48 protein-coding genes are annotated in these 52725 nt (G+C 35.5%); 29 read left to right on the top strand and 19 right to left on the bottom strand.

The window, feature by feature from the left end; translation table 11 throughout:
- Positions 1-162: 162 nt before the first annotated feature.
- A complete protein-coding gene (locus BLR30_RS16585; RefSeq protein WP_089861315.1) occupies positions 163-2292 on the bottom strand; it encodes a carboxy terminal-processing peptidase in 2130 nt (709 codons plus the stop codon).
- Between the two features lie 145 nt (positions 2293-2437).
- Here BLR30_RS16585 and surE point away from each other — a divergent pair, with 145 nt between their 5' ends.
- The 3 genes from surE (at position 2438) to BLR30_RS17940 (ending at position 4586) form a co-directional block, all read left to right on the top strand.
- The gene (surE, locus tag BLR30_RS16580; protein ID WP_089861314.1) at positions 2438-3205 is read left to right on the top strand and encodes a 5'/3'-nucleotidase SurE; all 768 of its coding nucleotides are present in this window, start codon (positions 2438-2440) and stop codon (positions 3203-3205) included.
- Positions 3206-3360: 155 nt separating this feature from the next.
- Positions 3361-4386: a DNA-binding protein gene (locus tag BLR30_RS16575; protein WP_089861312.1), complete on the top strand. Its 1026-nt coding sequence runs from the start codon at positions 3361-3363 to the stop codon at positions 4384-4386.
- Complete coding sequence (locus tag BLR30_RS17940) at positions 4383-4586, top strand: hypothetical protein (RefSeq protein ID WP_228400791.1); 204 nt, start codon at positions 4383-4385, stop codon at positions 4584-4586. The genes BLR30_RS16575 and BLR30_RS17940 overlap by 4 nt, the downstream gene beginning before the upstream one ends.
- Positions 4587-4867: 281 nt before the next feature.
- Here the strand turns inward: BLR30_RS17940 and BLR30_RS16565 are convergent, their stop codons facing one another.
- Genes BLR30_RS16565 through BLR30_RS16555 form a run of 3 tightly spaced genes read right to left on the bottom strand, consistent with a single transcriptional unit; the run spans position 4868 to position 7145 of the window.
- On the bottom strand, positions 4868-6271 hold the full coding sequence (locus BLR30_RS16565; protein WP_089861310.1) for a radical SAM protein: 1404 nt from the start codon (positions 6269-6271) through the stop codon (positions 4868-4870).
- Positions 6272-6281: 10 nt separating this feature from the next.
- Entirely contained in the window at positions 6282-6515 is a 234-nt protein-coding gene (locus BLR30_RS16560; RefSeq protein ID WP_089861308.1) for a hypothetical protein, read from the bottom strand.
- A gap of 9 nt (positions 6516-6524) precedes the next feature.
- Positions 6525-7145: a prolipoprotein diacylglyceryl transferase gene (locus tag BLR30_RS16555; protein WP_228400790.1), complete on the bottom strand. Its 621-nt coding sequence runs from the start codon at positions 7143-7145 to the stop codon at positions 6525-6527.
- A 1064-nt stretch (positions 7146-8209) separates the two neighbouring features.
- On the opposite strand from BLR30_RS16555, the gene BLR30_RS16550 reads away from it, so the two are divergent.
- Positions 8210-9250 carry a GMP reductase gene (locus tag BLR30_RS16550; protein ID WP_089861307.1) on the top strand — a complete coding sequence of 347 codons (1041 nt, stop codon included), beginning with the start codon at positions 8210-8212 and terminating at the stop codon, positions 9248-9250.
- A gap of 241 nt (positions 9251-9491) precedes the next feature.
- On the opposite strand, the gene BLR30_RS16545 is transcribed toward BLR30_RS16550, so the two are convergent.
- The 7 genes from BLR30_RS16545 to BLR30_RS16515 form a co-directional block, all read right to left on the bottom strand.
- On the bottom strand, positions 9492-10226 hold the full coding sequence (locus BLR30_RS16545; RefSeq protein ID WP_089861305.1) for a DNA-binding domain-containing protein: 735 nt from the start codon (positions 10224-10226) through the stop codon (positions 9492-9494).
- Positions 10227-10382: 156 nt separating this feature from the next.
- The gene (locus BLR30_RS16540; protein ID WP_139164652.1) at positions 10383-11945 is read right to left on the bottom strand and encodes a fibrinogen-like YCDxxxxGGGW domain-containing protein; all 1563 of its coding nucleotides are present in this window, start codon (positions 11943-11945) and stop codon (positions 10383-10385) included.
- A gap of 606 nt (positions 11946-12551) precedes the next feature.
- On the bottom strand, positions 12552-13106 hold the full coding sequence (locus tag BLR30_RS16535; RefSeq protein ID WP_175443682.1) for a hypothetical protein: 555 nt from the start codon (positions 13104-13106) through the stop codon (positions 12552-12554).
- A gap of 666 nt (positions 13107-13772) precedes the next feature.
- Entirely contained in the window at positions 13773-14516 is a 744-nt protein-coding gene (gene fabG / locus BLR30_RS16530) for a 3-oxoacyl-[acyl-carrier-protein] reductase (RefSeq protein WP_089861299.1), read from the bottom strand.
- A 173-nt stretch (positions 14517-14689) separates the two neighbouring features.
- Positions 14690-16165 carry a WG repeat-containing protein gene (locus BLR30_RS16525; protein WP_089861297.1) on the bottom strand — a complete coding sequence of 492 codons (1476 nt, stop codon included), beginning with the start codon at positions 16163-16165 and terminating at the stop codon, positions 14690-14692.
- Positions 16166-16840 (bottom strand): 16S rRNA (cytidine(1402)-2'-O)-methyltransferase, encoded by a 675-nt coding sequence (gene rsmI, locus BLR30_RS16520; protein WP_089861296.1) that lies wholly within the window; start codon positions 16838-16840, stop codon positions 16166-16168.
- Positions 16841-16847: 7 nt separating this feature from the next.
- Positions 16848-18356 carry a hypothetical protein gene (locus BLR30_RS16515; RefSeq protein WP_089861293.1) on the bottom strand — a complete coding sequence of 503 codons (1509 nt, stop codon included), beginning with the start codon at positions 18354-18356 and terminating at the stop codon, positions 16848-16850.
- Positions 18357-18418: 62 nt separating this feature from the next.
- On the opposite strand from BLR30_RS16515, the gene BLR30_RS16510 reads away from it, so the two are divergent.
- The 8 genes from BLR30_RS16510 (at position 18419) to BLR30_RS16475 (ending at position 27726) form a co-directional block, all read left to right on the top strand.
- The gene (locus BLR30_RS16510; RefSeq protein WP_089861291.1) at positions 18419-19003 is read left to right on the top strand and encodes a thymidine kinase; all 585 of its coding nucleotides are present in this window, start codon (positions 18419-18421) and stop codon (positions 19001-19003) included.
- A 59-nt stretch (positions 19004-19062) separates the two neighbouring features.
- Positions 19063-19383: a hypothetical protein gene (locus tag BLR30_RS16505; RefSeq protein WP_089861289.1), complete on the top strand. Its 321-nt coding sequence runs from the start codon at positions 19063-19065 to the stop codon at positions 19381-19383.
- Entirely contained in the window at positions 19364-19666 is a 303-nt protein-coding gene (locus BLR30_RS16500) for a type II toxin-antitoxin system RelE/ParE family toxin (RefSeq protein WP_089861287.1), read from the top strand. The genes BLR30_RS16505 and BLR30_RS16500 overlap by 20 nt, the downstream gene beginning before the upstream one ends.
- Positions 19667-22114 (top strand): bifunctional UDP-N-acetylmuramoyl-tripeptide:D-alanyl-D-alanine ligase/alanine racemase, encoded by a 2448-nt coding sequence (locus BLR30_RS16495; RefSeq protein WP_089861285.1) that lies wholly within the window; start codon positions 19667-19669, stop codon positions 22112-22114.
- Positions 22115-22117: 3 nt separating this feature from the next.
- Positions 22118-24277, top strand: a complete 2160-nt coding sequence (locus tag BLR30_RS16490) for a patatin-like phospholipase family protein (protein WP_089861283.1) — start codon at positions 22118-22120, stop codon at positions 24275-24277.
- A gap of 4 nt (positions 24278-24281) precedes the next feature.
- Complete coding sequence (ybeY, locus tag BLR30_RS16485; protein WP_089861281.1) at positions 24282-24692, top strand: rRNA maturation RNase YbeY; 411 nt, start codon at positions 24282-24284, stop codon at positions 24690-24692.
- 235 nt (positions 24693-24927) lie between these two features.
- Positions 24928-26790: a tRNA uridine-5-carboxymethylaminomethyl(34) synthesis enzyme MnmG gene (mnmG, locus tag BLR30_RS16480; RefSeq protein ID WP_089861278.1), complete on the top strand. Its 1863-nt coding sequence runs from the start codon at positions 24928-24930 to the stop codon at positions 26788-26790.
- A 114-nt stretch (positions 26791-26904) separates the two neighbouring features.
- Positions 26905-27726: a class I SAM-dependent methyltransferase gene (locus tag BLR30_RS16475; protein ID WP_089861276.1), complete on the top strand. Its 822-nt coding sequence runs from the start codon at positions 26905-26907 to the stop codon at positions 27724-27726.
- 206 nt (positions 27727-27932) lie between these two features.
- On the opposite strand, the gene BLR30_RS16470 is transcribed toward BLR30_RS16475, so the two are convergent.
- Entirely contained in the window at positions 27933-29123 is a 1191-nt protein-coding gene (locus BLR30_RS16470; RefSeq protein WP_089861321.1) for a phosphoglycerate kinase, read from the bottom strand.
- Positions 29124-29763: 640 nt separating this feature from the next.
- Here BLR30_RS16470 and rpiB point away from each other — a divergent pair.
- The 7 genes from rpiB to tsaB all read left to right on the top strand — a co-directional run bounded on the left by rpiB (position 29764) and on the right by tsaB (position 36605).
- Positions 29764-30198 carry a ribose 5-phosphate isomerase B gene (gene rpiB / locus BLR30_RS16465; protein ID WP_089861275.1) on the top strand — a complete coding sequence of 145 codons (435 nt, stop codon included), beginning with the start codon at positions 29764-29766 and terminating at the stop codon, positions 30196-30198.
- Between the two features lie 379 nt (positions 30199-30577).
- Positions 30578-32731 carry a ribonuclease R gene (rnr, locus tag BLR30_RS16460; protein WP_089861273.1) on the top strand — a complete coding sequence of 718 codons (2154 nt, stop codon included), beginning with the start codon at positions 30578-30580 and terminating at the stop codon, positions 32729-32731.
- A 202-nt stretch (positions 32732-32933) separates the two neighbouring features.
- Complete coding sequence (locus BLR30_RS16455) at positions 32934-33620, top strand: LysE family translocator (RefSeq protein ID WP_089861319.1); 687 nt, start codon at positions 32934-32936, stop codon at positions 33618-33620.
- The gene (locus BLR30_RS16450) at positions 33617-34552 is read left to right on the top strand and encodes a S66 peptidase family protein (RefSeq protein WP_089861271.1); all 936 of its coding nucleotides are present in this window, start codon (positions 33617-33619) and stop codon (positions 34550-34552) included. The genes BLR30_RS16455 and BLR30_RS16450 overlap by 4 nt, the downstream gene beginning before the upstream one ends.
- Positions 34553-34600: 48 nt before the next feature.
- Positions 34601-34972: a YraN family protein gene (locus BLR30_RS16445; protein WP_089861269.1), complete on the top strand. Its 372-nt coding sequence runs from the start codon at positions 34601-34603 to the stop codon at positions 34970-34972.
- Between the two features lie 100 nt (positions 34973-35072).
- The gene (locus BLR30_RS16440; protein WP_089861267.1) at positions 35073-35822 is read left to right on the top strand and encodes an SDR family NAD(P)-dependent oxidoreductase; all 750 of its coding nucleotides are present in this window, start codon (positions 35073-35075) and stop codon (positions 35820-35822) included.
- Between the two features lie 99 nt (positions 35823-35921).
- Complete coding sequence (gene tsaB / locus BLR30_RS16435; RefSeq protein WP_089861265.1) at positions 35922-36605, top strand: tRNA (adenosine(37)-N6)-threonylcarbamoyltransferase complex dimerization subunit type 1 TsaB; 684 nt, start codon at positions 35922-35924, stop codon at positions 36603-36605.
- 55 nt (positions 36606-36660) lie between these two features.
- Here the strand turns inward: tsaB and porW are convergent, their stop codons facing one another.
- The 5 genes from porW to BLR30_RS16410 all read right to left on the bottom strand — a co-directional run bounded on the left by porW (position 36661) and on the right by BLR30_RS16410 (position 42014).
- Positions 36661-39279 carry a type IX secretion system periplasmic lipoprotein PorW/SprE gene (gene porW, locus BLR30_RS16430; RefSeq protein ID WP_139164651.1) on the bottom strand — a complete coding sequence of 873 codons (2619 nt, stop codon included), beginning with the start codon at positions 39277-39279 and terminating at the stop codon, positions 36661-36663.
- 87 nt (positions 39280-39366) lie between these two features.
- Positions 39367-39921: a Maf family protein gene (locus BLR30_RS16425; protein WP_089861263.1), complete on the bottom strand. Its 555-nt coding sequence runs from the start codon at positions 39919-39921 to the stop codon at positions 39367-39369.
- 18 nt (positions 39922-39939) lie between these two features.
- Positions 39940-40458: a KdsC family phosphatase gene (locus tag BLR30_RS16420; protein ID WP_089861261.1), complete on the bottom strand. Its 519-nt coding sequence runs from the start codon at positions 40456-40458 to the stop codon at positions 39940-39942.
- Positions 40459-40477: 19 nt separating this feature from the next.
- Positions 40478-41233, bottom strand: a complete 756-nt coding sequence (locus tag BLR30_RS16415) for an SIMPL domain-containing protein (protein ID WP_139164650.1) — start codon at positions 41231-41233, stop codon at positions 40478-40480.
- A gap of 28 nt (positions 41234-41261) precedes the next feature.
- Positions 41262-42014 carry a Rossmann-like and DUF2520 domain-containing protein gene (locus BLR30_RS16410; RefSeq protein WP_089861257.1) on the bottom strand — a complete coding sequence of 251 codons (753 nt, stop codon included), beginning with the start codon at positions 42012-42014 and terminating at the stop codon, positions 41262-41264.
- Between the two features lie 324 nt (positions 42015-42338).
- Between BLR30_RS16410 and BLR30_RS16405 the strand changes: the two genes are divergently transcribed.
- The 4 genes from BLR30_RS16405 to lepA all read left to right on the top strand — a co-directional run bounded on the left by BLR30_RS16405 (position 42339) and on the right by lepA (position 46104).
- Positions 42339-42890 carry an RNA polymerase sigma factor gene (locus BLR30_RS16405; RefSeq protein WP_089861254.1) on the top strand — a complete coding sequence of 184 codons (552 nt, stop codon included), beginning with the start codon at positions 42339-42341 and terminating at the stop codon, positions 42888-42890.
- A gap of 19 nt (positions 42891-42909) precedes the next feature.
- The gene (locus BLR30_RS16400; protein ID WP_228400789.1) at positions 42910-43539 is read left to right on the top strand and encodes a hypothetical protein; all 630 of its coding nucleotides are present in this window, start codon (positions 42910-42912) and stop codon (positions 43537-43539) included.
- Between the two features lie 9 nt (positions 43540-43548).
- Positions 43549-44049 carry a hypothetical protein gene (locus BLR30_RS16395; RefSeq protein ID WP_089861252.1) on the top strand — a complete coding sequence of 167 codons (501 nt, stop codon included), beginning with the start codon at positions 43549-43551 and terminating at the stop codon, positions 44047-44049.
- Positions 44050-44307: 258 nt separating this feature from the next.
- Positions 44308-46104, top strand: coding sequence for a translation elongation factor 4 (gene lepA / locus BLR30_RS16390; protein WP_089861250.1), 1797 nt, complete (start codon positions 44308-44310; stop codon positions 46102-46104).
- 34 nt (positions 46105-46138) lie between these two features.
- On the opposite strand, the gene BLR30_RS16385 is transcribed toward lepA, so the two are convergent.
- On the bottom strand, positions 46139-46348 hold the full coding sequence (locus tag BLR30_RS16385; RefSeq protein ID WP_089861248.1) for a hypothetical protein: 210 nt from the start codon (positions 46346-46348) through the stop codon (positions 46139-46141).
- A 289-nt stretch (positions 46349-46637) separates the two neighbouring features.
- On the opposite strand from BLR30_RS16385, the gene BLR30_RS16380 reads away from it, so the two are divergent.
- The 6 genes from BLR30_RS16380 to BLR30_RS16355 all read left to right on the top strand — a co-directional run bounded on the left by BLR30_RS16380 (position 46638) and on the right by BLR30_RS16355 (position 52370).
- Complete coding sequence (locus BLR30_RS16380; RefSeq protein ID WP_089861246.1) at positions 46638-47333, top strand: NUDIX hydrolase; 696 nt, start codon at positions 46638-46640, stop codon at positions 47331-47333.
- A 206-nt stretch (positions 47334-47539) separates the two neighbouring features.
- On the top strand, positions 47540-48079 hold the full coding sequence (locus BLR30_RS16375) for an NADAR family protein (protein ID WP_089861243.1): 540 nt from the start codon (positions 47540-47542) through the stop codon (positions 48077-48079).
- 92 nt (positions 48080-48171) lie between these two features.
- A complete protein-coding gene (locus tag BLR30_RS16370; RefSeq protein ID WP_089861242.1) occupies positions 48172-48588 on the top strand; it encodes an ADP-ribosylation/crystallin J1 in 417 nt (138 codons plus the stop codon).
- Positions 48589-48598: 10 nt separating this feature from the next.
- A complete protein-coding gene (locus BLR30_RS16365; RefSeq protein WP_089861240.1) occupies positions 48599-49114 on the top strand; it encodes an O-acetyl-ADP-ribose deacetylase in 516 nt (171 codons plus the stop codon).
- A 106-nt stretch (positions 49115-49220) separates the two neighbouring features.
- Complete coding sequence (locus BLR30_RS16360) at positions 49221-49907, top strand: SIR2 family NAD-dependent protein deacylase (RefSeq protein ID WP_089861238.1); 687 nt, start codon at positions 49221-49223, stop codon at positions 49905-49907.
- Between the two features lie 267 nt (positions 49908-50174).
- Positions 50175-52370, top strand: coding sequence for a glutamine synthetase III family protein (locus BLR30_RS16355; protein ID WP_089861236.1), 2196 nt, complete (start codon positions 50175-50177; stop codon positions 52368-52370).
- Positions 52371-52542: 172 nt separating this feature from the next.
- Here the strand turns inward: BLR30_RS16355 and BLR30_RS16350 are convergent.
- A partial coding sequence (locus BLR30_RS16350; protein WP_317041398.1) for a transposase occupies positions 52543-52725 on the bottom strand: 183 nt, incomplete at its 5' end.

Genomic DNA, 52725 nt, shown 5'->3' with positions numbered 1-52725 from the left:
GAATAGTCTTTTTGGGTTCGCTTTACATAGCGATTTTCTTGATTGTTTTCCATAACGATAAAATTTGTGTATCGCTATTTCAGGACAAGACATATCCAATAAAAAAAACCGTCGCCTTCGAGAACCTCAGGCGACGGTTTTTTTATGATGTTATTTATTAGATCAAGATTTTACTCCCATATCAGCGATGATATTCATGGCTTCCTGAAGATAAAGATCTTTTTTAAGGTTTTTGATCCAGATTTCAGATTTCTTTTTGAAAGCTTCATCTTTCTTCTCTCTTTCGACTTCGCTCTGATACATCGTAAACTGAAGTCCGCTATCAAATTTTGTTAATGATTTAAACTTTTCAATCTGAGCTTTTCTCTGTTTTGTCAGTTCATTGAACTTATTGATATTAAGTGTAATCGTTTCCTCTTTATCCAGTTTTTCTCTCCACTGGGCAGCTTCCAGCAGCAGTTGATATTTGGTATTTTTGGCCAATCTGTCTGCGCTTGCCTTTTCAAGAGCCTGAATATTGAAGTAATTAACCTTTTGGAAATTTGTTGCCGGAATCTTATCCCAAGCCAACGCATAATCGTCATACCGCTCTCCTACTTCTGCATACGTAAGCAGATCCTTCATCTGAATATCGGAAACAATACCTTTTCTCTGGGTAGATTCTCCGGTAATTCTATAAAACTTCTGAATGGTAAGCTTTAAAGCTCCGAAATCATCTTCCGTATTTAAAAATCTGTTCAATTCAACAAAGGTCTGTACGGTTCCTTTTCCAAACGATTGTGGAGATCCTATAATCATGGCTCTACCATAATCCTGCATTGCACCGGCTAGAATTTCAGAAGCGGAAGCAGACGCTTCGTTCTGCATGATTACCAAAGGACCTGTCCAGATTGGGGTTTCATTTTTATTCTTTAATGTCTGAATTTTCCCGTTTCCGTCTTTTACCTGAACATAGGGTCCGGACTGCATGAAAAGTCCCATGATATCACCTACTTCCGTTAAAGAACCTCCTCCATTATTTCTAAGATCCAGAACAATTCCTTCTATATTTTGCTTTTTAAGCTTAATAAGCTCGTTTTTAATATCATCCGAAGCATTTCTTCCGTTTGGATTTTCAAAATCAGCATTGAAACTTGGTAAATTGATAAAGCCGTACTTTTTACCGTTAGGAGCGCCTACAACGATACTTCTTGCAAAGGTATCTTCAATAGCCACTTCTTCACGGATCATCGTAACCTCTTTTATGGTTCCGTCCTTTTTCTGAACAGTCAGCGTTACAGGAGTCCCTTTTTCCCCGCGGATCAGGCGTACCGCTTCATCAGACAGCATCCCGACTACATTTACGGCATCTTCATTAGGTTTCGATTTTACTTTAAGAATCTTATCACCATCGGAAAGCTGTTTAGACTTCCATGCAGGCGCTCCGATTGTTAAGGCTCCTAAATAGAGATTCCCTTTTTTCTCCTGAATAATTGCCCCGATACCGATTACCTTTCCTGTAAAGTTGGTATCAAAATCTTCTTTATCTTTTGGAGAATAATAGTTGGTATGCGGATCGAAAACTTCTGTATACGCATTCATGTACACCGTAAACAGATCTATTTTTTTTCTTTTCTTAAATCTTCTGAACATATCCTGTACAAGATCTTTTACCTCACCGGTTGCTTTCTGAAGCTTTTGTTCAGGTGCAAGTGGTTGATATTTAATGGTATCTTTCAGTTTATATCGCTGTACAGAATCTTTCTTTTCTTTCTGGGTTTCTTCTTTGCTGTTCATCGATTCAATTTCCTGAAGAATATTGTATTTAATGAATTTTTTCCATTCATTATACTGTTCCTGCTTATTGGCCGGAGCTTTTTTGAGCTTTGGCTCAAGAGTCAGGGTTTCATCTTCTTCGAGATTAATCGGTTTGCTTAAAATATCCTGAATCATTTTATCAATCTCATCGGTTCTCTGATATAATCTGTCAACGGTGAGTTTATAAAAGGTAAGATCTCCCTGGTTAAGATAATCATCAAGCTTGGTTTCGTGCTTTGCAAATTCGTCCATGTCCGACTGCAGAAAATATCTTTTTCCGGAATCGATCAGATCAAAATAAAGTTTATACACATCCTTTGAATATGCGTCATTGATCGGTTTTGGACTGTAATGTAGGTAAGAAAGAGTATTTTTTACGCTCACCATGATCGTCTGCATCTTTTCATCTTCATTTTTAGGCGAGTTGAAACAAAACATTAGACTTGTTAATGGAATGAGGAGTAAAAATTTATTGAGCTTAAAATTTTTCCACATAAATCTGTAATGTATTTTTATTAATTTTAAAAAAGTATTTTAATAAGTAGTAATTTTTAATTAACTGTTACAAATTATCAAATTTAATACCTTCTTTACAAATATCAGATAGTTTTAAGTAATTTTGTTAAAATTAAATTTTAATATGGAAAAACCACTTATTCTGGTTACAAATGACGACGGAATCACAGCACCTGGAATCAGAAATCTTGTACGTTTTATGAACGAAATCGGAGAAGTAATCGTTGTAGCACCCAACTCTCCGCAAAGCGGTAAAGGTCACGCCATTACCATCAATTCTACCTTAAGCTATGAAGAAGTACATCTTGACGGTCCGCAAAGAGATTTTTCCTGCAGCGGAACGCCTGTTGACTGTGTAAAGATGGCTCTCGATAAAATACTTCCCAGAAGACCGGATATCGTCGTTTCAGGGATTAACCACGGCGCAAACTCATCCATTAATGTGATCTATTCCGGGACGATGTCTGCAGCAGTGGAAGCCGGTGTAGAGAATCTTCCGGCCATTGGCTTCTCTTTATTGGATTTCAGCTGGGAAGCAGATTTTACGCAGGCAAAAGAATACATTCAGAATATCGTTAAAAAAACACTGGAAAACCCAATGCCTAAAGGAGTTGTTCTCAACGTAAACATTCCGAAACTTCAGAAAGAAGAAATTAAAGGTGTAAAAGTCTGCAAACAGGCCAACGCCAAGTGGGAAGAAAGCTTTGATGAAAGGGTAAATCCTCACGGTAAAAAATATTACTGGCTTACCGGATATTTCAACAATATGGATGAATCTGAAGATGCCGATGAAACCGCTCTGGCAAAAGGATATATCTCGATTGTCCCTGTGAAATTCGATCTTACCGCATATGAGTATATGAATACGCTGAGTGAGGTGATGAAGTTTTGACATATAACAAACTAATTATCAATTAATTATTAAAAATAATCAATCTGTTTTTAACAAGCAAAACACCTTCTAATTAAATAATTGATTATCAGATATTTAAATAAAAAAAACATGATGTCTCCGACATTAATGTCGGAGACATCAAAAATAAATATATGAAAAGAGATTTAACGAACTCTCCTATTGAAAGGAAAAATGTTTTAAATAACAATATAGCCATACCTGAAATATATAAAGCAGTAAGTTTTCCAGGTGTTCTTCTTGAAAAAAAATATCGTTACACAAAACAACAGCTTTCTGAGTTTTTTGAAGTAGATGTAAGAACTATTGAAAGAGTATTAGAAAATAATGAAGATGAAATTGTTTCAAATGGATATGAAGTTCTTACAGGAAGTCGATTAAAAATATTTAAAGAAGAATTTATTAAAGAAATTAATCCTTCCTATAAAGAAGAGTTAAATAAAGCTCCTTCTCTGGGTGTTTTCACATTTAAAGCATTATTAAATTTTGGAATGTTATTAACTGATTCAGAAAGAGCTAGACAAATTCGTTCATTAATTTTAGATATTGTTATAGATGTTTTAAATGAAAAAGCTCAAGGTCATACAAAATATATAAATCAAAGAGAAGAACAATATCTTTTTGTAGCCATGGATGAATTTGATTACAGAAAGAAATTTACTAATGCTATCGATCAATATATTGAAAAAAATAATTTTAAATATTCTCAACTAACGGATAAGGTTTATAAAAGCATTTTTAAAGAAAATGCAAGTGAATATAAAAAAATCCTTAGACTAAATTCTAAACAAAGTGTCAGATCCACTTTCTATACAGAGATTTTAAGAATTATATCTGATTATGAAAATGCTTTTGCACATGAATTAGAAGAATGCAGTCAAAAAAAAGCAAGAAAATTAAATTTAACAGAAGCACATTCTCTATTTAACGATTTTTCAAAGAGAGCTGAAAAAATGATGTATGCATCTATTCAAGATGCCAGAAGCAAAATGGCTAGTAGAGATTTAGTATTTAGAGATGCACTACACGAAAAACTTGAAGATTATATAAAAGAAGTTTCAGAAGATGATTTTGAAAAATTTTTAGGCGAACAAAGTATGACTATAGAACAGCGTTTGGAAGAGAATAAAGATGTCTTTAAAAGATTAAAAAACAGATGATGACTTTAATATACTTTCCAAAGGAATTTGCTATAAAAATTCACGATAAAATTTTAGAAATATCAGGAGGGCATGGAGGTATTAAAGATTTAGGAAATATTGACAGCCCACTACATCATATTCAAAATGATTTATATTATCCTTATATTGAAGATAAACTAACTCATCTAGTGTTTTGCTTTAATAATTCATGCCTTTAACGATGGTAATAAGAGGACATCTGTTGCTTTAGGGGCATTTTTTTTACAAACAAATGGTTTAGGAGCTATCGTAACCAAATTTATTCGTGAAATGGAAAATATTGCTGTGGCTGTGGCTGACAATATAGTGAATAAGGAACTATTACACGACATTATTACAGCTATAATTTACGATGACGATTATGATGAGATTTTAAAATTAAAAATCTTTGATGCGTTAAATGAAGCAAATAAAGATATTGGGGAGATCTTTTTGAAAATAATGTTCTTTGGGATTTATACTAAAATAAAACTCTATCCTCCCTCCTCAATTCCTCAAGATATTTACTCTTATCATCTCTGTAGAACAAATTCATGGTTTCAAAAGGAATCAGTTTTAAATCTTTATTCACAATGTGCACACAGGATTTCTTTACGGCGCGCACATCAAAATCGTGAGCATCCATAAAATTCATGATGATGATCCTGAAAAGATTGTCATAATCGAGATTGGGAGCTGAAACTTCGGGAAGACAGCACAATAGCTGGTTTACTTTAGGCTTCACTTTATCTACGGAGATCCCGGTGCTGAAAATATCCAGAAGCTGCATCTGCAGTCCTGTATCCTGCTCATAGACAATAGTATTTCTTGTCTCATTATTCAGGAGATCAGCGGGGTTGATATATCTTGTTAAAGGAATCGTTTCACCTTCAAGCTTCAGGATATAACCCATCGCCAAAGCATCCGGATTACATGGAACGGGAATGATATCATCCGAATTCAGCAGTGGAAATTGGTTTAAAATCTCCTGTCTTACCTCCGTCAGTGTTATCTTTTCGTACGCAGAATCTTCACGGTTTCTTCCTGCAATTTCGACAGGCTGAAAAGTAATTCCACGGACACATTTCTGTTTTAAAGCAAAATCAATGATCTTCCCGATCTCATCGATATTTTTCCCTTTCTGAAGGACAATCACCAACGTTGTAGAAAGATTAAGGGCATTTAGTTTTTCCAGGGCTTTCATTCTGATATCAGTGAGATCTTTTCCTCTGAAATCCTCCAGAACTTCAGGTTTAAAGGAATCAAACTGAAGATAAATTTCAAATTCCGGAGCATAGGTCGCCAGCTTTTCTGCAAAACCGGGATCATTGGCAATCCGCACGCCGTTGGTATTTAACATTAAATGCTTGATAGGCTTCGACTTGGCAATATCCATGATCTTAAAGAACTCGGGATGAATGGTCGGTTCTCCCCCACTGATCTGCACAACATCCGGCTCGCCTTCATTTTTAACGATGATATCAAACATCGCTTCTATTTCCTCAAGACTTCTGTGGCTTCCGTAGTGCGGAGAAGACATTGCATAACACGTAGGACAGGTAAGATTGCAGCGATCAGTAACTTCCACAATAGAAAGGCAGCTGTGCTGCTCATGATCTACGCATAAGCCGCAGTCATAAGGACATCCGTATTCCACATCGGTCCCGAAATGAACCGGCATTTCCGAAGCTTTATTATAGTTTCTGATATTTTTATAGTACTGAACATCCGCTGCGATTTTCGTTTTGAAAAATCCGTGATCGGGGCATCTTTTTGTCATGAAAACGGCTTCGTCTTCAATGATGATCTTCGCACCTACTCTCTTCAGGCATTCGGGGCAAAGGCTGATGGTATAATCGTAATAAGTATAGTTTCTTACCGGCATAATTAATTTTTTACATTCCACCACAAACAAAACCACTGATAAGTCCGCCAACAAGCATAGATATCAAAACGGTTCTCCAAAACTGTCCTCTTGAAAATTTTCTTTTATTATCCCATTCATAAATAATTTGTACAATAGCTGCTACAAACATTGAGATAACAAAAAGTACAATTAAAACAATGCCGATTATAAATACGAACAATCCGGTGAGATCTCCAACTTCAAGTAATGTTAGTAGTTTCATGAATAATATTTAAAGTGAATTTACAACTTTTGTTTCTTTGAGTTTAAAGAAATAATAAAAAATCACGCCAACACAAACCAGCTGTATTGTTCCAAGTCCTGCCACAATATCTACTTTAGGTTTGATAAAATCCAGCATAAATCTAAAACTAAAGTAACTGATCATAAAAAGCTGAAATACAAAACCAGAAGGAAATGTATCTTTTTTCTGAATCCCTTTTAAAATAATCCAAAGTGTAATGAGAAAAGTAATTTCATATAAAGCAACAGGATGCCTTCGATACTGATCTCCCAGATACATTCCAAAAATGGAATCTGTAGGAAGACCGTAGGTTTCTTCGTAAATCCCTGTAAGGAAACAGCCGACTCTTCCGATTATCATTGCCAGAATTAATGGAAAAACAATTAAGTCTCCGGTACTTTCTTTATGCCCTGCAATTTTCTTTGCCCATTCAACTCCTATAAGACCAAATGCCAGACCTCCGACAATAGTATTATTGGTCCAAAATCTTTTTAAACTGAAATTTCCAAAAAGTATATATGGATTTTCGAGATTGCCGATTAATTTAGATCCTATCAAAGCTCCTGCAGTTGCTCCTATTAAAATCGCTGCAGAAGTATTGAAAGACATTTTTTCACTTGCTTTTTTTTTTTAAATAAAAATAATACCGCATCCCGACAAAAATCCCCAGAGACTCTGTGATCGGATGCAGTAAAATGTCTTTGCCTAAAATATGAACGGTTGCAGGGAAATCCATGGTTTCAAATGTATTGCTTTTTAAAAACATTTAAAGAAGTTCTGCTTACTTTTTTCTGACCTGATTGAGGTGTTAGATCTCAAAAAGCATGTCGGATGAGCTTTACGGCTTCAAAAACGAGCCTTTTAGCATAAAACAATACAATATCGCAGGCACACCGTAGGTGTGCTATGATAAAATAGAACTTTACGGAGTTCCGGTATAAGATGCGATATTGATCTAAGCTGAAGTGAAAGCTATGGTAGTAATAATTTTTTACTGAATATAATTTGAAAAGTTTTAAGAGCATGTTTAAATTCTAAATACATTTTTAACATTAAGGAATTAAGGTTTAATTTCTTAATTAACTTAATCTAAATCAATTAATTGATTTCTTATTTTTTCAACACTTAATAAACTGAATTTCTTAATGTTGAGATTAAGAATAAACTTCGTTTATTTGGATAAAGGACATTAAGAGAAGTCCCTAAAAATATTAGATAAAATTTAATCACTAAGGAATTAAGGTTTAATTTCTTAAGTAACTTAATCTAAATCAATTAATTGATTTCTTATTTTTTCAACACTTAATAAACTGAATTTCTTAATGTTGAGATTAAGAATAAACTTCGTTTATTTGGATAAAGGACATTAAGAGAAGTCCCTAAAAATATTAGATAAAATTTAATCACTAAGGAATTAAGGTTTAATTTCTTAAGTAACTTAATCTAAATCAATTAATTGATTTCTTATTTTTTCAACACTTAATAAACTGAATTTCTTAATGTTGAGATTAAGAATAAACTTCGTTTATTTGGATAAAGGACATTAAGAGAAGTCCCTAAAAATATTAGATAAAATTTAAACAGTTACTAAAAACAGCTTTATTGATAAATCACTGTCATTTAAAAGGTACAATCAATCTTTTTCCTTATTTTTATTCAATAATATCCAAATTATGAGAATAGAAAATGATATAAAGCTGGGTTTTAAAGATGTCATGTTTCGTCCTAAACGATCTACCTTGAAATCCCGTTCGGAAGTTGATCTGGAAAGGGAATTTACGTTCAGACACACCCGGAAAAAATGGAGCGGTGTACCGGTTATTGCCGCCAATATGGATACCGTCGGAACCTTTGAGATGGCCGTGGAGCTTGCCAAAGAAAAGATTATTACCGCCATTCATAAGCATTATACCCCTGAGGAATGGTCACAGTTCCTGGATTCGCAGCCCGAAAGCATCTATCAGTATATTGCCTTAAGCACCGGCACCGGAAAATCGGATGAAGAAAAGATCAGAACCATCCTTGAAAAGCACCCGAAAATTGAATTTCTATGTATTGACGTAGCCAATGGATACTCAGAACATTTTGTAGAATTTGTGAAGAAAGCAAGAATCAATTTCCCGGATAAGATCATTATTGCCGGAAATGTGGTGACAGGAGAAATGGTAGAAGAACTTCTTCTCGTGGGTGCCGATATCATTAAAGTAGGAATCGGGCCAGGTTCTGTCTGTACAACGCGTGTAAAAACCGGTGTCGGCTATCCACAGCTTTCCGCTATTATTGAATGTGCCGATGCTGCGCATGGACTGAAAGGCCATATCATTGCAGATGGCGGGTGTAAAGTTCCGGGCGATGTGGCAAAGGCTTTCGGTGGCGGTGCAGACTTTGTCATGTTGGGAGGAATGTTTGCCGGACACGATGAAAGTGGTGGCGAGATTGTAGAGGAAGGCGGCAAGAAATACCGTCTATTTTATGGGATGAGTTCAAAAACTGCGATGGAAAAGCATTCCGGAGGTGTCGCGGAATACAGGGCATCAGAAGGAAAGACCGTAAAAGTTGCCTATAAAGGTCCGGTTTCGGAAACCGTAAAAGATATTTTGGGCGGCGTACGCTCTACATGCACGTATGTAGGTGCTTCGACCCTGAAGGAACTTTCTAAAAGAACGACTTTTATCCGGGTTCAGGAGCAGGAAAATCAGATATTTAAAGATTAGTTCAGTGCCGGAATCATATAAAACAAAACCAATGATTCGATAGCATTGCATTTACGTAACAACATAAAAAGACTGCCTTTTCAGGCAGTCTCTTGTTTAGGTAAATCGTAAACCCTAAACTATGAATATTCATACCGTACGGTCAACACACCCACACTCGGTCGGTCAAGACACCCTTGACCGACCGGTCAACGCACCCTTGATCGGGCGGTCAACACGGTGTTGACAAATACACCTGTTCTTACATTACAGTAAGTACTTTATCAAGGGTAGCCGTTCGCGGTTCTTTCAGAAGAGCGCCCTGCGTAAACTGCGTCACCACTTCCAGATTGTAGGTGCCTGATGGTAATGCAGGAATCACCACCATAAGCTCGGAGGGATTATTGGTTACAATATCTAATGCCTCTACCATTGTTCTTTCCTGGGTAGCGGTATTGATGAAATAAACTCCCCGTGTAGGATTATCGCCCATGATTTTGATTTTGCTGCCCACAATCTTCAGGTTTCTGCCCGGCGTGAGAAGATCATTAACGGAACCGCTCTTCATATCGGTTACCTGCAAGATCACCGCAGAAGCTTCTGCCACGCCAAGAATGTCTACTTCAATGTTTGAAATCTCAGCCCGTAGCTTTTCTCCCTTGTTAAACTGGAAGATAATGCTGTGCTTGTCTTTATTAAAAGTCTCCGACGGGCTGTCGAAAACCCCGCGGATGGTGGTGCTTGCCGTAAAGTAGCCGGTATTGACTGAAAATCCGTCACAAAGCTGGTAGGCCATTTCTTTAAGGAAGAGTTCGGTCGCATGCTCCATTGCCGAAGCGGAAACATCTGCACCGCCACGGCTGGCGGCGGCTTCACATATCTGCTGTACAGAAAGGGAACGCTCGCTCGCCGTACGGGCAATGAAATCATTGGGATTGTCTTTGGTTAAAGTGTTATCATAGAGATACGCTTTGATTTTGTGTAAGATATTTGCCATTATTGTTATATTTAAATGGTTGTTAAACTTGTTATTAAATCCTCATAGGTTTTAGAAACCTATGAGGATTAGTAATTAATTTAGATGTGCCGTATTGCTGGCGAGACGCTCGCATCAGCAGGTGGAAGATTAATTGTTAGCAAATTTGTGTAATACTTATCTTACCCATGTAGATGCCCATGGATCACCACCGGCTGTTCTATTAGCATATTGATATGTTAATAACCAATGTACTCCACTACCATTACCACAGTCATGATACATTTTGGGCCAACCATTCGCATCTTGACTAGTTGTACAGATACCCACGTCCCACGTCCAAGTTCCTGTAGTTGGAATAGACGTATTATTACTAAAGTCCTGTGGTGCCCCTGATCTATGCCATGTTCCAAGACCCATATAATTAGTATCTAAACTTCGGAGAGCCAAAATAGCCGGACCTCCACTCTGGGAAGTTGTTTTATTAGCATAGCTTGTAGAGGAGATTCCCGATCTTAATTGAACCTCTGTACTTATATTAGCAATCTGTGTCACAATTGCACGAGAAAGGTAACCACTGCTATTAGGGCTTGTCATTTCTGTTTTCTGGGTTGGTGTCGAAAGACTCGTTCCATTAGCACCAATGAGCATCCATCCTCCACCATTGGTATTCATATCGCAGTATGCCCTCATTGGTGAATAGGTCGTTCCAGCCTGATCAATATCCACATAGTAAACACCATCTGCTGTTGTTAATCCTTTATTCAAAATTTCCTTACAACTTGCACATGGCCCTAAATAGATAGTACATCCACTGGCTGTAGTAAAGGTTGCGGCTCCATTACTTGTGCCGGTGTAAGTTCCAGATAAAGTATAAGTCAGGTTTCCACTAGTATTGTAGATTCCTGCTGTGAGGGTAAGTGTTAACCCGCTTTGTGTAATCGTTTCCCCTGGATAATTATATGTACATGCTGCTCCAGTATATGGCAATGTATAAGTACCGGAATAAGCTGTTCCATTCATTAATCCATTGAGCCTGTATTCAGGTAACACACTTGACCAAGATCCTGCGCTGCAGGTAAAGGTTGGGTTAGGAGCAATACTAATTGTTTTAACAGAATTCAGAGTGAGCTTGTTCCATGTTGCGGTAAGTGTCCCACAGGTAGCCGGCGTTCCGGAAAGGATATAAGTTACCGTCACACTCGCTCCTGCAATTAAGTTATTGGCTGTGGCCGGACTCACCGAAGCTACCGAAAGACCTCCTGAAAGCACTAAGTCTGAAGTATTGAAAGCAATATCAGCCGTACTAAAAGAATTATTAGTTATGGTAACCGTAAAAGTATTAGAAGCCGTCATTGCGGTTCCTGCTTTATAGGTTCCGTTAAGGGCTGATGAGGTTACTACAACAGTTGGTGCAGAAGAATTTGAGAGCTTCTGCCAGACGCTGCCATCAAAATAATAATATCCTTCTGCAGTTATATTAGCTGTTTTAGTACTTGGAGAAGCAACTGCCGAAAGGGCATAGACGATGGCTCCTTTTTGAGCGGTATCATATTTTGCATCTTTCCCTTTTATATCCACACCTTCCAACCTTGGGGCAATTAGTCCTTCAGCGGTAGTGCTGCCAGTTGTTTTGGCGGTAATATCGAGGGTCGCTTTGGGTGAGGTGTTATTAATCCCCACCTGAGCTTTAATAATGAGGCTGATGAATAGAACAGCCATTGTAATAAAATGTTTCATTGTTTTGTATTTAATTTATGTTGTTATATTTTTAATTGTGAACACGAAGTGCATTAAGATTCTTATTCGTTATGCATTTTGATTCACTCCGTCACTTCGAATAGACTTTGTAGAAATCGTATCGAGAAGTTTATGAGCTTGAGGATCAATTTCATTCTCGATACATTTTTTCTTCACCTTGTTACGAAAAAACACTCGAATTGACGACGAATCCAATACCCAAAATTTAGTTTCCTTATCCCTCCGATTGTCACATCCCGTAGGGATCTAAGCCCGAGTCTTTCCCTACTACTATTACCAGCTATGCCAAGATTCCTAACGACAAAGACTTGTAAAATGCCGGTGACTGAGGTTCTCGAAGTCACATCCTCTGCATCAGGCGTTGCACTTATTTTTAAACACTAATGGCACTAATCTTTATACACAAATTTCACAATTGCTATCTGAAATGCTTTGCCTAGATCCCTACGGGATGACAAACGAAGTGGATAGTGAGTGAATAGTGAATGGATAATGAATGATTAAACGTTACTCAGGAAAATCGAAGATTTTCAAAACTTATGTGTTCTATTGTTTTCAAAGTTGTAACCTTATCTCTTATATGACTTATGTGTTAAAAACTTTTGTGTCTTCAGCGGGAAGCTCAGGCGGAGGACGAACGAAGTGATTGATGATGATATTTGTAATTTGAAATGGATAAAATGCTCTGTTTATAAGCTTCTTTCTATCCCTGTCTGTGCAGGCAAGCTGAGGGAATAAGGCTTTTATTATTTTATCAAGAAGCTTTAAGGAAGGGCTTCCCGTAATCCCCAACATTGAGGCATGAGAAATGCGTCCGGGATCAGTACGGTTCCACGGACTACTTGTATAGCAGACTTTATTAGCTGCAATATTGACTGACTTTGGAGTAGAAAATGGTAAAGATGATCTCTTAAGAAAATCTTTGGACTTTTTAGCTGATGTAAAACTTTTATTCTGTTCAGTTCCTGCAATAAAAACAGAGGTTTCTGAATAGACATACGAGTCTTCAGCTACAAAAATAATGGAATCTGCCGGTACAAAAGAACCGGAATATGCTTGTGAAGGGATGAAAATATACAACCAAACTACGAAAAAACGTAGTATCGGAAAGGGTTCATAACTTTTCATCATTGTGTTCATACGTGCTATTGTAAAAGTAGTCTTGGTTGGACTACTTTTCCTTGGTAATGAACAATAGATCACAAATATATAAAATAAATCAAGAAAACCGCAGTGTAAGTTTGTGAAGTCTTGTGGTTTTTGTTGTCAATATGTAAGAAATTAGAAAATAAGAGGTTAGTATTTGGCGGTGAAAATATTTTGTTTACATTTGTAGCTGAAAAAGTAGTCCAACCAAGACTACTTTTGGGGTATTGCCGTTTTCATGGGCAATTACAAGTGAAATCTTCCTCCTATTTTTACATTTTCACCATTTTATTTTAACGCTAAAGACGCAAAGATTTGTTAAAAGGATTACGCCTATTTTCGAGCGCTAAGGCGCTTCGCTCAGCAAATGAGTAGTATTGTAATATTTTATTAACCTTTTTTGATTGTTTATTTAACGCTATCGACGCAAAGATTTGTTGAAAGGATTGCGCTTATTTTTCGGGGCGCTAGGTGCTTCGACAGGCTCAGCATAAACTTTATTGCTCAGCAAGTGGTCTGAAACCCTAATTTCTTTAATATTGTTTGGATTTATTTATAACGCTTTGGAAAGGTTTGTTTAAAAGAATATGTGTACTTTTATACAACAAAATCCGTCTCATGAGACGGATTTTGATTTTTATTGCAAGGTTTATTCGTTTATTAAGTAAGCAGACCACCATCAACATTCAGGGTCTGGCCTGTAATATATGATGCCATTTCACTTCCTAAGAATACGCAAGCGTTGGCGATGTCTTTTGTCTGCCCAAGCTTTTTCATAGGAATGGCTTCGTTCCATTTTTCTTTCGCTTTATCATCTAAAGCATCGGTCATTTCAGTCTGAATGAACCCCGGAGCAATCGCATTACAACGGATATTTCTTGAGCCTAATTCAAGGGCTACAGACTTTGTAAAACCAATAACTCCCGCTTTTGAAGCGGCATAATTGGCCTGTCCTGCATTCCCACTGATTCCTACTACGGAAGTCATATTGATAATAGATCCTTCCTTAGCTTTCATCATTGGCTTTATCACCGCTTTGGTAAGGTTGAATACAGAATCCAGGTTTACATTGATTACTTTATCCCAGTCTTCTTTAGACATTCTCAGGAGAAGATTATCTTTGGTAATCCCGGCATTGTTGATGAGAATATCAATTTTCCCGAATTCTTTGATGACTTCATCCACCAACGTTTGGGCAGCATCAAAATCTGATGCGTCAGACTGATATCCTTTAATCTGAGTTACAGAACTTAAAGTTGCTTCTAATTCCTTAGCTTTGTCTACAGATCCGGCATAGGTAAACGCAATTTTTGCTCCCTGCTGGGCATACATTTCAGCGATTCCTTTTCCGATTCCTCTTGTAGCTCCTGTTATTAGCGCTACTTTTCCTTCTAATAGTTTCATATGATGACAATTATTTTCTTGATAAGTTATTAACCTTTTGAATGTTGGCTAATATACATTATTTAGTTTATAGAAATAAAACGGTGTGCAAAGATATTATAAAATGTTATTCATTGCATTTAAATCACAGTTTTAGCATGAATTTGATACCTGTTTTTTGTCATGGATTGCATTTAATCGATAAAGTTCCGGTCTTTCTGCTCAGTGAAATAAATGTATTGGATCTCTTTTCCCTTTATGAGTTTAAGTCCTTTTTTGTCCTGAATAAATTTATCGAAAACAACTTCTGCCAAGGGTTCATTTTTATGATTGGAAACTCCGAATTTATTGTCTTTTTTAATAATAAATTCATTGACACCGGGAAAAGTGATAATATCATCGTAAATAAAGGGAACTACTTCTTTTCCCTCCCCATCTAATATCCCGTAGAAATTATCGATGTTTCTGCCGACGAGCATAGGATACATTTCTAAAGACTTCATTTCTTTAAAACCCTTCAATTCAACATACTGTCTGCCTTTTGGAAAAAATGTATAATATAAATTGTCCTTGCTAAGAATTAAAGTATCCGGGAATATTTTCTCGATCTCATAATCTTCACTGATAACATTTTTAAGATCTTTATCCAGAATTTTCTCCTCATCATTTTTACGGAGATACAGATACTTATCTCCGGCAATCGTAAGACCTTCTATCCTGTCATATTCTTTGGGAAAAACAACTTCTCCATTGAGACGAACCACTGCCGCTTTGGGATTATTCTGATCCTGTGATGTTTTAAATAAACCATTAAAGAGCGGATTTACATAATGATAATCAAGATCATAAACTTTTTCTTCTTTCTTTGAAAAAATACTTACTTTATCATCTTTCGTAAGATAAATATATTCTCTTCCGACAAAAGCCTGTTCATAGATTTCATCAGCGATTACATTTTCCTTGTCATTAATGATTCCGTATTTATTTTTAATTGTATCAAGCGTCACAAGAAAAGGGAAAGCATTGATATTGTCTACGTTATGATTGGAAATTATCGTTAAGGTCTTACCGTTATTATCAATAATTTCTCCTGATTTATCTCCGGTTGTGATATAGGTTCTTCCCTTATAAAAGCGGAGATCTGTGGTAAATTCCCTGTCTGAAACCTGCTTCCCGTCGAAATCATAGATTAACCAGACTCCGTTTTTCTTAACAAAAAATCTGCTTTCACTGGCAAATTCTATCTTGTCGGAAAAAGGAATAATCTGGTTTCCGTTGAAATCATACACGCATTCCTTACCTTGTTTTGTGTAGATCATGCGGTCTTTATTTTCCCAGGTTCTGAATCTGAAGTTATCCAAAGAAATCAGCTCTTTGCCTTTTTCATCGATGAGAGCGGTTTTTCCGTTTGAATTTCCCGCTTTTACTTTGAGGATGAAACGATCTTTCCATAGCCGTGAAATTTCGCTTTTTAAAGGATAAGCAAAGGTAATATTGCCTAAAGAATCTACAATTCCGGTATTTCCGGTTCTGGCCTCGGTAAATACTCCGTAGCCTTTTGAATAAGAACGTATCTCCCGGCCAATTTTCTTAGTTAAAAGTATCTGTTTATACTGATCCGTCTGTCCGAAGCAAACCGACGAAAACAGTACGAAAATTAGTTTTTTCAATTAAATGGAATTATTTATGATGAGAACGATCTCACCTTTTAAGGTTTTGCTTTTTGAGAATTCAATGAGTTCAAGAATTGTTCCGCGCTTGGTTTCTTCGAATTTTTTTGAAATTTCACGACTGAGGCTTACTTTGGTTTCTTCTCCAAAGAATTCTTTAATCTGCTCCAAAGTCGTATTGATTTTGTGTGGGCTTTCATAAAGAACGATGGTTTTTTTCTCTTCGGCAAGTTGCTTCAGTTTCGTCTGTCTTCCTTTCTTCTGTGGCAAAAATCCGGCAAATAAGAACTCATTGTTCGGCAACCCAGAAACTACTAAAGCCGGAACAAATGCGGTTGCTCCCGGCAAACAAATCATTTCAATCTGATGATCTGCGCCTGCTTTTGCAACCAAATAACCCGGATCCGAAATTCCGGGTGTTCCTGCATCGGTGATAATGGCAATATTCTGACCGCTTTTAAGATCATTCATTACTTTTTCCGTTGCCTGATGTTCGTTATGGAGATGATAAGATTTTAAAGGCTTTGAAATTTCGAAATGCTTCAGAAGAATTCCGGAAGTTCTCGTATCTTCGCACAATATGTAATCAACCTCTTTTAGTACATTGACCGCTCTGTAGGTCATATCTTCTAAGTTCCCGATCGGTGTGGGAACAAAATATAGAATCCCGCTCAAAATTACGTTATAAAAATTTATTTTCTACCAATATCCAGAGTCTCTGGGCATATTCGTCCACTTTATTCCATTTTTTAGAATAATAAAGATCACTCAGGTACTCTTTTGCCTCTTCTAATGTTTTGAAACTGTTAAGATTATTTACTACTTCATTCAACTCAGACTGACTACCGCCGAAAAGTGTTTTTGTAAAAGCAATACGATCATTCAAATCCAGTTTGAATTCCGGCTTTTTCTTTTCAGCCTCCATAAAATCGGTAGGTATATTTGTTTTTAAAATACTTCCTGAATCTTCTTTTTTCTCTTCAGGAGACTTTTCTGATGGTATCATTCTTTCCAGATGGTCATCGTCAAAAAGTGTCTGAACGGCTTTTAATCCTTTGATATGAGCCAGCTTTATCTTTTTTTCCTGATGATACGCTTCAAGATTTTCAAAACTTTCATCAGATGCTGGCTTATCTTTCTCTTTTTCGTGAACAGGTCTGTCGATATCAACAATTTTTCTTCTATCGTTGATCTCTGCCAGAATGGTCTGCTCTTGTTTTTCCTCAGCCGCTGCTTCTTGTTTGATTTCCGTTAAAATATCTTCTACATTTGAAGTATCTGTAGGGATTTCGCCGTTTTCAACCATAGAACCAGAGACTGTAAAATGTTCTTCATTTTCTTCAATCAAAAGCTCATCTTCCAAAAGTTCCGTATCAAAAATACTGGGAATAATTTCATTAATTTCCTGATCTGCTTCATCTTTCACCTCAGTAGCAAAGTTATCCCGTATTTTTTCTTCTTCTTCAAAATAGCTTACATTCTCCTGATTATCAGAAATTTCGTTTTCAAATCCATCAATTTCATTAAGCTGATTATTAAAGATCACTTCTTCTTCGGTATTTTCATCGCTGAACATTTCTTCATCAATATCATTTTCATGATCGGGTTCTGAATCGGCTAATATCCTTTCCTCGTCTACAAAATTCAATGTATCATCCTTTTGCTCAGAAATTTCGTGTTCCTCCAGCTCTTTCATTTGTTCAGTGAAAACATCTTCCGCTTTTTCAACACCATTGGAATTTTCCTGAACAGCAATTTCCGCTTCAGGATTTTCTTCGACGAAATTAACCAAGGTTTGATGCAATTGACCTTCTACAATTTCATTGAGCTGATTATTGAAGATCGCTTCTTCTTCCGTTACCTGATCAGAGGAAGGATATTCTTCATTTTCCCCGATCTCATTAAGCCTGTTATTAAAAATAACTTCTTCTTCCTCTATAAAATTTTCAGACTCATTGAATTGCTGATAGGATAATTTTTCCTGATTTTCATGAGACGATGAAAAATTTTCGCCACTGAAATGCTCTATATTTTTTTCAAGCAAGCATAAAAACGAAATTCTGTTGGCAAGCTCATCTACAAGATCCTGCTTGGAAAGTAATTCATCTACATTGCTTATTTTATCCAGAACAGCGATCATATTCTTGGATTCAAAAAAAATCTTTTCCTTTAAATCTTGGATGTTTTGCATATAAGAATCTTGTTAAAAAATTGCTTACTTTTGATGTTAAAAATATACGGCTAATTTAACAAATGTTTTTAGAAAATACAATTAATCATTCCAAACAAAGCGGTTGGATGGAAGTTATTTGTGGCTCAATGTTTTCCGGTAAAACCGAAGAGTTAATCAGAAGGCTGAGAAGGGCAGAAATGGCGGGGCAGAATGTAGAAATTTTCAAACCTAAACTGGATACAAGATATTCTGAAGAAGATGTGATTTCTCATAACCAGAATAAAATACGCAGTACACCGGTAGAAAATCCCAATGAAATACTTTTGTTGGCTTCTAATTGTGATGTGGTGGGAATTGATGAAGCACAATTTTTCGATGAAGGCATTGTTGATGTAGCCAATCAGCTGGCTAACAACGGAATCCGGGTGGTTATTGCCGGTCTGGATATGGATTTTTTAGGAAGACCTTTTGGCCCGATGCCCAATCTTATGGCGACTGCCGAATATGTAACGAAAGTACATGCGATCTGCCGAAGAACAGGAAACCTGGCTAATTATTCGATGAGAACTTCAGAAGGAAAAGATCTCGTAGAGCTCGGAGAAACAGAATCTTATGATGCAGTAAGCCGAAGGGTTTTTGTAGAAGAAGTTTTAAATAAAAAATAATTTAATATCAAAATTATTATTAATTTTACTCAAAAAATAATAGTAAAAACTATCGAAAAATGATATTAGAAATTAAAAATTATATAAAAATCAGTAATTCCATTGATGAGATCTTGAAAAATTCACCCTTCAAGCTGAAGTACATCATTGAAAAAAGCGGGATTTCTGAACCTACGTTTTTTCGAAAAATGAAAGAAAAAAAATTTCTTCCGGAGGAATTACTGAGAATTGCTGAGATTATCGAGCCTGAAAAAACTTTTTTACAATCATTAGAAGAAGCTGAAGATGATTTTAAAAACGGAATTTATCATTCACACGATGATGTGATGAAAATTTCTGAAGAACGATTTCTGAAAAAATATGGAAATAAGGTGGTCTAGATTTGCTCTTCAGGATCTTGAACAGATTGAAGATTATATAGGAAACAGATTTACCTATAAAGAATATCAGAATTTTATCAATATGCTTAACCATAAATTAGCTTTAATCATTGATAAAAAAGTAATTTTTCAGAAGCTTGAAAAATTCCCTGATTACAATAAACTCTTAATTACAGAACAAACAACTCTGATCTACAAATTAGAATCAGAATATGTGAAAATATTACGGCTGTATAATAATTATCAGGATGAAGACAAAAAATTTATAATAGACGATTTATAAATGAATTACACTGCAGAAGATATTACAGAAATCACAGGTACAAAAATTATTGGAGATAAAAACCGGATCATCAAAAACATTGCTTTTGACAGCAGGCTTATTTATTCTACCAAAAATACCGCATTTATTGCCATTAATACGCTTAAAAATTCTGGAGAAAAATTCATTGAAGCAGCAATTGACCGTGGAATTGAGATCATTATTTCTGAGCATTATTATCCGAATTATGAAAATATTACCTGGATTATTGTCGATAATTCTGTTGAATTTCTCCAAAAACTTGCAAAGTATCATTTCGAAAATTCTCAAATAAAATCTATCGGAATTACAGGCAGCAACGGTAAAACTATTTTAAAAGAATGGCTCTATCAATGTCTTTGGAATGAGTTTCCTACGGTAAAAAGCCCTAAAAGCTTTAATTCTCAAATTGGTTTGCCTTTATCATTGCTTCAGATCAATTCTTCGCACAAACTGGGAATCTTTGAAGTGGGAATTTCAAAGCCTGATGAGATAGAAAAACTGGAAAATATATTTCATCCGCAGATTGGTTTGCTGACTCATATCGGAACTGCCCATCTTGCCAATTTCAAATCGGAAGAAGAACTGATTGATGAAAAAATTAAACTTTTCAGAAATTCTGAAGTTATTATATACAACGGAGATAATTTACTGGTTCATAAAAAGATAAATAATTTATATTCAAGTAAAAAATTAATTTCTTACGGATTTAAAGAAAATAATAACATTCGTTTTAAAACTAATATTCCAAAAGAAGAAAATGTAGTAGTAAAATACTTTGACGAAGAAATTTCCTTTCCTGTTCATCAAAGAGATGAAGCCACTTTAACGAATGCGCTCGCGCTTTTAACAGTCTTAAAAGAGTTAGGAATTGATAATAAAAATATTATTGAAAAAATCAATGCTTTAAAGGCGGTTGAGATGAGGCTTGAAGCCGTAGAAGGGATTAAAAATAATATCATCATCAATGATTCATTTAATCTCGATTTAGATTCTTTAAAAACAGCCCTGCAATTTTTAAATGAGTATAGTAAGCCCAAGAAATCTTTAGTTCTTACGGATATTGTTGATGTAAACTCAAATTCAAAAGAACTTTATCTGGAAGTATCACAATTGGTAAATGAGCAGAAGTTTGATAGCGTTTTTCTGATTGGCAATGAAATATCAAAATATAGTGAATTATTTAATTCTGAAACCTTTCCTTTTGTTAATACTCAGGAATTAATTGATAGTAAACATCTTACAGAAATACAAAATCAGATTATTCTTCTAAAAGGAGCAAGAAAATTTGAGATCGAGAGACTTAAAGATATTCTTGAACTTAGAAAACATGATACTGTCTTGGAAGTCAATCTGAATGCAATTCTTCACAATATCAATTATCATAAATCTTTGCTCAAACCTACAACTAAAATGATGGCTATGGTAAAGGCAAATGCTTATGGTTTAGGAAGTTATGAAATTTCAGAATTTTTACAGCATCATCATATCGATTATTTAGGCGTTGCTTTTGTTGATGAAGGCGTTGAACTTCGTAAAAAAGGAATTACAGTACCTATTATTGTAATGAATCCCGAACAGCATAGCTATGAAACCATAATTGCTTATAATCTTGAACCGGAAATTTACAGTTTGAGGGTATTGGACTTATTTTACGAAGCAGTGCAGAAATCCGGTTATGATAAGAAATATCCTATCCATATCAAACTGGAAACAGGAATGCATCGTCTTGGTTTTAAGGATTTTGAATTGGATGAATTAAGTAATAATTTAAATGGTAAAAACTTAAGAGTTAGAAGTATTTTCAGTCATTTATCTTCTTCAGATTTACCAGATGAAAAAGAATTTACCTTGGATCAACTTAAAACATTTGATATTAACTCGAATTCTTTGATAAAAAATTTGGGCTATTCCCCTATTCGCCATATTCTTAATTCTTCCGGAATTACAAATTATACAGATTATCAATATGATATGGTAAGAATAGGAATAGGAATGTTAGGAGAATCATCAATTAGTGAAATACAAAAACAGCTGCGCTCGGTTGTAAGCTTTAAAACAGTTATTTCACAAATATCGTTGGTAGAAAACGGAGAATCAGTAGGTTATAGCAGAAGATTTAAGACAGATCATGCTACCAGAATTGCCACTATTCCGGTGGGATATGCGGACGGAATTCCAAGATTGATAGGAAATCAGGTGGGGAATGTAGGAATTCATAAAACTCTTGCTCCTATTGTAGGAAATATCTGTATGGATATGATGATGATAAACGTAGACAATATTGCTAATGCAAAAGAAGGTGATACGGTAACAATATTCAATGCAAAACCAACATTAAAAGATTTTGCAGGGTACTGCAAAACCATCACATACGAAGTATTAACATCCATTTCCCCACGTGTGAAAAGGATTTATGTAAAAGATTAACAAATGAGAAAACTACTGATCCTTTTATTGGTATTTCATATATTTTTGATTCAGTCGCAAATCAAAAAAGATTTAGTGATTCCGAAAAATCCGAGGATCGGGCTGTCTCTTGCAGGCGGAGGGGCTAAAGGATTTTCTCATGTAGGCGTGCTTAAAGTACTGGATTCTTTGGGTGTAAAAGTAGATTATATTGCCGGAACAAGTATGGGAGCAATCGTCGGAGGTCTCTACGCTTCAGGGTATTCCGGTAAAGACATTGAAAAAATTGTAATGGATACTGATTTTTATTCATTAATTATGGATCCGAAAGCCACAAGGCAGGAAACCACGTTTTTCAATAAATCGGTAGACAAATATTTACTTACTATACCTTTTAAAAATGGGAAAATATCGCTACCCTCTTCTATAAGCACCGGACAGAAAAATGTTTATTTATTAAAAGAACTTTTTAAAAATGTTTCTAATATAGATGATTTTTCAAAGTTACCTATTCCTTTCATGTGCGTTGCTACCAACCTGGAAAGCGGAAATATGCAGATATTTGAAAAAGGAGATCTCGTACAATCTATTATGGCCAGCTCAGCTTTTCCTTCGCTGATGGATCCTGTGAAAATTGGTGATAGCATTTACATTGACGGAGCAATGACCGTTAATTATCCATCAAAACCATTAAAAGATAAAGGAATCGACATTGTAATCGGAGTGGATCTCAATCAGGATCTGTCTAAACGGGAAGATTTGGGAAATATCATCTCTATTTTGAATCAGGTGATTGATTTCGGTATTAAAAAAGATACCAGAAGACAATATAAATATACAGATATCAATATAAAACCCAACCTTGAGGGGATGACTGCAACAAGCTATGACGAGAAGAAAAAAATTCTTGACAGCGGATATACAGAAGGTCTTAAATATTCAGCGATTCTGGATGAATTGCCCAAGCGGCCGTTCGACCGTCTCAGGCAGCGCATAAATCCCATATATTCCAACGTATATAAGATAGATAGCATTGCCATAGAAGGCGGCAGAATTTATGGCAAAAACTATGTTCTGGGAAAGATGGGACTACGGCTTCCGTCTATGCAGACCTATGGAAGTATTAATAAGAAGATAGATAAGCTTGTCGCTACCAACAATTATAAATTTATTAATTATGATATTGTATCAGAAAATGATGCTAATTATCTCAAACTTTACGTCACCGAAGATAATGCTCGAAACTTTTTAAAATTCGGACTGCATTACGACGAAATTTTTAAAACAGGACTTCTTCTTAATTATTCTGCTAAACGCCTCTTATTTAAAAATTCCAATTTATCTGTTGACGTTATTGTAGGTGATAAACCCAGATATTATTTAAATTATTTCATAGATAACGGCTATATTCCTGGTTTTGGGATCTATTCATCGGGAATGCGCTTCAATATACAAGATATAAATAACTATTCTATAGATCAATGGGAGTGGCTTCGTAATGAAGCATATATCCAATCGATATGGAGAGATAAATTTGCAGTAGGTACCGGCATAAGTCACGATTATTTTCAAGCTGAATCTAATGGAAACAACAAACGTATCAATCGCTTCTTAAATCCTTATATATTTTTAAAAAGTGATACTCAGAATGACAGAGACTTCCCTACCCGCGGTATTTATATTAATGCAGAAGGTAAGGTAATTGATTTGATGAAATCAGAAGTTGAAAAAAGACTGGTGCAGGTAAAAGCAGATATCAGAATAAATATCCCTCTTTCAAAACATTTCTCTTACAGACTTAATCTTTATGGGGGAATTACACTGGGAGAAAATCTGCCTCAATTCTATCAGTATAGACTTGGAGGTATATTTGAGCAAAATACAGTCAATTTCAGAAGTTTCTCAGGTTTCTATTTCGGACAATTAAACAGTAACAACGTTGCTCTTATATCCAATGATCTGCAATTCAGGTTTAGCAAAAACTATTTTATAAGCGGAAATTTTTCTTTTGCCAATCTATCAGATGATATAAGTTTTGAAGATGCTGCAAAATTAAATTATAGCTCAACGGGAATTACCGCAGGATACAGATCACCGTTTGGACAGATTAAAATAAACTTCAGTCACTCACTCAAAAATAATCAAAAAGGCATATTCAGTGTCATTTTAGGACACTGGTTTTAATACGATGATACAATTCTTTTACGAAAATTTACCGGAAACCGTCAATACAGACTACAAAACATGGCTGGAAAGCATCATCCTTTCAGAAGGAAAAAAGCTTGGCGAAATCAATTATATATTTTGTGATGACGAATATTTACTGAAAGTGAATCAGAATTATTTACAGCACGACTACTATACGGACATCATTACTTTTGACTATGTAAAAGGTAAAACCATAAGCGGAGAGATTTTCGTATCTTTGCAGCGCATTTCTGAGAACGCTTCTACTCTAGCCAAAGAATATGAAGAAGAACTCAGAAGGGTTTTAGCGCATGGTATTCTACATCTTTCCGGATATAAAGATAAAACACAGGAAGAAGAAAGACTGATGCGTAGCAAAGAAGATTTTTATTTAGCAACATACAGCAACTAAATTCAGGAGTTTTATTTTTTAAGTATAATATTTACTCTAAATTTTTAGGAGCTTAATCCCGCTCTCCGCACTCGCTATTTTCTTTTTTTCAAAAAGAAAATGAGCTCAGACAAATGCTACGATCGGGGCTAAAAAGACGCATTACAGACGATTTCAGACTGTAATTTCATTTAATGTTTCACGTGAAACATTTATAAAAAAGATTAAAATTTAAAGCTTAAAAACAAGCAATAAAATGATTTCAGAAATATATGATGTTATTGTAGTTGGTGCAGGCCATGCAGGATGCGAAGCAGCAGCAGCAGCAGCTAATTTGGGTTCGAAAACACTGCTCATCACAATGAATATGCAGACCATCGGACAAATGAGCTGCAACCCCGCAATGGGAGGTATTGCCAAAGGACAGATCGTTCGCGAAATCGATGCGATGGGTGGATATTCAGGGATTGTAGCGGATAAATCTGCTATCCAATTTAAAATGCTTAACCTTTCAAAAGGTCCTGCCATGTGGTCTCCAAGAACCCAAAATGACAGAATGCTTTTTGCAGAAGAATGGCGATTAGCACTAGAAAATACACCTAATCTTGATTTTTTTCAGGATATGGTAAAACAACTTATTGTAGAAAATAATAAAGTTACAGGTGTTGTAACTTCATTAGGAATAGAAATAAAAAGTCGTTCTGTCGTTCTTACAAACGGAACATTTCTAAACGGATTAATTCATGTTGGTGATAAACAATTGGGAGGAGGAAGAATGGGCGAACCAAGAGCCTTCGGAATCACAGAACAGCTAGTTTCTTTAGGTTTCGAAGCAGGAAGAATGAAAACCGGTACTCCACCGCGTGTAGACGGCAGAAGCCTTGATTATTCTAAAATGGAAGAACAAAAAGGAGATGAAAATCCTCAAAAATTCAGCTACTTAGATACTCCCAAATTAACTAAACAATTAAGTTGTCATATCGTTTATACAAACGAAACAGTTCACGATATTTTACGTGAAGGATTCGATAGAAGTCCTATGTTTAATGGTACAATTCAAAGTTTAGGCCCAAGATACTGTCCTAGTATTGAAGATAAAATCAATCGCTTTGCCGAGAGAAACAGGCACCAGCTATTTGTAGAACCAGAAGGCTGGAAAACCGTAGAAATTTACGTGAACGGATTTAGCTCTTCCCTTCCGGAGGATGTACAGATTAAAGCAATGAAGCATATTCCCGGATTTGAAAATGTAAAAGTTTTCCGTCCAGGTTATGCCATTGAGTATGACTACTTCCCTCCTACTCAGTTAAAGCATACATTAGAGACAAAAATTGTCGATAATCTATATTTTGCAGGACAAATTAATGGAACAACCGGCTATGAAGAAGCAGCGGGACAAGGTCTTATTGCAGGTATAAATGCTCACAATAAAGTACACGAAAAAGAAGAATTTATCCTTAACAGAGATGAAGCTTATATTGGTGTATTAATTGATGATTTGATTACAAAAGGTACTGAAGAACCATACAGAATGTTCACTTCCAGAGCTGAATACCGACTTATTTTAAGGCAGGATAATGCAGATATCAGGTTGACAAAGAAATCATATGATCTGGGATTAGCAAAAGAAGAAAGGTTAAAAAGAGTTGAAGAGAAAGTATCTAAGAGTGAAGAACTTGAAAACTTTCTTCGAGAAACTTCTTTAAAACCAGGAATAATTAATCCTATTTTAGAATCCATTGAAAGTAGTCCTGTGGATCAGGCTTACAGAGCAGCTCAAATACTCACAAGACCTAATATGACATTAGAAAAATTGGATGAAATTGATTTTATTAATGAATTTTCTTCTTCTTATGATGATGAAGTGAGAGAACAGGCTGAAGTAAACATTAAATATAGAGGATACATTGAAAAGGAAAAAGAAAATGTTGCCAAACTCAACAGATTGGAAAACATTAAAATTCCTGAAGACTTTGATTACACAAAGATTTCAAGTCTTTCCGCAGAAGCGAAACAAAAGATGTCTAATGTGAAGCCAAAAACTATTGCTCAGGCAGGAAGAATTAGTGGTGTTTCACCTGCTGATATAAACGTTTTATTGGTCTATTTAGGACGTTAAAAATAAAATGTTTCACGTGAAACATAAATAAAATTAAAGTGAAAATTAAGGTATTTATGAACTTATTATAAGCAATTGATATCTGAATTTTATTTATTACAGAAAACCAATACAATGAAAATTAAAGATCATTTTCTCACACAGGAAATATTTGAAATTAGAGAAACTGAAACAAAAGGAGTTTTCAAAACCTTCCCTATTCCGGAAAATATTTATAAATATTATGAAAGTGAAGATTATATTTCCCACCATCAGGATTCAGGAAGTTTAAAAGAAAAATTATATAAATTTCTGCAATCATTCAATTTGCAATACAAGAAAACAATTCTTTTAGACAGAATAAAAAAAGGTTCAAAAGTTCTGGATTACGGTTGCGGTGCAGGTGAATTCGTAAAGTATATAGAAAATGATTTTACAGTTTTCGGTTTTGAACCGGATGCTGACGCGAGAAATGCTGCATCAAGAAAATTGTCAAAAGCAACGATTCTGGATAACATAAACAGCATTGAAGATAATAGCCTTGATGCGATCACTTTATGGCATGTTTTCGAACATATTGAAAACCAGGATGAGATGCTTGAAGTTTTCAATAAAAAATTGAAGGAAAAAGGATTATTAATCATTGCCGTCCCCAACCCTACTTCTTATGATGCTTTACATTATAAAGAATATTGGGCAGCTTATGATGTACCAAGACATATCTATCATTTCACAAAAAAAGGAATGGAAAATTTAATCAATAAGAAACCAAACTGGAAATTAAGAAAAATAAAACCTTTGGTTCTGGATTCTTATTACATCTCCATGCTAAGCGAAAAATACAAAAAATCTTCCTTATTTTGGCTAAAAGCCATGATCTTTGGAACGATTTCGAACGTAAAAGCACTTTTTTCGAGCGAATTTTCAAGTTTGATATATATTATCGAAAAAAAGTAGAAAACGGAAATTTAAGCTATTTCTGAAGGTCAATTTTTCGAATTTTCTCTATTGGAATCTTAAAACTCATAAAATTTATGAGTTTTTTTATTTAATAAAATTTTGGAAAATAACATTATGGAAAACTCAAAGTATTATTTTTTAAATTAAGGAATAAAATAATCCACTGAAAAAATCAGTGGATTATTTATTGTCAAAAAGAAATTTTAATTATTAATCGCTGCTACTCCCGGAAGTTCTAAACCTTCCAGACTTTCCAGCATAGCTCCTCCCCCTGTAGAAACATAACTTACTTTTTCGCCATATCCAAATTGTTTAACGAATGCTACGCTGTCCCCTCCTCCAACTAATGAGAAAGCTCCCTGTTTTGTTGCTTCGGCAATGCTCTCACCAAGTGCTACAGTTCCTGCTGCAAAGTTTGACATTTCAAAAACTCCGATTGGGCCGTTCCAAAGAATAGTTCTTGAATCCAATAACACATCATTAAACTGATCTCTCGACTTAGGGCCGGCATCCATTCCCATCCAACCTTCAGGAATATCATAAATATCCGATTCTTTTCTTTCCGCATCATTACTGAAACTTTCTGCAATAATAGTATCAGAAGGAAGATACACTTTTACATTATGATTTTTTGCCTTTTCTAAAATTTCCAGTGCTAATGGCAATTTATCCTCTTCAACCAAAGAAGTTCCAATTTTTCCTCCTAGCGCTTTAATGAATGTAAAAGCCATTCCGCCACCGATAATTAAATTATCTACAGCCGGAAGAATATTTTCAATAATCGTAATTTTAGTTGAAACTTTGGATCCTCCAAGTATCGCAGTAACAGGACGTTCCCCGGATTTTAAAACTTTGTCAATCGCTTTAAGCTCATTAGCCATCAATAAACCGAAAAATTTAGTTGAAGGAAAAAACTGAGCAATTACTGCTGTAGAAGCATGCGCTCTGTGTGCTGTTCCAAACGCATCATTTACGTAAGCGTCACCCAATTTTGAAAGCTTTTCAGCAAAACCTACATCACCTTTTTCTTCTTCATTATGAAAACGCAGATTTTCCAGTAAAAGAATCTCTCCCGGATTAAGATCAGAAGCTGCCTGCTCCGCCTTCTCTCCTATGCATTCATCTACAAATTTTACCTGATGTCCCAAAACATTGGAAACTTCATCTAGAATATGCTTAAGAGAAAATTCATCCTTTACTTCTCCCTTAGGTCTTCCCAAATGCGCCATTAGAATTACAGCTCCACCATCCTGAAGAATTTTATCTACTGTTGGTTTTACAGCAACAATTCTTGTATTATCGGTTACTTTCAGCTGGTCATCCTGTGGAACGTTGAAATCAACCCTTACAAGAGCTTTTTTACCATTAAAATTGAAATCATTGATTGTTTTCATATATACATTTATATTATTTCTTCGATCATAGAAAAAATGGCTGTTAACGCAGATTAATACTTTAACTGCTGCATTCAAGCCCATTTTATCGTTGAGTTTTCCTTTCCACAAATGTAAGATTTTAAAGTTTTTGAAATGCCGCAACCTTTCAAAAGTTTTCAGAAAAGTTTTTCGCAAGCTCAACAATCACCTATCAACATAATTTTTCTTTTATAAAAAAAAGAATACGTTATTGTTGTTGAGTGTTGTGAATTTAGGGGATAAGTTTTTGTTAAAATTTTCATAACACTTAATTTCATATTCAATTAACATTTTATTTACATTATAATCTCTTGTAAATCTGATTTTTCACTTCGTTACTAACAATTATTGATAACTTTTCCCCAATTTCCTTTATTAATAACTGATTTATGGAAAACCCAACGAATTTCTGCACAAAAGTTTTTTGAAAATTTTAACATTTTTTTTGGTCTGTCTTTTCATTACAAATTTTTCTAATGTTACGAAACATTTATTTTACCGGAGTTATCCACACTTATTCACAATGCTTTTCACAATTTACCCACGAAAGACTAACAAACATTGTTATTATTCTTACCTTTGTATTGAAATAAATCTGGAAAAGACTAATTAAAACAGTATGAAAAGAAAAATTGCGATTGCTGCTGACCACGCAGGCTTCGAATATAAAGAGATTGTTAAAAACTATTTGTCGGAAAACTTTGAAGTTCAGGATTTTGGAACGTTTTCCACAGACAGTGTGGATTATCCTGACTTTGTACATCCGGCGGCTACTTCTGTAGAAAACGGGGAGAATGAGCTCGGAATCTTACTTTGTGGAAGCGGAAACGGAGTTCAGATTACTGCCAACAAGCATCAGAAAATACGTTGTGCCCTTTGCTGGATGCCGGAGATTGCTTCACTGGCAAGACAGCATAACGACGCGAATATGATTTCGATTCCTGCGAGATTCATTTCTAAAGAATTAACATTAGAAATCGTAGATAAATTCCTCTCTACAGATTTTGAAGGAGGCAGACACCAGAAAAGGGTTGATAAAATAGCATACTGCTAAATATAAAGGCTTGTAAATCAAATTACAAGCCTTATTTATTTTTTATTTTGTATATTTGCACCGTCCGGCAGATATTACCACGCTGTCATTTCCACAAAACCTATAGTATTAATTTAAAAAAATTTAACAAAGGGTTTTTCTCATCACTTCATCATTTTTGTATTAAATTTATACAGAACTAAACTTCTCTTTATTGTAATACTTGGAAAGAAAATTGCTGAAGTTGTAATAAATGAACCTTGCAAAACCACATACAACATTTTATTAATGATATCTAAAATAAAGGTATAATTCCTTGTGTTATTCGATATTGATAGATAATAATACAATATTGCCAAAGTGGTAAGCAAAGGTTCAAACAAAAAAATTAAAATTTAAAATGCCAAAAAAAAGAAAATATATAAGTCAGAAAAATGACCATAAACTACAGGAAATAGGAAGATTAATCCTCCGTTTTATGAACGAAAATTCTACGAAAATTTACAACTATAAACAAATTTCGGACGGAATTGATTATAAAAATCCAAGACAGAGAGAACTTGTCATTCAGGCTTTACACAAGTTGCAGGCTTCTGAGAGAATTAAAGAAACTGAAAAAGGAAAATACATTGTTAACCTTAATATTAAAGGAACTTTAACAGGAATTATTGATTTTAACCAGTCAGGAAACGCCTATGTGAATGTTGAAGGTTTGGAAGATGATATATTTATTCATTCCAAAAATGTAAAAGATGCCTTACAGGGCGATAAAGTTTTAATCGTTACCTACACATACAAAGGGAAAAAACTGGAAGGTTCCGTTCTGGAAGTTCTGGAAAGAACAAGAACAGAATTTGTGGGAACTCTTCAGGTGGTCGCCCATAAAGATTTTGGATTTGTAGTTTGTGATAAAAAGACCATTAATACAGATATTTTTATTCCGAAAGGAAAATTCGGAGGCGCTGAAGACGGGGATAAAGTCGTTGTAAAAATGACAGAATGGAGACCAGGTGACAAAAATCCTGAAGGAGAAATAATTCAGGTTCTGGGAGCTCCGGGAGAACACGAAACAGAGATTCACTCGATTCTTGCAGAATACGGGTTGCCTTACAAATTTCCTGAAGAAGTAGAAAAAGATGCCGACAAAATCGATAGAAGTATCAACGATGAGGAGGTATCAAAGCGCTGGGATATGCGTGGAATCACAACATTTACCATAGACCCGAAAGATGCGAAGGATTTCGATGATGCTTTATCCATTAGAAAACTGGAAAACGGAAACTGGGAAATCGGAGTTCATATTGCCGATGTTTCGCATTATGTTGTTCCAGGAACGATTCTGGATGATGAAGCTTACCAAAGAGCAACGTCTGTATATTTGGTAGACCGCGTTGTACCGATGCTACCCGAAGTATTGAGTAATGATGTATGCTCACTTCGTCCGAATGAAGATAAATTTACATTTTCAGCAGTTTTCGAACTGGATGAAGATGCAAATATTAAGAAACAATGGTTTGGTAGAACGGTTATTCATTCCGACAGAAGATTTACCTATGAAGAAGCCCAGGAAAGAATTGAAACAAAGCAGGGTGATTATCAGGAAGAAATCAATGTTTTGGATAAATTAGCGAAGATAATGCGTGCAGAGCGTATCCGACAAGGCGCTATCACATTTGACCGAAGTGAAGTACGATTCAATCTTGATGAAAATAACGAACCGATCGGAGTATATTTTAAAATCAGTAAAGATTCAAATCACCTGATTGAAGAGTTTATGCTCTTGGCCAATAAGAAGGTTTCAGAATTTGTTTCATTAAATAAAAAAGGAGATATTACTCAAAATACCTTTATTTACAGGGTTCACGACGATCCGGATCCTGCAAAATTAGAATCGTTGAGAGATTTTGTTTCAACGTTCGGATACAAAATGAATCTTGCTAACACTAAAAAAGTAGCCGAATCCCTGAACAAATTATTACATGATGTAAAAGGAAAAGGTGAAGAAAATATGATTGAAACGCTTGCGATGAGAAGTATGAGCAAGGCAGTTTATTCCACAGAACCGATTGGTCACTACGGACTTGGTTTTGAGTACTACAGCCACTTCACCTCTCCTATCCGCCGTTATCCGGATCTTATTGCACACCGATTGCTGCAGCATTATCTTGACGGAGGAAAATCACCAAATAAAGCGGAAATTGAAGAAAAAGCAAAACACTGCAGTTCTATGGAACGCCTGGCAGCGGATGCGGAAAGAGATTCCATCAAATTCATGCAGGTGAAATTTATGGAAAAACACCTGGGAGAAACATTCACTGGTGTGATTTCAGGAGTCGCAGAATTCGGTTTCTGGGTAGAAATCCCTGAAAATGGCGCCGAAGGTTTAATTAAATTAAGAGATCTTGTTGATGATTCTTATTCTTATGATGCTAAAACTCACGCAGTGTACGGAATGAGACATGGCAAGCGTTACCAGCTGGGAGATCAGGTACAGATCAAAGTTGTAAAAGCCAATCTGATTCAGAAACAATTGGATTTTAAGATTGTTGAATGATAAAAAAAATTAATTATAAACTCCGTTTTATCTACATGGTGAAACGGAATTTTGTTTTTATGGAGGAAAATATTCACGATTGATATGAAATTTATTTTAAATAAAGCCTTTCTTAAATCTTGAGTTATTGAATAATTAAATCATAAAGTTTAAATTTGTATAAATGAATGAAAATTCAGATTTTCATTTAAAAAATTACTTGATGTTTGAACTTATATTATCTGCGGTCATATTAGGATTCATGCTGAGTCTCGTTTTTATAGGACCAATTTTTTTCCTTCTGATCGAAACCAGCTTCTCCAGAGGTCCGAAACATGCATTAGCCTTGGATATTGGAGTGATATCAGCAGATTTACTTTGCATACTGGCAGCTTATTATGCAAGTGCAGATATTGTAACATTAATTGATAAACACCCCGGTTTTTACAGAATTACAGCCATCCTGATCTTTGTATATGGAATTGTAATGATGGTCACCAAAACCAAAATGCATATTCCCGGTGAAGAAAAATTTATTAATCAGAATTATTTTAAAACCTTTATGAATGGTTTTTTCTTCAACCTTCTCAATGTGGGAGTAATTTTATTCTGGCTGGTAACGGTTATTTCTGTGAGAAATCAGTATCCCGATACCGGCAATTTTATTTTATATATTGGGATTGTCATTGCTACCTACCTCTGTATAGATCTTGCCAAAATATTTCTTGCCAAGCAGTTTCATGATAAACTCACCCAAAAACTGGCGAATAAAATCAGAAGAATTGTAGGCGGAATTCTTATTGTCTTCAGTTTTTTTATCTTTTTACAAAGTTTCAAAAAATTCAACCAATTTGACAAAAGGCTTGAAGAAGCCGAAAAAACCGAGATAAAATATCAAAGACAAAAATGAAAAGAATAATATTCCCAAAATCATTACAGAAAGGCGATAAAATTGCCGTCATTTCCCCAGCAGGTGCGGTTGAACCTTCCCAGCTTGAAAAAGGAATTGAAATGATTAGAAATAAAAGTTATGAACCAGTATTGGGAGAACATCTTTACAGTAATTTTTCAAATGGTTACCATTATGCAGGGACAGAAAAAGAGCGAATTAATGATATCAACTGGGCATTGAATGATGACGAAATTTCTGCCATTTGGGCATCCCGAGGCGGTTACGGTTGTCAACATCTGCTGGAAAATATTGATCTGAAAAAATTCAGCAGAAATCCCAAATGGTACATTGGATATTCCGATAATACAGTAATTCAAAGCTATCTGTTGAAAAATGGATTTGCTTCGATTCATGGACAAACGATTAAAACCTCAAGTTTCGGAGTGACTGAAGAAAGTTACAATCTTATTTTTGATATATTAAATGGTAAAAGCCTGGAATATGGTATTAAATCTCATGATTTAAATAAAACGGGATTATGTGAAGGACAGTTGATTGGAGGTAATTTAGCGCTTATTTACGCGCTTTTGGGGACTAATTATTCATTTAAGTTTAAAAACAGAATTTTATTTATAGAAGATATCGGAGAAAATTTTTATGCGCTCGACAGAATGATAATGAGTCTGGAGCTTGCAGGCGTTTTTAAAAAAATTAAAGGCTTAATCGTCGGAGGTATGACCAATATGGGGAATGAAAAAGAGAATGCTTCGTATAATGAAAGTTTTGATGAATTTGCAAATCAGCTTATTTCTGATAGAATTTCAAAGTATAATTTTCCGGTAGTTTATGGTTTCCCAAACGGGCATATTAAAGATAACCGAGCTTTGATTATCGGCGGAAATGTAAAATTAAAGGTTGAGGATAAGGTTACAATTAAATTTGAAAATTAAATATTTAAATCTAAAACCCCTAAAACTCTCAAACCCTCCCACCCAACAATGGCACAACACAATGATTTAGGAAAAAAAGCAGAAGAATTAGCAGCAGAATTTTTACTGAAAAATGGTTATAAAATCCTGGCGAGAAACTTTCGTTTTCAAAAAGCTGAAATTGATATTATTTCGGAAAATGATGATTTCATTATCATCTGCGAGGTAAAAGCCCGATCTACGGATGCTTTTAATTTACCTCAGGAAGCTGTTAATAAAAAGAAAATTAAATTGCTGGTATCCGCTGCGGATCATTATCTGAAGGAATTTAACATAATCAAGGAAGTGCGGTTTGATATTATTTCAGTTCTTCCTGATGAAAAAGGAAATTTAAACATTGAACATATCGCTGGTGCTTTTGAAGCATTCGACGCTAGTTAAAATTAACGTATCAATATAACATTTTACCAATTAATTAATATAGTATTATTGCTTGACTGTTAAATTGATATATTGGATTTTTAAAAAATTGAAAATTTTTATGAAAACAATATTAATCACCGGAGCGACTTCCGGAATAGGGAAATCTACAGCACAGCTTCTTGCCAAACAGAGCAACAGAATTATTATCTGTGGGAGAAGAACTGAGGTTTTGGAATCTCTGAAAACTGATCTTTCTCAATTCACCGAAATGTTTAGTTTAAAATTTGATATTAGAAATCTGGAAGAGGTAGAAGCAGCAATCAATTCGCTTCCCGAAGAATGGAAAAATATAGATGTTCTGATTAACAATGCCGGAAATGCCCATGGTCTCGATCCACTTTCTGCAGGAAAAACCGACGACTGGGATTCTATGATCGACGGAAATGTAAAAGGACTTTTATATGTTTCGAAAATGATTATTCCCGGAATGAAGGAAAGAAATTCCGGACATATTGTGAATATCAGTTCTGTTGCAGCAAGACAAACGTATGCTAACGGTGTTGTTTATTGTGCCACGAAAAAGGCAGTGGATGTTATTTCGGAAGGAATGAGAATCGAACTCACGGAATTCGGAATTAAAATCACAAACATCCAGCCAGGAGCTGTAGAAACCGATTTTTCAATGGTAAGATTTAAAGGAGATAGCGAAAAGGCAGCAACAGTCTACGCTGGATACGAGCCTTTAAAAGCCGAAGATATTGCAGATTCTATCGCATATTGTATCAATGCACCCAAACATGTCTGTATTTCTGATATGACCATCTACCCTACCGCTCAGGCAGAACCGAGAACGATTTACAGGAAGTAGTCTTAAAAAATGGCTAAATTTGCACCAGATATTCTAGTTATTTAAAAAATACAGAATATATTGGCACATCGTTAAAACTGTTAAACTGTTACATTTTACATGAAAATATTATACCTCGAAACTTCCTCAAAAAACTGCTCGGTAGCGATTTCAGATGATGAAAAGCTATTGTGTCTTACCGAAGAAGTTTCCGAAAACTATAAACAGTCCGAAAGCCTTCACACATTCGTGGAATGGGCTTTGGAAGGTGCCGGGATTTCTTTAAAAGATATTAAAGCGGTTTCTTTGGGGAAAGGCCCCGGATCTTATACAGGTTTAAGGATTGGCGCTTCTTCTGCAAAAGGATTCTGTTATGGGTTGAAAATTCCTTTAATAGCAGTAAATTCTTTAGAGAGCATGATACAGCCTTTTTTAGACGGGAACTATGATTTTATTATACCATTAGTCGACGCAAGGCGAATGGAGGTTTATACAGCCGTTTATGAAGGTAAAACCGGACAGGAAATCTCTGAAACAGAAGCAAAAATTTTAGATGAAGATTCTTTTAAAGAATTTCAGGATAAAAAAGTGATTTTTGTGGGAGATGGTGCTAAAAAGGCAAAAGATATTTTACAGTTGCCGAATGCTGATTTCAACGAAGAGATCTACCCTTCTGCACAATTCCTGATAAAGAAAACACTGGAAAAAATCAACAAGAAAGAATTTGAAGATATTGCCTATTTTGAACCTTTCTATCTTAAAGATTTTCATGGAGTAAAGAAGAAATCTTCAGGCTCTGTCTGAACAAACAATATAACATCATTAAAAAAGCGAAGAACTTAGTCTTCGCTTTTTATTTTTATTGAGGCTTTGCAGGAATCGAATCCATTTGCATTTGCTGATTTGGGTTGGCTGTTCTCTTCGGCCTGTTGTTATTTAATCTCTGTGGTTGTTGGCTCTGTTGCGAGTTTATCATCTGTCCAGTGCCTGGTTTCTGAGGAACACCATTATTATTGTTAAGAGATTGTTGAATTTGCTGAGGAGTATTATTCATATTATTTGAATTACCCTGAACCACTGCATTTCCTTTATTATCTGTTGGTTTAAAGGATATATCAGATTTAAGATAATTCAGCATTTCCTTAGCTTTTTCGCCTTCCGGTGTTTTACCATAGTTTAAAGCAATCTGCTCGAGCTGAAGAATCATCACCTCTTTCCCACTCGCTTTTCCGGAATTAAATGCATTCAGCAAATAGAGTTTCGGCACCAGCGCATCTTTAGGATATTGCTGAATAGTTTTATCAATAAGCTCCCGACTCTCTGCAAACTTTTCAGATTCATACAACGCAAAAGCCTGTTTGTACTGATTTTCTACATCCGCTGAAGATTTTACGAACGTACTGTTTTTAGGATTTCTGGCAAATTCTGCGTAGGAAGTATAAGGATAATCTTTTAAAAGAATTTGTTTTGCGCGTTCTGCAGCCTGCGGATTTTTTTCATAATTCATCGCAAAAATCTCATACAAAGCTTGTAACATTACTTTTTCTTCAGGTTTTACATCTACAAGATCATAAAGGGTTTTAGTGGCCAGAGGAGTATTCGTAAAGTAATTCTGATACATAACACCCAATCCTAAGGAAGCGGTGTCTCTGTCTTTCTTCAACTGACTAAGTTTTCCGGCATCGGTAGGAATCTGTTCAATGTAAAAGGCCGGTTCAAAACGTCTCGGGTTTGGTGCTGCAGTGGTTCCCAAAGCATCATTTTTCATATCCTCGATAGTCGCCATTTTCTTTGAAAAACGCCAGTTATCAACCAAAGCTCTGTCTCCCCAGGTCTGCTTAAAGGTCTGTGCACCTTTGGAAACCGTTCCGGTATTGCTGAAATAAAAACCTTTTGCTGTGACACCAAAATCTTCGAAAGAATTTGAACTGTTGGCAAAAATAGAAGTCGAGCTATAATCTCCCGTATCGAAACCTTTGCTTCTTTCTGCACGTCTTTTTTCAAGTTCTTCTTTCTCTTCTTTTGCCTTAATTTTGGCAATATATTTTGTGAAAAAATCATTTTTCTGCTCAGGAGACATTTTGGCCAGATTTAGGATACTGTCATTTTTCTTAATCAGATAATAATTTTTTGAAATTTTCTTAATGTAAACTGACTGATCTGCCAGAAGAACTTTAGAAGGCTCATACGTCATTACCGCTAATGCCGAATCATAATAAGCACCAGCTCCGATATAATCATTTTTATCCAGATATCCCTTTCCTATTTCATAATAAGCCAGACCCCGAATCTGCCCATCTGAAACTTTTTCTCGTAATGATTTTCTGAAGTATTCCTGTGCTTCCTCTTTTTTTCCGGCTTTGTTGGCCATTAATCCTAAAGCGTAGTAAAACTCATTCTTTCTGGAACCGTAAGTTCCTTTCTTACTGATATCTTCCAGGTATTTTCTGGCACCGCTGTAATCTCCGTTGCCATTAAAAGTTTTGGCAATTTCGATTTGAGATTTTACCTCAAATTCAAAATCGTTGGCATATTTATAAGCTGCCATAAAGCTTTCTCTCGCTTTTTCATTTTGATTAAGACCTTCCAGCACCTGCCCTCTCAGATAAGCAATTCTGCTCTTAAGCTTTCTGTTACTGTTCAGTTCAAAGGCATTATCAAGCTCTTTTACAGCTTCTTCTTTTTTTCCGGCATCCAGAAGAGATTCAGAATAATAGATGCTTAACAGCTTTTCATACTCTTTACTGATCTTTTCACCTTTTAATTTGGCAAAAGTTTCATGAGCTTTATGGTAATTTTTAATCTGATTGTATGCCAGACCCTGATAAATTCTTGCCAGAGGAATTCTTTTATCATCCTTCATATGTGTGAAAACATAGTTCAAGGCATCAAGGGCTTCCAGCGATTTTCCTCTGTATATTCTTGCCTGCGCGAGAATCATGTAAGCATCAAAAATCTGCTTATTTTGCTCTTCACCATGCTTGATAACAGAATATTTATTGATTGCCTTTAAAGCTTTAGCTTCTGCTATTTCGAGTGTGGTTGCTCCTTTTTGTTCAGGTAAATCTGAATCTCCAGAATCATTCCCGGCATTCGCCGACATCATATTATTTCCCGGCATTCCCGGCGGCATTGCGGGAGGTCCTCCCCTCTTATTACTGCTGTTATTCTGTGCAGAACGGTTTACTTCCCCCATTTTCATAGAATTTTCAGCAAAAGACTGAGATTGCCCCAGATCACTGCCCAATGGCTGGTCTTCATAGGTAAGAATAGGAATATATGGCGCATAAAAATTATCTTTATGTGCCTTATCTCTTGTTTCAAACTCATTATTTAAGGCATCTTTAGCATTAAATAACGTATTATAGTATGTCGAAAATCCTTTCAGAAACTTCGATCGCTGCTCAGGCTTCTTGGTTTTCGTGGCGCAAGAAGCAACAATACAAAGTGTTAAAAGGAATAAAATATTTTTTTTCATTCTTTCAATATAACTCGCTAATCTACTTTTTATTATAAAGTAGTTGATAATTCTGTAAAAATAATAAAATTTTATTATTGAAAATTGCTATATTTCCTTCAATATTTTGTAAACCAAATGGGTAGGAAGTCCCATAATCGTATAAAAGCTGCCGTTTACTTTTTTAATTTTTGCCATGCCGAGCCATTCCTGGATTCCATAACTGCCGGCTTTATCAAAAGGCTTGTAATGCTGGATATAATATTCTATTTCATTATCATTGAGATCATCAAATTCCACATCTGCAACGTCGGTTTCCGTAATAGTTATGTCTTGTGTTTTGATGGTGATACCGGTATAAACCTGATGGGTTCTGCCTGAAAGTAGTCTCAGCATTTCTCTTGCATCATTTTCATCTTTGGGTTTTCCCAAAAGCTGGCTGTCAATGGCTACTACGGTGTCAGCAGTCAGCAGAACCTCACTGTTTTCAAGAGAGCGGAAAGCAGAAGCTTTCAGTTCGGAAAGATAACCAGCTGCCTCTCCTACTTTTATGTGTTGTGGAATAATTTCTTCACAATCAATTTTTACAACGTCAAAAGTAAACCCAAGATTAGTAAGTAATTCTTTTCTTCTCGGAGATTGTGATGCCAGTAATAATTTCATGAATCAATAATAGTTAAATTAAATAGATTGTGTGTTATCATCGTGCCATTTTCCCTGTACTTTCATCACCTGTTCGATAACATCACGTACTGCCCCGCTTCCGCCTTTTATAGGAGAAATATAAGTGGCAATTGCTTTAATTTCAGGAACTGCATTTTCAGGACACGCCGCAATCGCAGAATTTTTCATGATATGAAGATCCGGAATATCGTCGCCCATGGTCAGAATTTCTTCATTGGTAAGATTATATTTTAATTTAAAATCTTCAAAATCTGCCATTTTATCGTGAGACTTTGCATAATAATCTTCGATTCCCAGATAATTGATTCTGTGTTTCACCATTTCATCGTTTCCGCCTGTGATCACACCAATTAAATAATTATTTTTTAAAGCTTTTACGACTGCATATCCGTCGAGGACACTCATCACCCGGCACATATTCCCTCCGGGCATCAGATATACGCTTCCGTCTGTGAAAACACCGTCTACATCAAATACAAAAGCTTTAACATTTTTTAATTTTTCTTTATAGCTCATTTTTCTTTAAAAGTTTAATCTAATCAAGATTATAAGTAAGTCTTACCGTAATTCTTGCTGATTTTTCCTTACTTGAAGTGTCAAAATTCCCACCATAGCTGTCTTCATCCGTAGATCCTTTTGCCGTAATCTGAAATACGCCCATTGAAGCATCTTTCAGTTTACCCAAATTTCCGTCTGCACTTTCTACAATTTTTTCAGCTCTTTGTCTGGCATCTTTTGCCCCGGCTTCTATTAAGCTGTGTTTCAAAGATGCAAGGTCGGAATACGTATATTGTGGTGAAGATGGCTCGAATTGTACTCCGCTGTTGATGAGCTCAGCAGTTTTGTCGATTACATTTTCGATCTTTTTCATTAAATCAGGATTTTTTTTAGCCCTGAAAATCACACTTTGGGTCGCTTTATAGCCATCGAAAATATCTTCAGATTTTTCTGTTCCGTCAGATTCTTTCGTAGTTACCGTACGGTAAGACCTTGAAAAGTTGACTCCACCAAAAGTAAATTCGCCGGCTTTGAAACCCTTGCTATAGAAAAAAGTCTTTACTTTTTCTTTATCCTGTAAGATGAGATTATACGCTTCTTTTGCATCAAAAGCGCTGGCATCAAAACTCCCGCTCCAGCTGATCTCGTCTGAAATAAAATCCTTGGAACCCAGACCGGTAACGGATATTGTATCCTGTTTTAAGTTCCTGTTTTTAAAGCTTGATCCTAAAATAAGTGCTGTGATGACGATTGCAGCTCCGGTGATAATAGAGCGGATAATGTTGGTGTTCATTTTTTTGGTTTTTCTCAAAGTTAAAACATTATGGCAATTGATACATCTTTTTGATGGAAAGATTCATGATTTTGTAAATCTCAAGACTTTCATCTTTTAATAACTGCTCATGCAGTTCCAGAATTCTCTTATCGTTTCTTACGGCGGGTCCGGTCTGTGCATCTTTCGGATCTATTTCGTAAATTTTCTGAACAGTTTCATCAATCAACGGTAAAAAATAATCAAACGGGATTTCCTGAGAATCTGAAATTTCTTTAGCCCTCGAAAAGAGATGATTCACAAAATTACAGGCAAAAACTGCTGTAAGATGAATGTATTTTCTTTTTTCGTGGGTGCTTTCCATCACATTTTCCGAAATCTTTGAGGCCATGTTGAAGAGAGTTTGCCGGTCTTCTTCATTTTCAGCTTCTATGAAAAAAGGGATTTTAGAATAATCCAGTGATTTTAATTTGGAAAAAGTCTGTAAAGGATAAAAACTCGCTTTGCGGTATTCTCCTGACAGAATTTCTTTCGGAAGCGATCCGGAAGTATGAGCCACCAGACAGTTTTTATTTGAAATTATTTTCGAAACATCTTCTACGGAATTGTCACTGACACAAATAATATAAAGATTTGCGTCTTGCAGTTTTTCAGTAGAAAACGGAATTTTTAATTCTTCGGAAATCTTGCTCAGTTCTTTTTCGTTCCTGCCAAAAATCTGGGCCAAAGGAACATGATTCAGGACAAAAGCTTTTGCCAGGTGATAGGCTACATTTCCGGAACCGATAATTACAATTTGCATCTAACAAAGATAAGATTTACAAGGAAGATGGGAGAGGGGAGACAGAAGTTTTTTAGTTTATGTTTTTAATTATCGGACAGTTTAACGCAAACATACTTTTTTGAGAGCGCAATTGAATTGCATTTTAAAACTTTTTTGGATCAAATTTTAAGGTGATATAGCAATTTAACATAATATTGAAGCTGAATGTCTATCGGCATTGATACAATATTTATCAGATTCAGGCGTATAAATATTTGTAAATAATGAGTATATTGGACTGAAAATTGAAGAGTTGATTTAACTTTCAGTTATTTTTGTAATCCAAAACAGTGAAAGCATCTTATGAAGATTAAGGACGCGGAAATTATTTCGTTGATGCAAGACCCACGAACTCAGGAAAAAGGAGTTCGCGCTTTGATGGATGCTTATCAAAGTAGATTGTATTGGCACATAAGGAGAATTATTGTGGACGGAGATCTTGCTCAGGACACTTTGCAGGAGACTTTTATTAAAGCTTATCAGAATTTTCATCAGTTTAAAAATGATAGTCAGCTCTATACCTGGCTATACAGAATTGCAACCAATGAAGCGCTGCAACAGATAAACAAGCTGAAAAAAATGCAGAAAACAGATGAGGATCCCGAATATCATATGCAGAATCTTGTAGCCGATAACGCCGGTGAAGATGCCGAGGAAATACAGATTTTGCTTCAGAAAGCCATACAAAGCCTGCCGGAAAAACAGAAACTGGTATTTATGATGCGGTATTATGATGATTTACCTTACGAAGAAATATCTAAAATTGTAGATATGTCGGTAGGGACTCTGAAAACAAATTATCATTATGCCAAACAAAAAATAGAAGATTATATTAAAGAAAATTACGAGAGATAATTTTTGAGAAAAAACTGAGATGAAAGACTTCAACATAGAAAAACTAGAACGTAAAAATATTTACACAGAGCCTGATGATTTGTTTGAAAATCTTCAGGATAGAGTATTGAGCGGGGTCAGCGACTTCGATCTGGAAAAGCTTGAACGTAAAAATATTTATGCAGTTTCTGAAGATATGTATGAGAATGTTCAGAATCATGTTATAAATACGGTATTTCCTCGTAAGAAAGCCCCTGTTTTTAAGCTAAATTGGGCTTACGCAGTTGCTGCATCGATGGCATTGATTTTTGGAGCAACTTTTATTTTCAATTCGGATGATGAACCAACGAATAAAAATGATGCCTCCAATGCTTCTTACATAGCCACGAGCCAGGAGCCAAAAGCAGAAAGCGAAATAGCTTATGAAACTTTAAAATCTGACTTAACTTCTGTTGAGAATAATAATCAAAAAGTGGCAAAGCAGAGCGATACCAAAATTTCGGCTCCGGTAAAAGCAGAGAACGAACAAAAAACGGTAACACCAACGGTAAAATCTACTAAACAAAGTGCAATTCAGATGAGTGAATATCTGGATTCATTTTCAAATTCTGAAATTTCAGAATTGGCGAGTAATTCAACTCAGGACGTTTATTTAGATTTATATAACTAAAAAGAAAAGATGAAAAAGATATTATTTACGCTTTTTATCATATACGGATTTGGTCTGAATGCCCAAAAAACGGACTACGACTGGAAAAAAATGGATCCTAAACAGAGAAAAGAGGTTATTAATAGTTTGTCCCCGGAAGAAAGGAAAGAACTTCTGATAAAATTCAGAAATAATATGGTGATGGATAATCTGGATATAGATCCCAGCGATAAAGAAGAATTTACAGGTGTTTATAATGAATATCTGGAAAGTCAGAGACAGATAAAAAGCCAGTTTAATTCTAACTTTAACCCGGATAATTTATCCGACGACGAAGCAAAAGCAAAACTTCAGCAAAGCTTTGAAGTGGGGCAGAAGCTGCTGGATAACCGAAAAAAATATGCTGATAAAATGCAGCAGGTGATTCCTTGCCAAAAAGTCTTGAAGCTGTTTCAGACAGAAGGAATGATGAGAGAAAAGATGAATGAAAGAAAACCTCACGGAAATAAAAATGCTCCAAGACAAAAATAACCATAATAGTTTATTTTTTTAATGTTGGACGACCCTTGCAATTTATTGTAAGGGTCGTTTAATTTTAAAAGGAATGCACTTCAAATTGAATAATTCTTAATCTGAAAATTCCAGTTTCAAATTCAACAAATTTGAACAACATTATGTAAATTGAATAACAATTATCATACGACTACTTTAAAATAATTCTATCCTTCCAAAATAAGAATAACGAATTGTCTTGCTTTTTTTTATCTTTGCAAATTACAACGTTCTTAAATGAAAAACATACGAAATTTTTGCATAATCGCTCATATTGACCACGGAAAAAGTACGCTGGCAGACCGTCTTTTGGAGTACACGAATACGGTAACTCAAAGAGAACTTCAGTCTCAGACGCTGGATGATATGGATCTGGAGAAAGAACGCGGGATTACTATTAAATCCCATGCGATCCAGATGGATTATGAATATAAAGGCGAAAAATATATCTTAAACCTTATCGATACTCCGGGACACGTAGATTTCTCCTATGAAGTTTCCCGTTCCATTGCCGCTTGTGAAGGAGCGCTTCTTATTGTAGACGCAGCACAGAGCATTCAGGCACAGACTATCAGTAACCTGTATCTTGCCTTGGAGAATGACCTTACCATCATTCCGATTCTTAATAAAATAGATCTTCCTTCCGCAAATCCGGAAGAAGTGACTGACGAAATTATGAATTTGATCGGCTGTGATTATGAAGATGTTTTGAGAGTTTCAGGAAAAACAGGAGAAGGTGTTCACAACCTTTTAGAGCAGATTGTAGAAAGAATTCCTGCTCCGGTAGGAGATCCTGATGCACCGCTTCAGGCATTGATCTTCGACTCGGTGTATAATCCGTTCAGAGGAATCGAAGCTTATTTCAAAGTGGTAAATGGGAGTATTTCCAAAAACGAAAAGATTAAGTTCTTTGCTACAGGTAAAGAATATGGAGCGGATGAAGTGGGAACACTGAAGCTTAAGCAGGTTCCTAAAAAGACCATTCAGTGTGGTGACGTAGGTTATCTGGTTTCCGGAATTAAAGATGCAAGAGAAGTAAAAGTAGGGGACACTGTAACCTCATTCGAAAAGCCGGCATCAGGACCTATTGAAGGTTTTGAAGAAGTGAAGCCGATGGTTTTTGCCGGGATTTATCCGATCGATTCTGAAGATTTTGAAGAATTGAGATTTTCTCTTGAAAAGTTAAGATTAAATGATGCCTCACTGGTGTTTGAGCCGGAAAGCTCGGCAGCATTAGGTTTCGGATTCCGTTGCGGCTTCCTTGGAATGCTTCACATGGAAATCGTTCAGGAACGTCTTGACCGTGAGTTCAATATGAACGTAATCACCACCGTACCCAACGTTTCTTACTTTGGATATACTAAAAAAGAACCGGAAGTTCCGATCCTTATCAATAACCCGTCCGAAATGATGGATCCTTCTACGATGGATAGAGTAGAAGAGCCTTTCATTAAAGCTTCCATTATTACAAAGTCAGATTTTGTGGGCGCGGTAATGACACTTTGTATTGAGAAAAGAGGAGAGATTGTTAACCAAAGTTATCTGACTTCTGAGAGGGTAGAGCTGATATTTAATATGCCTTTGGCTGAAGTCGTTTTTGACTTTTACGACAGGCTGAAATCAATTTCAAAAGGATACGCATCATTCGATTATCATCCGATAGGTTTCAGGGCTTCCAAGCTGGTAAAAATGGATATCCTGATCAACGGAGATATGGTAGATGCATTGTCTTCACTGATTCACGATTCAAATGCTTATCATATTGGTAAAAAGATGTGTGAAAAGCTTCGTGAGCTGATTCCGAGACAGCAGTTTGATATCGCTGTACAGGCCGCTTTAGGAACAAAAGTAATTGCAAGAGAGACCATTAAGGCATTAAGAAAAGACGTTACCGCAAAATGTTACGGAGGGGATATTTCCAGAAAAAGAAAGCTCCTTGAAAAACAGAAAGAAGGTAAGAAGAAAATGAAGCAGATCGGAAGGGTAGAAGTACCGCAATCAGCTTTCATGGCAGTTTTGAAACTCAATGATTAATATAAAAAAGACCGAGAATTCGGTCTTTTTTCTTTTAAATATTCCTTTGCTTTTGCAGGAGATTTCCCTGGATTGCCAATGCCCCTAATCCGATAATTACTTCTGCGATCCCTAAAATTCTCACAAGATTTGGTCCGCATACAATACACTCTGGCTCAGGAAAAGGTTTCTTTCCTCCAATAATAATCAGAATTCCTCCAATAATAATGATGACTACAATAAATACTCTTAATAATGATTTCATGATGGTATAAAATTAGTTTTGGTGCCTACTTTTTCAGGATTTCGGCGTTACCTTTTGTTTATCCAAAATTGAGTATAATTATCAGGAAATCAATTCGTAAAATCACTATTTCATTACAGTAAATTCACGATAATTTATATAATGATTTCAGAACAAATAATCCTTATAATTAGCTTATCTCTACATTAAAACTTTCAATAACCTGTTTAATCTTTACAGAATTTTCGATTTAACATTGAAAGTATTTCTTCTAAATCGTAACTTTGTGTACTCACAACGCAAATTAAAAATGAACACTTCAAAAAAGTTACAGGATATAAAAGTTGCGGTAGACGCGGTTGTTTTTGGGTATTTTGATAAGGAAGATCTTCATATTCTCCTGATTAAAAGAAATATTGAACCTTTTAAAGGAGGATGGGCGCTGCCTGGCGGACTGGTTCTCGATGATGAAAACCTTGATGATGCTGTCAGAAGAGAGCTTCATGAAGAGGCAGGAATAAAGCCTGATTTCCTGGAGCAGCTGTACACTTTTGGCAATGTGGGTCGCGATCCGCGCAACAGGGTCGTTTCGGTGACGTACCTTGGATTGGTGAATCCTTCTTACCATCAGCTTTCTGCCGACTCGGATGCGGATGATGCTCAATGGTTCAGCGTTAATAAGCTTCCGGATCTGGCTTTCGATCATAAGGAGATCATTGATACGGCATTAAAAAGACTTCGGACAAAAATTCAATATCAACCCATCGGATTTAATCTGCTGAATGAAGAATTTCCTTTTTCAGATCTTGAAAACCTTTATAAAACCATCATCGGTCAGGAAATTGATCGTCGTAATTTCCGTAAAAAGATCATGAGCTACGGATTATTAAATGAAACCCAGAATGTAAAAAAAGAAGGCAGCGGCAGACCCGGGAAACTTTTCACCTTCAATCAGGAAAAGTATAAAGAGCTCGAAGAGGAAGGATTTTATTTTGAGATTAAATAAACATGATTAATATAGTATTCGATTTCTTACTTCCATTTACTAAGCATATACTGTGTCCTAAGATTTTTCTAAACGAAAATATTCCTCTTAAATTAAAAATTTAATACTGATAATCAGTTTTTTAATGTGTTTAGTGTAAAATTAACACAAATTGATTTGGTAGTTAAAATCATATTGTTTTAAATTTGTGTAATAATAACGCAATTATGAAATATACAATCAATACAATTATCGAAGATTTTCATGATGAAGTAAAACCAGAAATTCTTTTCTTTTGGGGACATACCATAAAAGATGAGATGACAAAAGCTTGTTTCAGCCAATGGTTTCCGGCTCAGTTCGAAGAAAATAATGTGATCTACGAAACAGCCGAACATTATATGATGGCAGAAAAAGCAAGATTATTTAACGACGTTGAGGTTTTCGAGAAAATTTTAAAGGCGGAGACCCCAAATAATGCTAAAAGCTTGGGAAGAAAAGTTAAGAACTTCGATATGGAAATTTGGAACCAGCATAAATATGAAATAGTAAAAAAGGGTAATTTTCTTAAATTCTCGCAGAATGAAGAATTAAAAGAATTTTTGCTCTCGACTGATAATAAGATTATCGTTGAAGCAAGCCCATATGATGTAATTTGGGGTATTGGATTGTTGGAAACAGATTCTGACGCACAAAATCCGCTTCTTTGGAAAGGCGAAAATTTGCTAGGTTTTGCTTTAATGGAAATCAGAGATGAATTGAGATAACAAAACATCAGTCTTTGAATGACAGTTATTTGAATGACAGTTATAAGCAATCATTACTCAAAGTCAATGAAATTTAGATAAAATAAGACTGAATGAGAACAAAAACATTGTATAGACCGGTTGGAGAAAAGGAAATGCTTTTAATCATTGAAAACGGTTACAGGGCATTTCCTCCCAGGCTGGAATGGCAGCCGATTTTCTATCCTGTAATGAATGAAGATTACGCTTCCGAAATTGCCGAAAAATGGAATACACGAGACGAAGCAGGGAACTATCTTGGTTTTGTAACACGTTTTGATGTGAAAGAGGATTTCCTAAATAAATATCCGTCTCAAAATGTCGGAGCAAAGAATCATAATGAATTATGGATCCCTTCAGAAGAATTGGGAGCTTTTAATCGAGCTATTGTAGGAAATATTGAGGTAATAAAAGTGTTTATAGGAAAAGATTTTGTGAAGCCAGCCAATACTGAAATTGAAAACTTGATTGTAAATTTAAATCATAATTAATTGAGATCTCATGAAAATTGAATTAACCAAAGGTGATATCACTAAGATAGAAGCAGATGTTATTGTCAATGCCGCAAATTCTTCCTTACTTGGCGGAGGTGGAGTAGACGGGGCGATTCATCGGGTGGGAGGAAAGAGTATTTTAGAAGACTGTATTAAAATCAGAAACAAACAAGGCAAATGCAAAACGGGAGAAGCTGTTGTTACGACTGCCGGAAACCTCTCTGCACAATATGTGATTCATACGGTTGGTCCGATTTGGAATGGTGATGAAGAAAGATGCTCACAATTATTGGCAAATTGTTATAAAAATTCGTTGAAGCTGGCTGAAAGCTTGGAAATGAAAGTCATCGCTTTTCCTAATATTAGTACAGGAGTGTATAGATTTCCTAAAGCATTAGCTGGAACAATTGCAGTTGAGATGGTAAGGGATTTTAAATCTGATATCATAGAAAAAGTAATTTTTGTCTGTTTTGATGATGAAAATGAAGAGATTTATAAAGATTTACTGAAGAACAAAGATTAAAAATTTTTGATCTTAGCTAAGTGAAACGGCTTTGCGAACTTAAAAGCAGTTAGTTGTTAAAAAAATCTTAGTGTTCTTTGCGTTTAAAACCAAAAATAAAAAACCAATGAAAAAACTAACCATATTAACAGGCGCCGGAATCAGTGCCGAAAGCGGGATAAAAACCTTCAGAGACGGAGACGGACTTTGGGAAAATCATAGCATTACAGATGTTGCCAGTCCCGAAGGATGGAGAAAAGACAGGAATTTGGTGTTGGAATTCTACAATCAGCGCCGTCGGCAGCTTCATGAAGTGGAACCTAATGAAGCTCATCATTTACTGGCAAAACTGGAACAATATTTCGATGTTCAGATCATCACCCAGAATATTGATGATTTACACGAAAGAGCAGGATCTTCCAATATATTGCATTTGCATGGAGAATTATTTAAATCATGCTCATGTAATAACAACGCTCTGATCTATGAACATAAAAATGATATCAATATCGGCGATAAAGCTGAAGACGGCGCTCAGTTACGCCCTTTTATCGTTTGGTTCGGAGAAGATGTTCCGTTGATGAAAGAAGCTACAAAAATGGCAAAAGAAGCTGATATTTTCCTGGTGATCGGAACCTCTTTGCAGGTGTATCCTGCTGCGGGCTTACTCCACGACATCAAAGATGACTGCCTTCTTATTGTTATTAATCCTAATGAAACAGGTTTTGGATACGGACAAAGAGCTGTTGTCATAAAAGAAACTGCTACAAAAGGAGTGAAATTACTGTTTGATAAACTCATTGATATGGCATAACACAATTAGTGCTTTCATTCATTTCATGATTTCAATAAAATCTTTACGTAAAATATAAATTCGTATATTGTATGTCGGTGGGAAATACTGTTCATTCAATTTATTTTAAAATAAAAAAAATAAAATTGGATCACCAACCCCTGTCAAAAATCAAATAGTTGTTTAAAAAGAATAGTTAAATTTCATAATTACCCTTAATTTTTAAGGGTAAAAATACTTTTAATATATTTTTTTTGTAAATTTGCCCCGTAAAAAATCAAACCTAATATGTCAACTTTAAGATTCAAAGCGTTAGAAACTTTACCATTTAAGGACTTTAGAAGAGATAATTCCGTTGAAGTTCCAGTGAAATTATCAGAATTGTTCTGCCAAAATGTTTTCTCAGAAGAAACAATGAGAGAATATTTAACGAAAGAAGCATTCAATTCTATCATGGATGCCGTAAAAAAAGGAACTAAGATCCAGAGACACATTGCAGATCAGGTAGCTGTAGCAATGAAAGACTGGGCAATGAGCAAAGGAGTGACTCACTACACACACTGGTTCCAACCTTTAACGGGAAGTACTGCCGAGAAACACGATTCTTTCTTTACACCCATTGAAGGTGGAAGAGCTATTGAAAGATTCAGCGGAAATTTACTGATCCAGCAGGAGCCGGATGCATCTTCTTTTCCTAATGGAGGTATCAGAAACACTTTTGAAGCAAGAGGTTATACAGCTTGGGATCCTACATCTCCGGCATTCATCATAGGTACTACTTTATGTATTCCTTCTATTTTCATCTCTTATACAGGAGAAACATTAGATTATAAAGCTCCTCTTTTAAGAGCATTGAATGCGGTAGACGAAGCTGCAACCAATGTAATGCAGTATTTTGATAAAAACGTAACAAAAGTAACGCCTACTTTAGGTTGGGAGCAGGAATATTTTCTGGTAGATTCGGCATTGTTCCAATCTCGTCCTGACTTGGTTTTAACGGGAAAAACTTTGCTAGGCCATTCTCCTGCAAAAGGACAGCAATTGGATGACCATTATTTCGGTTCAATTCCTACAAGAGTTATGAATTTCATGAAAGAGCTTGAAGTTGAATGTATGAAACTGGGAATTCCTGTTACAACGAGACACAACGAAGTTGCACCAAACCAGTTTGAGCTTGCACCGATGTTTGAAGAAGTAAACGTTGCCGTAGACCACAACTCTTTGTTGATGGATGTAATGGCAAGAATTGCACACAGACATCATTTTCATATCCTTTTACACGAAAAACCTTTCGCAGGTGTAAACGGAAGCGGAAAACACAACAACTGGTCTCTTGCTACTGATACAGGTGAAAACCTTTTAAGCCCGGGAAGAAATCCTAAGAAAAACTTACAGTTTTTAACGTTCTTCATTAATACCATAAAAGCGGTACACGAATATGCCGACCTTTTAAGAGCAAGCATTGCGTCTGCAAGCAACGATCACAGATTAGGTGCCAACGAAGCTCCGCCGGCTATCATTTCCGTATTTATCGGAAGTCAGCTGTTCAGAGTTTTGGAAGAGCTTGAAAAAGTAAAAGAAGGAAAACTCTCTCCGGATGAAAAAACAGATCTTAAATTAAATGTTGTCGGAAAAATTCCTGAAATCCTGTTGGATAATACTGACAGAAACAGAACTTCTCCTTTTGCATTTACAGGAAATAAATTCGAAATCAGAGCGGTAGGTTCTTCTGCAAACTGCGCAGAATCTATGACGGTAATGAACACCATCGCAGCAAAACAGCTTCGTGATTTCAAAAAAGAAGTTGATGCATTAATTGAAAAAGGTCTTAAGAAAGACGAAGCGATCTTCAACGTATTAAGAGAATACATCAAGCAATGTAAAAACATTATGTTTGAAGGTGACGGATATTCTGATGACTGGGCAATTGAAGCTGAAAAAAGAGGTTTAAATAACTTAAAAACTACTCCTGAAGCTCTTAAACAGGAAATGGATGAGAAGTTTTTATCGCTCTATGAAGAGATGGGGATTTTTACTCACAGAGAAGTTGAAGCAAGAAACGAAATTAAATTAGAGAAATATTCAACGGTAATAGATATCGAAGCAAGAGTATTAAGTGATATCGCAAGAAACCATATTATTCCTTCTGCTTTAAATTATCAGAACAGGTTGATTGAAAATGTAAAAGGACTTAAAGATATCTTCGGAGAAAAAGAATTCAAAAATCTTGCAAAAGAGCAGATGAGTCTTATTACAAGTATTTCTGAAAATGTTTCTAAGATCAAACTAGGTGTTGAAGATCTTATACAGGCAAGAGAAGAAGCTAAAGCAATTTCTGAAAGCCAGAAGCAGGCAGAAAATTATTGCAACAAAGTGAAGCCATTATTTGACGTTATCAGAGAAGCATCTGATGCTCTTGAAATGATGGTTGATGACGAACTTTGGCCAATGACCAAGTATAGAGAAATGTTATTTACAAAGTAACATTTGTAAAGTTCCATATTAGTTAAACTCTCCGGTTCTCTTTTGTTCCGGAGAGTTTTTTTATGAGTTAAAAATCAAAAAAATACTTTCAGGCAAAACGAATCAAAAGCTAAAGAAATAGATTTTTAAAGCATATTATCAATCTCATTTATTATTTTAACCTGAGTTCGGTTTAAGCAAATTTTAAAAATAGTTGACCGTCATTTACCTTTTTCAAGTTGAGTGACGGTTTCTTTGGAAAGAAACAATATGCTGTTAGCCCTCCCAAAATATTTATTATAAAATTGTTCACACTTCGGTGTCTGGTGTGCTCAACCTGACAATGATTTTTCAATTCGTCATTTATGGTTTCAAT

It is taken from the genome of Chryseobacterium taeanense (assembly GCF_900099685.1).
GTDB classification, from domain to species: domain Bacteria; phylum Bacteroidota; class Bacteroidia; order Flavobacteriales; family Weeksellaceae; genus Chryseobacterium; species Chryseobacterium taeanense.
This window is presented reverse-complemented; position numbering and strand designations above follow the sequence as displayed.

Coding starts and splice junctions, on each gene's coding strand:
- BLR30_RS16585 (WP_089861315.1), bottom strand. CDS start 2,292: ATGTGGAAAAATTTTAAGCTCAATAAATTTTTACTCCTCATTCCATTA.
- surE (WP_089861314.1), top strand. CDS start 2,438: ATGGAAAAACCACTTATTCTGGTTACAAATGACGACGGAATCACAGCA.
- BLR30_RS16575 (WP_089861312.1), top strand. CDS start 3,361: ATGAAAAGAGATTTAACGAACTCTCCTATTGAAAGGAAAAATGTTTTA.
- BLR30_RS17940 (WP_228400791.1), top strand. CDS start 4,383: ATGATGACTTTAATATACTTTCCAAAGGAATTTGCTATAAAAATTCAC.
- BLR30_RS16565 (WP_089861310.1), bottom strand. CDS start 6,271: ATGCCGGTAAGAAACTATACTTATTACGATTATACCATCAGCCTTTGC.
- BLR30_RS16560 (WP_089861308.1), bottom strand. CDS start 6,515: ATGAAACTACTAACATTACTTGAAGTTGGAGATCTCACCGGATTGTTC.
- BLR30_RS16555 (WP_228400790.1), bottom strand. CDS start 7,145: ATGTCTTTCAATACTTCTGCAGCGATTTTAATAGGAGCAACTGCAGGA.
- BLR30_RS16550 (WP_089861307.1), top strand. CDS start 8,210: ATGAGAATAGAAAATGATATAAAGCTGGGTTTTAAAGATGTCATGTTT.
- BLR30_RS16545 (WP_089861305.1), bottom strand. CDS start 10,226: ATGGCAAATATCTTACACAAAATCAAAGCGTATCTCTATGATAACACT.
- BLR30_RS16540 (WP_139164652.1), bottom strand. CDS start 11,945: ATGAAACATTTTATTACAATGGCTGTTCTATTCATCAGCCTCATTATT.
- BLR30_RS16535 (WP_175443682.1), bottom strand. CDS start 13,106: ATGAACACAATGATGAAAAGTTATGAACCCTTTCCGATACTACGTTTT.
- fabG (WP_089861299.1), bottom strand. CDS start 14,516: ATGAAACTATTAGAAGGAAAAGTAGCGCTAATAACAGGAGCTACAAGA.
- BLR30_RS16515 (WP_089861293.1), bottom strand. CDS start 18,356: ATGCAAAACATCCAAGATTTAAAGGAAAAGATTTTTTTTGAATCCAAG.
- BLR30_RS16510 (WP_089861291.1), top strand. CDS start 18,419: ATGTTTTTAGAAAATACAATTAATCATTCCAAACAAAGCGGTTGGATG.
- BLR30_RS16505 (WP_089861289.1), top strand. CDS start 19,063: ATGATATTAGAAATTAAAAATTATATAAAAATCAGTAATTCCATTGAT.
- BLR30_RS16500 (WP_089861287.1), top strand. CDS start 19,364: ATGGAAATAAGGTGGTCTAGATTTGCTCTTCAGGATCTTGAACAGATT.
- BLR30_RS16495 (WP_089861285.1), top strand. CDS start 19,667: ATGAATTACACTGCAGAAGATATTACAGAAATCACAGGTACAAAAATT.
- BLR30_RS16490 (WP_089861283.1), top strand. CDS start 22,118: ATGAGAAAACTACTGATCCTTTTATTGGTATTTCATATATTTTTGATT.
- ybeY (WP_089861281.1), top strand. CDS start 24,282: ATGATACAATTCTTTTACGAAAATTTACCGGAAACCGTCAATACAGAC.
- mnmG (WP_089861278.1), top strand. CDS start 24,928: ATGATTTCAGAAATATATGATGTTATTGTAGTTGGTGCAGGCCATGCA.
- BLR30_RS16475 (WP_089861276.1), top strand. CDS start 26,905: ATGAAAATTAAAGATCATTTTCTCACACAGGAAATATTTGAAATTAGA.
- BLR30_RS16470 (WP_089861321.1), bottom strand. CDS start 29,123: ATGAAAACAATCAATGATTTCAATTTTAATGGTAAAAAAGCTCTTGTA.
- rpiB (WP_089861275.1), top strand. CDS start 29,764: ATGAAAAGAAAAATTGCGATTGCTGCTGACCACGCAGGCTTCGAATAT.
- rnr (WP_089861273.1), top strand. CDS start 30,578: ATGCCAAAAAAAAGAAAATATATAAGTCAGAAAAATGACCATAAACTA.
- BLR30_RS16455 (WP_089861319.1), top strand. CDS start 32,934: ATGTTTGAACTTATATTATCTGCGGTCATATTAGGATTCATGCTGAGT.
- BLR30_RS16450 (WP_089861271.1), top strand. CDS start 33,617: ATGAAAAGAATAATATTCCCAAAATCATTACAGAAAGGCGATAAAATT.
- BLR30_RS16445 (WP_089861269.1), top strand. CDS start 34,601: ATGGCACAACACAATGATTTAGGAAAAAAAGCAGAAGAATTAGCAGCA.
- BLR30_RS16440 (WP_089861267.1), top strand. CDS start 35,073: ATGAAAACAATATTAATCACCGGAGCGACTTCCGGAATAGGGAAATCT.
- tsaB (WP_089861265.1), top strand. CDS start 35,922: ATGAAAATATTATACCTCGAAACTTCCTCAAAAAACTGCTCGGTAGCG.
- porW (WP_139164651.1), bottom strand. CDS start 39,279: ATGAAAAAAAATATTTTATTCCTTTTAACACTTTGTATTGTTGCTTCT.
- BLR30_RS16425 (WP_089861263.1), bottom strand. CDS start 39,921: ATGAAATTATTACTGGCATCACAATCTCCGAGAAGAAAAGAATTACTT.
- BLR30_RS16420 (WP_089861261.1), bottom strand. CDS start 40,458: ATGAGCTATAAAGAAAAATTAAAAAATGTTAAAGCTTTTGTATTTGAT.
- BLR30_RS16415 (WP_139164650.1), bottom strand. CDS start 41,233: ATGAACACCAACATTATCCGCTCTATTATCACCGGAGCTGCAATCGTC.
- BLR30_RS16410 (WP_089861257.1), bottom strand. CDS start 42,014: ATGCAAATTGTAATTATCGGTTCCGGAAATGTAGCCTATCACCTGGCA.
- BLR30_RS16405 (WP_089861254.1), top strand. CDS start 42,339: ATGAAGATTAAGGACGCGGAAATTATTTCGTTGATGCAAGACCCACGA.
- BLR30_RS16400 (WP_228400789.1), top strand. CDS start 42,910: ATGAAAGACTTCAACATAGAAAAACTAGAACGTAAAAATATTTACACA.
- BLR30_RS16395 (WP_089861252.1), top strand. CDS start 43,549: ATGAAAAAGATATTATTTACGCTTTTTATCATATACGGATTTGGTCTG.
- lepA (WP_089861250.1), top strand. CDS start 44,308: ATGAAAAACATACGAAATTTTTGCATAATCGCTCATATTGACCACGGA.
- BLR30_RS16385 (WP_089861248.1), bottom strand. CDS start 46,348: ATGAAATCATTATTAAGAGTATTTATTGTAGTCATCATTATTATTGGA.
- BLR30_RS16380 (WP_089861246.1), top strand. CDS start 46,638: ATGAACACTTCAAAAAAGTTACAGGATATAAAAGTTGCGGTAGACGCG.
- BLR30_RS16375 (WP_089861243.1), top strand. CDS start 47,540: ATGAAATATACAATCAATACAATTATCGAAGATTTTCATGATGAAGTA.
- BLR30_RS16370 (WP_089861242.1), top strand. CDS start 48,172: ATGAGAACAAAAACATTGTATAGACCGGTTGGAGAAAAGGAAATGCTT.
- BLR30_RS16365 (WP_089861240.1), top strand. CDS start 48,599: ATGAAAATTGAATTAACCAAAGGTGATATCACTAAGATAGAAGCAGAT.
- BLR30_RS16360 (WP_089861238.1), top strand. CDS start 49,221: ATGAAAAAACTAACCATATTAACAGGCGCCGGAATCAGTGCCGAAAGC.
- BLR30_RS16355 (WP_089861236.1), top strand. CDS start 50,175: ATGTCAACTTTAAGATTCAAAGCGTTAGAAACTTTACCATTTAAGGAC.